Origin of the sequence: Shinella sumterensis (genome assembly GCF_004514425.2) — a bacterium.
GTDB lineage: Bacteria > Pseudomonadota > Alphaproteobacteria > Rhizobiales > Rhizobiaceae > Shinella > Shinella sumterensis.
In genome coordinates, this window is record NZ_MYFN02000015.1 from 57,213 (window position 1) to 114,652 (window position 57,440).

At 61.4% G+C, this 57,440-nt stretch carries 53 protein-coding genes (2 of these 53 cut by a window edge); 34 read left to right on the forward strand and 19 right to left on the reverse strand.

Going from position 1 to position 57,440, the window contains the following annotated elements; genetic code table 11:
* Nucleotides 1–377, forward strand: partial view of a LysR substrate-binding domain-containing protein gene (locus B5M41_RS22235; RefSeq protein ID WP_134650240.1) — the 3' portion only. The gene continues 226 nt to the left of window position 1, outside the view; 377 of the gene's 603 nt are visible here — the last part of the coding sequence; its start codon lies off the left edge, out of view; its stop codon occupies nt 375–377.
* 192 nt (nt 378–569) lie between these two features.
* Here B5M41_RS22235 and B5M41_RS22240 read toward each other — a convergent pair whose 3' ends face one another.
* Together B5M41_RS22240 and B5M41_RS22245 are read right to left on the reverse strand one after the other, a co-directional pair.
* On the reverse strand, nt 570–1,424 hold the full coding sequence (locus B5M41_RS22240) for a D-amino-acid transaminase (protein ID WP_134650241.1): 855 nt from the start codon (nt 1,422–1,424) through the stop codon (nt 570–572).
* Between the two features lie 14 nt (nt 1,425–1,438).
* A complete protein-coding gene (locus B5M41_RS22245; protein WP_134650242.1) occupies nt 1,439–2,212 on the reverse strand; it encodes a LamB/YcsF family protein in 774 nt (257 codons plus the stop codon).
* Between the two features lie 230 nt (nt 2,213–2,442).
* On the opposite strand from B5M41_RS22245, the gene pxpB reads away from it, so the two are divergent.
* The 8 genes from pxpB to B5M41_RS22285 are packed head-to-tail and all read left to right on the forward strand — an operon-like array spanning nt 2,443 to nt 9,276.
* Nucleotides 2,443–3,186: a 5-oxoprolinase subunit PxpB gene (gene pxpB, locus B5M41_RS22250; RefSeq protein WP_134650243.1), complete on the forward strand. Its 744-nt coding sequence runs from the start codon at nt 2,443–2,445 to the stop codon at nt 3,184–3,186.
* Nucleotides 3,183–4,163: a 5-oxoprolinase subunit C family protein gene (locus B5M41_RS22255; protein WP_134650244.1), complete on the forward strand. Its 981-nt coding sequence runs from the start codon at nt 3,183–3,185 to the stop codon at nt 4,161–4,163. Before pxpB ends, B5M41_RS22255 begins: the two co-directional genes overlap by 4 nt.
* Entirely contained in the window at nt 4,160–4,804 is a 645-nt protein-coding gene (locus B5M41_RS22260) for a GntR family transcriptional regulator (RefSeq protein ID WP_134650245.1), read from the forward strand. Before B5M41_RS22255 ends, B5M41_RS22260 begins: the two co-directional genes overlap by 4 nt.
* A complete protein-coding gene (locus tag B5M41_RS22265) occupies nt 4,801–5,745 on the forward strand; it encodes an NAD(P)-dependent oxidoreductase (protein ID WP_134650246.1) in 945 nt (314 codons plus the stop codon). The genes B5M41_RS22260 and B5M41_RS22265 overlap by 4 nt, the downstream gene beginning before the upstream one ends.
* Nucleotides 5,742–6,998: a hydantoinase/carbamoylase family amidase gene (locus B5M41_RS22270; RefSeq protein ID WP_134650247.1), complete on the forward strand. Its 1,257-nt coding sequence runs from the start codon at nt 5,742–5,744 to the stop codon at nt 6,996–6,998. Before B5M41_RS22265 ends, B5M41_RS22270 begins: the two co-directional genes overlap by 4 nt.
* On the forward strand, nt 6,995–7,633 hold the full coding sequence (locus B5M41_RS22275; RefSeq protein WP_134650248.1) for a GntR family transcriptional regulator: 639 nt from the start codon (nt 6,995–6,997) through the stop codon (nt 7,631–7,633). Before B5M41_RS22270 ends, B5M41_RS22275 begins: the two co-directional genes overlap by 4 nt.
* A 12-nt stretch (nt 7,634–7,645) precedes the next feature.
* The gene (locus tag B5M41_RS22280; RefSeq protein WP_134650249.1) at nt 7,646–8,830 is read left to right on the forward strand and encodes a M24 family metallopeptidase; all 1,185 of its coding nucleotides are present in this window, start codon (nt 7,646–7,648) and stop codon (nt 8,828–8,830) included.
* A 32-nt stretch (nt 8,831–8,862) separates the two neighbouring features.
* On the forward strand, nt 8,863–9,276 hold the full coding sequence (locus B5M41_RS22285; RefSeq protein WP_113049404.1) for a VOC family protein: 414 nt from the start codon (nt 8,863–8,865) through the stop codon (nt 9,274–9,276).
* A 61-nt stretch (nt 9,277–9,337) separates the two neighbouring features.
* On the opposite strand, the gene B5M41_RS22290 is transcribed toward B5M41_RS22285, so the two are convergent.
* Entirely contained in the window at nt 9,338–10,513 is a 1,176-nt protein-coding gene (locus B5M41_RS22290) for a M24 family metallopeptidase (RefSeq protein ID WP_134650250.1), read from the reverse strand.
* Between the two features lie 365 nt (nt 10,514–10,878).
* On the opposite strand from B5M41_RS22290, the gene B5M41_RS22295 reads away from it, so the two are divergent.
* From B5M41_RS22295 to B5M41_RS22310, 4 genes are all read left to right on the forward strand, one after another.
* Entirely contained in the window at nt 10,879–11,505 is a 627-nt protein-coding gene (locus B5M41_RS22295; RefSeq protein WP_134650251.1) for a DUF1989 domain-containing protein, read from the forward strand.
* Nucleotides 11,502–12,311, forward strand: coding sequence for an amino acid ABC transporter ATP-binding protein (locus B5M41_RS22300; protein ID WP_134650252.1), 810 nt, complete (start codon nt 11,502–11,504; stop codon nt 12,309–12,311). The genes B5M41_RS22295 and B5M41_RS22300 overlap by 4 nt, the downstream gene beginning before the upstream one ends.
* Nucleotides 12,308–12,967: an amino acid ABC transporter permease gene (locus B5M41_RS22305; protein WP_134650253.1), complete on the forward strand. Its 660-nt coding sequence runs from the start codon at nt 12,308–12,310 to the stop codon at nt 12,965–12,967. The genes B5M41_RS22300 and B5M41_RS22305 overlap by 4 nt, the downstream gene beginning before the upstream one ends.
* A gap of 89 nt (nt 12,968–13,056) precedes the next feature.
* On the forward strand, nt 13,057–13,845 hold the full coding sequence (locus B5M41_RS22310) for a transporter substrate-binding domain-containing protein (protein ID WP_134650296.1): 789 nt from the start codon (nt 13,057–13,059) through the stop codon (nt 13,843–13,845).
* A 116-nt stretch (nt 13,846–13,961) separates the two neighbouring features.
* Here the strand turns inward: B5M41_RS22310 and B5M41_RS22315 are convergent, their stop codons facing one another.
* Entirely contained in the window at nt 13,962–14,315 is a 354-nt protein-coding gene (locus tag B5M41_RS22315) for a protein tyrosine phosphatase family protein (protein ID WP_134650254.1), read from the reverse strand.
* A 593-nt stretch (nt 14,316–14,908) separates the two neighbouring features.
* Between B5M41_RS22315 and B5M41_RS22320 the strand changes: the two genes are divergently transcribed.
* Complete coding sequence (locus B5M41_RS22320) at nt 14,909–15,238, forward strand: hypothetical protein (protein ID WP_167719213.1); 330 nt, start codon at nt 14,909–14,911, stop codon at nt 15,236–15,238.
* Nucleotides 15,239–15,286: 48 nt separating this feature from the next.
* On the opposite strand, the gene B5M41_RS22325 is transcribed toward B5M41_RS22320, so the two are convergent.
* The 7 genes from B5M41_RS22325 to B5M41_RS22355 all read right to left on the reverse strand — a co-directional run bounded on the left by B5M41_RS22325 (nt 15,287) and on the right by B5M41_RS22355 (nt 22,379).
* On the reverse strand, nt 15,287–15,910 hold the full coding sequence (locus tag B5M41_RS22325) for a helix-turn-helix domain-containing protein (protein WP_134650256.1): 624 nt from the start codon (nt 15,908–15,910) through the stop codon (nt 15,287–15,289).
* Nucleotides 15,900–16,085, reverse strand: a complete 186-nt coding sequence (locus B5M41_RS22330; RefSeq protein ID WP_134650257.1) for a hypothetical protein — start codon at nt 16,083–16,085, stop codon at nt 15,900–15,902. The genes B5M41_RS22325 and B5M41_RS22330 overlap by 11 nt, the downstream gene beginning before the upstream one ends.
* A gap of 293 nt (nt 16,086–16,378) precedes the next feature.
* Nucleotides 16,379–17,986: an ABC transporter ATP-binding protein gene (locus B5M41_RS22335; protein WP_134650258.1), complete on the reverse strand. Its 1,608-nt coding sequence runs from the start codon at nt 17,984–17,986 to the stop codon at nt 16,379–16,381.
* A gap of 2 nt (nt 17,987–17,988) precedes the next feature.
* On the reverse strand, nt 17,989–18,792 hold the full coding sequence (locus tag B5M41_RS22340; protein WP_134650297.1) for an ABC transporter permease: 804 nt from the start codon (nt 18,790–18,792) through the stop codon (nt 17,989–17,991).
* Nucleotides 18,793–18,797: 5 nt separating this feature from the next.
* The gene (locus B5M41_RS22345) at nt 18,798–19,793 is read right to left on the reverse strand and encodes an ABC transporter permease (protein ID WP_134650259.1); all 996 of its coding nucleotides are present in this window, start codon (nt 19,791–19,793) and stop codon (nt 18,798–18,800) included.
* Between the two features lie 53 nt (nt 19,794–19,846).
* Nucleotides 19,847–21,412 carry an ABC transporter substrate-binding protein gene (locus tag B5M41_RS22350; protein WP_134650260.1) on the reverse strand — a complete coding sequence of 522 codons (1,566 nt, stop codon included), beginning with the start codon at nt 21,410–21,412 and terminating at the stop codon, nt 19,847–19,849.
* A gap of 22 nt (nt 21,413–21,434) precedes the next feature.
* Entirely contained in the window at nt 21,435–22,379 is a 945-nt protein-coding gene (locus B5M41_RS22355) for a homocysteine S-methyltransferase family protein (protein ID WP_209020879.1), read from the reverse strand.
* A gap of 215 nt (nt 22,380–22,594) precedes the next feature.
* On the opposite strand from B5M41_RS22355, the gene B5M41_RS22360 reads away from it, so the two are divergent.
* From B5M41_RS22360 to B5M41_RS22370, 3 genes are read left to right on the forward strand one after another with little or no spacing between them, the layout of a single operon-like run.
* The gene (locus B5M41_RS22360; protein WP_134650261.1) at nt 22,595–23,965 is read left to right on the forward strand and encodes an LLM class flavin-dependent oxidoreductase; all 1,371 of its coding nucleotides are present in this window, start codon (nt 22,595–22,597) and stop codon (nt 23,963–23,965) included.
* Nucleotides 23,966–23,995: 30 nt separating this feature from the next.
* Nucleotides 23,996–25,276, forward strand: a complete 1,281-nt coding sequence (locus B5M41_RS22365; protein WP_134650262.1) for an SfnB family sulfur acquisition oxidoreductase — start codon at nt 23,996–23,998, stop codon at nt 25,274–25,276.
* On the forward strand, nt 25,273–26,481 hold the full coding sequence (locus B5M41_RS22370) for an acyl-CoA dehydrogenase family protein (protein WP_134650263.1): 1,209 nt from the start codon (nt 25,273–25,275) through the stop codon (nt 26,479–26,481). Before B5M41_RS22365 ends, B5M41_RS22370 begins: the two co-directional genes overlap by 4 nt.
* A 124-nt stretch (nt 26,482–26,605) precedes the next feature.
* Here B5M41_RS22370 and B5M41_RS22375 read toward each other — a convergent pair whose 3' ends face one another.
* From B5M41_RS22375 to B5M41_RS22390, 4 genes are read right to left on the reverse strand one after another with little or no spacing between them, the layout of a single operon-like run.
* A complete protein-coding gene (locus B5M41_RS22375) occupies nt 26,606–28,108 on the reverse strand; it encodes an ABC transporter permease (RefSeq protein WP_134650264.1) in 1,503 nt (500 codons plus the stop codon).
* Nucleotides 28,105–28,953, reverse strand: a complete 849-nt coding sequence (locus B5M41_RS22380; RefSeq protein ID WP_134650265.1) for an ATP-binding cassette domain-containing protein — start codon at nt 28,951–28,953, stop codon at nt 28,105–28,107. The genes B5M41_RS22375 and B5M41_RS22380 overlap by 4 nt, the downstream gene beginning before the upstream one ends.
* Nucleotides 28,954–28,956: 3 nt before the next feature.
* Nucleotides 28,957–29,925, reverse strand: a complete 969-nt coding sequence (locus tag B5M41_RS22385; protein WP_134650266.1) for an ABC transporter substrate-binding protein — start codon at nt 29,923–29,925, stop codon at nt 28,957–28,959.
* A gap of 28 nt (nt 29,926–29,953) precedes the next feature.
* Entirely contained in the window at nt 29,954–31,300 is a 1,347-nt protein-coding gene (locus B5M41_RS22390) for an NtaA/DmoA family FMN-dependent monooxygenase (protein ID WP_134650267.1), read from the reverse strand.
* A 639-nt stretch (nt 31,301–31,939) separates the two neighbouring features.
* On the opposite strand from B5M41_RS22390, the gene B5M41_RS22395 reads away from it, so the two are divergent.
* The 16 genes from B5M41_RS22395 to B5M41_RS22470 all read left to right on the forward strand — a co-directional run bounded on the left by B5M41_RS22395 (nt 31,940) and on the right by B5M41_RS22470 (nt 50,398).
* The gene (locus tag B5M41_RS22395; RefSeq protein ID WP_134650268.1) at nt 31,940–32,866 is read left to right on the forward strand and encodes a sulfurtransferase; all 927 of its coding nucleotides are present in this window, start codon (nt 31,940–31,942) and stop codon (nt 32,864–32,866) included.
* A gap of 133 nt (nt 32,867–32,999) precedes the next feature.
* The gene (locus tag B5M41_RS22400; protein ID WP_230640294.1) at nt 33,000–34,127 is read left to right on the forward strand and encodes a YeeE/YedE family protein; all 1,128 of its coding nucleotides are present in this window, start codon (nt 33,000–33,002) and stop codon (nt 34,125–34,127) included.
* 194 nt (nt 34,128–34,321) lie between these two features.
* Nucleotides 34,322–35,152: a MetQ/NlpA family ABC transporter substrate-binding protein gene (locus B5M41_RS22405; protein ID WP_134650270.1), complete on the forward strand. Its 831-nt coding sequence runs from the start codon at nt 34,322–34,324 to the stop codon at nt 35,150–35,152.
* A 77-nt stretch (nt 35,153–35,229) separates the two neighbouring features.
* Entirely contained in the window at nt 35,230–36,291 is a 1,062-nt protein-coding gene (locus tag B5M41_RS22410; protein WP_134650271.1) for a methionine ABC transporter ATP-binding protein, read from the forward strand.
* On the forward strand, nt 36,272–36,928 hold the full coding sequence (locus B5M41_RS22415; protein ID WP_134650272.1) for a methionine ABC transporter permease: 657 nt from the start codon (nt 36,272–36,274) through the stop codon (nt 36,926–36,928). Before B5M41_RS22410 ends, B5M41_RS22415 begins: the two co-directional genes overlap by 20 nt.
* Nucleotides 36,929–36,968: 40 nt before the next feature.
* Nucleotides 36,969–37,652, forward strand: a complete 684-nt coding sequence (locus B5M41_RS22420; protein ID WP_167719216.1) for a transporter substrate-binding domain-containing protein — start codon at nt 36,969–36,971, stop codon at nt 37,650–37,652.
* Between the two features lie 9 nt (nt 37,653–37,661).
* Nucleotides 37,662–38,630 (forward strand): D-2-hydroxyacid dehydrogenase family protein, encoded by a 969-nt coding sequence (locus B5M41_RS22425; protein ID WP_134650274.1) that lies wholly within the window; start codon nt 37,662–37,664, stop codon nt 38,628–38,630.
* A 211-nt stretch (nt 38,631–38,841) separates the two neighbouring features.
* A complete protein-coding gene (locus tag B5M41_RS22430; RefSeq protein ID WP_134650275.1) occupies nt 38,842–40,179 on the forward strand; it encodes an LLM class flavin-dependent oxidoreductase in 1,338 nt (445 codons plus the stop codon).
* Between the two features lie 36 nt (nt 40,180–40,215).
* A complete protein-coding gene (locus B5M41_RS22435; RefSeq protein ID WP_230640296.1) occupies nt 40,216–41,367 on the forward strand; it encodes an ABC transporter ATP-binding protein in 1,152 nt (383 codons plus the stop codon).
* Nucleotides 41,364–43,103, forward strand: a complete 1,740-nt coding sequence (locus tag B5M41_RS22440) for an ABC transporter permease (RefSeq protein ID WP_134650276.1) — start codon at nt 41,364–41,366, stop codon at nt 43,101–43,103. The genes B5M41_RS22435 and B5M41_RS22440 overlap by 4 nt, the downstream gene beginning before the upstream one ends.
* 11 nt (nt 43,104–43,114) lie before the next feature.
* Entirely contained in the window at nt 43,115–44,701 is a 1,587-nt protein-coding gene (locus tag B5M41_RS22445) for an FAD-dependent oxidoreductase (protein ID WP_134650277.1), read from the forward strand.
* A 12-nt stretch (nt 44,702–44,713) separates the two neighbouring features.
* Entirely contained in the window at nt 44,714–46,075 is a 1,362-nt protein-coding gene (locus B5M41_RS22450) for an LLM class flavin-dependent oxidoreductase (RefSeq protein WP_134650278.1), read from the forward strand.
* A 48-nt stretch (nt 46,076–46,123) separates the two neighbouring features.
* A complete protein-coding gene (locus B5M41_RS22455) occupies nt 46,124–47,191 on the forward strand; it encodes an ABC transporter substrate-binding protein (RefSeq protein WP_134650279.1) in 1,068 nt (355 codons plus the stop codon).
* Between the two features lie 53 nt (nt 47,192–47,244).
* A complete protein-coding gene (locus tag B5M41_RS22460; protein WP_134650280.1) occupies nt 47,245–48,843 on the forward strand; it encodes a rhodanese-like domain-containing protein in 1,599 nt (532 codons plus the stop codon).
* Nucleotides 48,844–48,855: 12 nt separating this feature from the next.
* A complete protein-coding gene (locus tag B5M41_RS22465; protein WP_134650281.1) occupies nt 48,856–49,620 on the forward strand; it encodes an SDR family NAD(P)-dependent oxidoreductase in 765 nt (254 codons plus the stop codon).
* 34 nt (nt 49,621–49,654) lie between these two features.
* On the forward strand, nt 49,655–50,398 hold the full coding sequence (locus B5M41_RS22470; RefSeq protein WP_134650282.1) for a sulfite exporter TauE/SafE family protein: 744 nt from the start codon (nt 49,655–49,657) through the stop codon (nt 50,396–50,398).
* 94 nt (nt 50,399–50,492) lie between these two features.
* Here the strand turns inward: B5M41_RS22470 and B5M41_RS22475 are convergent, their stop codons facing one another.
* Nucleotides 50,493–51,599 carry a mandelate racemase/muconate lactonizing enzyme family protein gene (locus B5M41_RS22475; RefSeq protein WP_134650283.1) on the reverse strand — a complete coding sequence of 369 codons (1,107 nt, stop codon included), beginning with the start codon at nt 51,597–51,599 and terminating at the stop codon, nt 50,493–50,495.
* Between the two features lie 188 nt (nt 51,600–51,787).
* Between B5M41_RS22475 and B5M41_RS22480 the strand changes: the two genes are divergently transcribed.
* The gene (locus B5M41_RS22480) at nt 51,788–52,666 is read left to right on the forward strand and encodes a LysR substrate-binding domain-containing protein (RefSeq protein ID WP_134650284.1); all 879 of its coding nucleotides are present in this window, start codon (nt 51,788–51,790) and stop codon (nt 52,664–52,666) included.
* A 235-nt stretch (nt 52,667–52,901) separates the two neighbouring features.
* Here the strand turns inward: B5M41_RS22480 and B5M41_RS22485 are convergent, their stop codons facing one another.
* The 3 genes from B5M41_RS22485 to B5M41_RS22500 all read right to left on the reverse strand — a co-directional run.
* Nucleotides 52,902–54,089: an MFS transporter gene (locus B5M41_RS22485; protein WP_134650285.1), complete on the reverse strand. Its 1,188-nt coding sequence runs from the start codon at nt 54,087–54,089 to the stop codon at nt 52,902–52,904.
* Nucleotides 54,090–54,709: 620 nt separating this feature from the next.
* Nucleotides 54,710–56,131: a diguanylate cyclase domain-containing protein gene (locus B5M41_RS22495; RefSeq protein WP_134711011.1), complete on the reverse strand. Its 1,422-nt coding sequence runs from the start codon at nt 56,129–56,131 to the stop codon at nt 54,710–54,712.
* A gap of 618 nt (nt 56,132–56,749) precedes the next feature.
* On the reverse strand, nt 56,750–57,440 hold the 3' portion of the coding sequence (locus tag B5M41_RS22500; RefSeq protein WP_134650300.1) for a LacI family DNA-binding transcriptional regulator. Its footprint extends 320 nt past the window's final position; 691 of the gene's 1,011 nt are visible here — the last part of the coding sequence; the start codon falls outside the window, past its right edge — the gene reads right to left on this strand; the stop codon is at nt 56,750–56,752.

Consider the following 57,440-nt stretch of genomic DNA (forward strand, 5'->3'; position numbering starts at 1 on the left):
TCGGATTTCGCTTCCCCAACAGCGGCAAGATACAAAGCTGGCCGCTACGCAGATCCAAGGGCGAACCGGATCCCCGCCTCAACTATGTGCTCACCTGCAACAATATGGAGGCACTGCGGGGGGCCGTGCTGCGTGACCTCGGCATCGGTTGCATGCCGGATTTCCTCGCGGAGGCGCCGGTGCTTGCGGGCCATCTCGTCCCGCTGCTCCTGGATCACCTGGACGCACCTGGCCAGTTCAACCTCATCTGGCCATCAAGCCGGCATCTTTCGCCGAAGGTGCGCGTCCTCGTCGACTTTCTGGCAGAACACCTCTTCATCTCCGAGCCGTGCCTCTCCACCAGCGAGCGTCACCCGGCGTCCGGTGAGAATGCATGAGCGACTTTAGCATGCGCCTTCAACCATCTCTTCTCACCGGACCGATGGAAACCCGGTTTCTTCCGGGTCGGCCTACGAACAGGCTGGCGTTATGAACCGGACAGCAGCAAAACCTTAGCCATGACCAACGGGCTTAAATCAACCGAACGGGTTTCATCATGTTGCCGCCCGCAAGAGAGCGGCAACAATGCGTCAGATGGCGTTTGCCAACTTCTTTTCGATGTAGAGCTGGCGCATCTTCAGGGTCAGCGGACCGGGCTTGCCGTCGCCGACATTCTGGCCGTCGATCGCAACCACCGGCAGGACGAAATTGGTGGCCGAGGTGATGAAGGCTTCCGCTGAATCCTTGGCTTCACCCGGCGTAAAGGCGCGCTCTTCGTAGTCGATACCGGCCTCTTTGGCGATGTCGAGAACGCTTGCGCGGGTAATACCGTGCAGAATCGCATGTGAGAGCGGACGGGTGATCAGCTTGCCGTCCTTGGAGATGATATGGGCGGTGGCCGCGCTTGCCTCGGTGATGAAACCGTCTTCCACCAGCCATGCGTCGTCGGCGCCCTTGGCGGCTGCTTCCATTTTCGCCATCGACGGATAGAGGAGCTGCACCGTCTTGATGTCGCGGCGCGCCCAGCGTTGGTCCGGCAGGAGGGCAACGGAGATTCCGGTCTTTGCTTTCGGATTGTCGAGAACCGGTTTTGCCTGCGTGAACAGGGTCAGCGTCGGCTTCGGATCCACCGGATAGGCGAAATCGCGGTCGGCGGTGCCGCGTGAGATCTGCAGGTAAATCAGGCCTTCGTTGAGATCGTTGCGACGGACGATTTCGCGATGAACTTCCAGCAGTGCTTCCGGCGAAAGCGGGCAGGTGATGCCGAGTTCCTTGGTCGAGCGCTGCAAGCGCGCGGAATGGCCGTCATATTCCAGCAGCTTGCCGCCGACAACGCCGGTGACTTCATAGATCGCATCGGCAAACAGGAAGCCGCGGTCGAAAATCGAGACCTTGGCATCTTCTTCCGGCAGCCACTCGCCGTTCAGGTAGACAGTACGGGACAATGAAAAAGGCCCTTTCACATCTTGGGTTTGGTAAATGGTGCGATGGTAACGCCGGCTTCGGACAACCTGTCACGCAATGCGCGTGCGGTGGCGGGCGCGCCGGGCGTGTCGCCATGGATGCAGACGGTCGCCGCATTGACCGACAGATGCGATCCGCTGATCGTCGGGATCCTGTTGTCGCAGACCATGGAGAGAACCTGGTCGACGCTTGCCGACAGATCATGGATCACCGACCCTTCCATCTGGCGCGGCGCAAGCATGCCGTTTTCCAGATAGCGGCGATCGGCATAGACTTCGCAGGCAACCGCAAGGCCGGCCTCCTCGGCAGCAAGCATCGTCTGCGAATAGGGGAGCGTGATGAAAACAAGGCTCGGGTCGACCGCCTTGATGGCCTTGACGCAGACGCTTGCCAGCGTCTCGTCTTCGGCTGCGATATTGCCGAGCGAGCCATGCGTCTTCACATGGGTGATCGGCCAGCCGAGCGTGGTTGCCATGCCTTGGATCGCAGCGATCTGATAGATGATCTGCGCCTCGATATCCTCCGGGCGCTCGCCATAGATTCGGCGCCGGCCAAAGCCGTAGAGATCCATGAACGAAGGGTGCGCGCCGATCGCCACGCCGTTCTCGCGGGCCGAAACGATCGTGTCGCGCATCACGCTCGGGTCGCCGGCATGGAAACCGCAAGCGATGTTTGCGGTCGTGATGATATCCATCATCGCTGCGTCGTCGCCGATCTTGTAGGCGCCGAAGCTTTCACCCATGTCGCAATTGAGGTCGATCGTAGGCATGCGGATCATCCTGTCTCTGTGGTTTATCGATGAGGCACGTTCGCGTGATATTGCTGGCCATAATCGTAAAGCAGCCTTGACATACAGTTGGTGTACTGAAATGACAAGGAGGTTGTTTGCTATGCGAATCCGCATCGGCAACGTATGGGAACACAATGGATAAAGCGGATACGCTGCGCCCTCGTTGATTGCAGACTGGCAAAGGGTGCAAGCGGAATTTGGAACAATGAATGACCGTGCCCCATCACGCGCACCTCACCTATCCGCGAATTGCCGCAAGCGGCGATCGCGCCATCGTCATCGAACTCTCGGACCGGATTTCCGAGGAGACGAACATGCGCGTCGTGGCGCTGGCGGACGATCTCGAAAGCAACCCGATTGCCGGGATCGTCGAGACGGTGCCGACCTATCGCTCGCTGCTCGTTTCCTACGATCCCCTGGTCGTGCGCGGTCGCGATCTTTCGGCGCTTCTGCTTGAGCGGCTTTCCGGCATCGCTATCGACGGCCGCCGTGGGCGCCGGCTGGTTGTGCCGGTGATTTACGGCGGTGACGTCGGCCTCGACCTTACCGAGATGGCGGAGATGAAGGAGATGAGCGTCGCGGAACTCATAGCCGCGCATGGTTCGGCGGACTACCGCGTCTATATGATCGGCTTCGCGCCGGGCTTTGCCTATCTCGGCGGCCTGCCGGAGAAGCTTCATACGCCACGGCTTGCCGTGCCGCGCCAGAGGATCGAGGCAAGCGCCATCGGCATCGGCGGCAAGCAGGCCAGCATCAATTCCGTGCCCGGCCCGAGCGGCTGGCGCTTCATCGGCCGTACGCCGATCAAGGTTTTCGATCCCGCCCGCAGCGATGCCTTTCTCCTGAAGGCCGGCGATCATGTCCGCTTCCGCGCCATCGAAAAGGATGAGGCCGCGGCGCTGGATGCAGCGGTTGCCTCCGGCGCTCCGCATATCGAGTGGGAGGATGCATGACCACGCTCACCGTCAAACAGGCAGGCCCGATGATGTCCGTGCAGGATCTCGGCCGCACCGGTTTCGTACGGATGGGGGTCTCGGCCTCCGGCCCGATGGATGGTGTTGCGATGCGGATCGCCAACCGCCTCGTCGGCAATGGTGACAACGATGCGCTGATCGAGTTCTCCAATGTCGGCGGCCAGTTCGAAGTGGATGAGCCCGTGCTCTTTGCCGTTACCGGCGGCGCCGTCTCGGTCACGATCGATGGGGGCCGCGTTGATTGCTGGGCAAGTCACATGCTGGCACCTGGCCAGGTTCTGCGCATCGGCGCGCTCACCAGTGCGGTCTGGGGCTATATCGCGTTCTCCGGCGGCATCGAGACTGAACCCGTGCTCGGCGCACGTTCCACCCATCTTCGTTCCGCCATCGGCGGGCTCGACGGCAGGCGTCTGGCGCCCGGTGATGTGCTGCCGCTTGGTGCCACACCCGAGACGGTGCTCGCCGGCCCGCAAAAAGTTCTTCGCACGCCGCTTCATCGCTTCGCAGGCCCGATCAGGGTCATCAAGGGGCCGCAGGCAGGGCATTTCGATAAGGCTGCATGGCAGCAGTTCCTGCGCGGGCCCTTTACCGTGTCGGGCAGCCGTGATCGCATGGCGCAGGTGCTGGAGGGCCAGGAGATCGTCGCGGCCGGCGGGCATGACATCGTGTCGGATGGCACGGTGATGGGTTCGATCCAGGTGCCGGCCTCCGGCCGCCCGATCATCCTGATGGCCGAGCGGCAGACGGCCGGCGGTTATCCGAAAATCGCAACCGTCGCCTCCGTGGATCTGCCGCGGCTGGCGCAGGCGCTGACCGGCAGCCAGATTCGCTTCAAGCTCGTGACGCAGGAACAGGCGGAAGATCTCTGGATCGCCCATACCCTTGCACTCGACGAAGTTCTTGCGGGCCTGGATCAAGCGCCGGATGCGGCAATGTTTGAAGGAGGCAGGTCTTGAACAAACCGCTCGCAAAGCAGGCTTACGGCAAGATTATCGAGATGATCCTCGCCGGCGTCTTGAAACCGGGCGACCTTCTGCAGGAAGCCAAGCTCGGGGACGAGTTCGCCATGTCGCGCACGCCGGTGCGCGAGGCGATCAAGCGCATCGAGGCGGAAGGTCTTGCCATTCAGGACGGTCGGTTCCTCAAGGTGCGGACGCTGACGATCCCGGAGGTCGAGGAAATCTTCTTCATGCGCCAGCAGCTGGAAAGTTATTGCGCGCGGCATGCGACCGGTATTCCGACCGCTATTCTCGACGATCTGGAAAGCCGCGTCCTGACATTGCAGAGGCAGGGGCCCGGGGAGGAGGACGAGCAGCGCAGCATCGATGACGACCTGCACTATTCGCTGGCGCGTGCTGCCGGCAACCAGATGATGGTGCGCGCGATCGGCGATCTGCGCCGTCGCACCTGCATGTTCGACCATACCCAGGTTCCGACGCGTTTCATCGTCAGCTGCCAGGAGCATTTCGATATTCTTCAGGCGCTCCGCGCTGGCGACGGTAAGCGTGCCGGCGTGCTGATGGGCGAACATATCACCCATGCCCGCGACGCCGTCCTTCAGCGTCTGAATACGCCTTTACCGAGATCGCCCCTATGAAATGCCTGATCGTCCAACCCATCCATGCTGCAGGCATCGCCCTTCTGAAGGATGCGGGTGTCGAACCTGTCCTCTGCCCTGACACCGATATTCAGACCATAATGCGGCTGATCCGCGGATGTCAGGCCGTGATTACCCGCGACGCAGGCCTTTCCGCGGAGGCTATCGCCGTGGCCGATACGTTGAAGGTGATCGTCTCGCATGGCGCAGGCCACGATTCGATCGACAAGGTCGCGGCCGGAAGGCGCGGGATCCTCGTCTGTAATACGCCGGGCGCCAACGCCCGTTCGGTCAGCGAACTGGCTCTGGGCTTGGCCATAGCCGCCGCACGCCTGATCCCGGCTGCCGATCGGTCCGTGCGTACCGGATCACGCGGTTTCCGCGAGACCTCGACCTTCCATGAGCTCTTCGGCAAGACGGTTCTCTTGGTCGGCTGGGGCGCAATCGCGCAGGGGCTCGGGCGCATGCTCGATATCGCCTTCGGCATGCGCGTCCTCGTCTATTCGCCGCGCAGCACGGGCGAACTGCCTTACGAGCGTGTCGCGATGCTCGCAGAGGGGTTGGCTTGCGCCGATCTCGTCTCCATTCACACACCACTGCGCGAGGAAACCCGCAACCTGTTCGACGCCGAGGCCTTCGGCGCCATCAAGCGTGGCGCGATCCTCGTCAATACGGCGCGCGCAGGGCTTGTCGATGAGGCAGCGCTTGCCGCAGCGATCGAAGATGGCACGCTCGCGGGAGCGGCACTCGACGTCTATTCGCCGGGTGCGGCGCAAGGGCCGCTCGGCGCCACCAACCGGGTAATCTTTACGCCGCATCTCGGCGGTACGACCGGTGAAGCGCTGGAACGTGTTGCGCTTGCGGCTGCAGGCCACGTGCTGACGGCGCTTTCCGGCGGTCGTCCGGCAACGACAGTCGAAATGCAAAGGTTGGACGCATGAATTCTGTCATCAGGGAGACGATCGACCGGCTGATCGACCGGGTCAATGCGATCTCGGATGTCGGTCCGGGTTTCACCCGCCCGTCCTATAGCCGGCTGGAAAGCCAGGCGCATGCCGTCGTTGCCGAGGAGGCTGGGGCGCTGGGCCTTGAGGTGACGCGCGATGCCGGCCTCAATCTCTTTGCCCGCCTGCCGGGCCGCGACCGTTCCGCACGTGCAATCTATATCGGTTCGCATCTCGATACCGTCTCGATGGGCGGCGCCTATGATGGCCAGGCTGGTGTTTCGGGTGCCATGGCGCTGGTGACTACCTTCGTGAAAAGCGGCGAACAGCCGCCCGTTGATATCGTCGTCACGGTGACGCGCGCCGAGGAAAGCGTCTGGTTTCCGGTTTCCTACGCGGGCTCGCGTGCGGCGCTCGGCCGGCTGACGGCACAGGAACTACAGGCAAAGCGCTCCGATACCGGCCGCACGCTTTACGATCATATCGAGGAAGAAGGTGGTCGTCCGGAGGAGATTTTGGCCGGACCCGGCCTTGCACCCGCCCGCTTCATCGAACTGCATATCGAACAGGGCGCTGTCCTCGACACCGCAAAGGAGCCTTTCGGCATCGTCTCCGGCGTGCGCGGCGGCCTGCGTTATCGTGAGGCGCGGATCGACGGCACCTGGGCGCATTCCGGTGGCCCGGCGCGTTGCGAGCGCGCCGATGCCGTCTTTGCACTGGCGGATCTGATCGTCGGCATGGACAGGTGCTGGGAAGAGACGCTTGCGCGGTCGCAGGATCTAACCGTCACCTTCGGCCGTGTCGATGCGGCGTCGTCGGAACATGCCTTTGCCAAGGTGCCCGGCCGGGTGGATTTCTGCGTCGATCTGCGCAGCGATACCGTTTCCGTGCTTGACGAGCTGGATAGTCTCTTCAGGGCACAGATCGACAAGATCGAGAAGGCCCGCGGCGTCCGCTTCGATCTCGGTGCCCAGTCGCGCAGTCAGCCGACGAAACTCTCGGCGGCGCTCGGTGACCAGATCGCCCGCGGCGCCTCGCGGCTTGGATATAGCCCACGCAGGATGCTTTCCGGCGGTGGGCACGATGCGGCGGCCTTCGCGCAGGCCGGCTGGGACAGCGTGATGGTGTTTCTGCGGAACTGGAACGGCAGCCATAACCCCGACGAGGGCATGGATCCGGCGGATCTGGCCGCAGCCGTCGAGGTTGTCCACGCTGCGATCCGCGATGATGGCAAGGGAGGTGATTATTGAGCGACAAGGAAACTCTCGCGCAACAGGTCTATCGTGACCTGAAGCAGCGCATCCTCGAAGGGCAGTTTTCCTCCGACGAAATGCTGACGGAACGGACCCTGGCGCTGGAATCGGGTATTTCGCGCACACCGCTGCGCGCCGCTATTTCGCGCCTTGAGAAGGAAAACGTCATCTCGCGCCTGCCCAACGGCGCGTTGATGGTGCGGCCGGTCACCGTGGAGCAATTGCTGGAGATCGTGCAGGTCCGCCGGCTTCTCGAAGGCTCGGCCGCTGAAAAGGCCGCAAGTCTGCCGTTTACGGAGGAACTGTCGCAATCGCGCGAGCGGATGCGTTACTTCACCAGCGGCGGCGATATCGCGTTCGACCTCTTCTGGATCGATGACGACGCCTTTCACAATGCGGTCGCCCATGCCGCCGGCCTGCCGCTCCTCGCCTCGATGCTGACCGAGATGCGCAGTATCGCGCGCCGCTGCACCATCACCCGGACCCACGACCGCTTCGACCAGCAGGCGTTGGAACATATCGCCGTTATCGATGCCATCGAGGCACGTGACGGCGCTGCCGCCCGTGCGGCGATGGAAGTGCATTTCGATAGTGTCAGAACCCGTTTTCTCGGCTGGCTGGCGCGCAATTGAGATTTTGGCCGCATGACCTTGCATCCGACCTTTGACACGCAGGCCCAGATCCAGGGCATCGAAGCGGCCTTTCCCGCAGCGGAATTTGCCGAACGGCAGGCTCGCGCCCGTGCCGCCGTTGTCGCCGTCGGCCATGAGGCCCTGATCGTTACCGGGCCGGAAACCATTTACTGGCTGACGGGGCGCCAGACGGCGGGATATTTTGCCTTTCAGGCGCTGATCCTGCCGGCGGATGGCGAGCCCGTGCTTCTTGTGCGCCAGCTCGAACTCTTCGGAACGCTCGCCAATACCTATCTGCCCGATATCGTCTCCTATCAGGATGGCGACAACCCGGCCGAAGCGCTTGTGGACCTCCTGCGCAAGCGCGGTATCGTCAAGCCGGCAATCGAGCTTGCCGGCTGGTTCCTGTCGCCAAAGCTTGCGGCCGAGATTTCCGAACGACTTGGCGTTGCCTCTCTCATCGACGGCTCGCAGATACTTCCCTCACTCAGGATGATCAAGTCGGCGGCCGAGCTCGAGGCGATCCGTCATGCGGCCCGCTATGCCGAAGCGGGCATGATCGCCGGCATCGCGGCTTGCGCTATCGGGGCCGATGAAAATGCCGTTGCTGCCGACATGCTGCATGCGGCGACGCGTGCCGGCTCGGAAGTCATGGCCATGGAGCCGCTCGTCTCCTCCGGGCCCCGTAGCGGCCTTCCGCATATGACATGGCGCCGCCGCGTGCTCGAGGCCGGCGATCCGCTCTTCCTCGAACTGGCCGGCAGCCACGCGCGCTACCATGCCGCCCTGATGCGAACGGTCTGGATGGGGGCCGCCCCGGACGAGGCGCAGCGGATGATGGATTGTGCGCTGCGGGCGCTCGATGCGGCGCTTTCCGAGATCCGGCCGGGTGCGACCTGCGCCCATGTGCATGACACGGCACAGGCGATCATCGATGGCGCCGGCTATACGGCAGCCTTCCGCAAGCGTATCGGCTATTCGATGGGCGTCGCCTTCGCGCCGGATTGGGGTGAGGGGGCAATCCTGAGCCTCTTCTCCAACGTCACCCGCACTATCGAACCGGGCATGGTCTTCCATCTGCCTGCGACATTGCGAAGTTACGGGCAATGGACCGTCGGCGCCTCGGAAACGGTGATCGTCACCGAAACCGGCGCCGAACCGCTCTCCACCCTGCCGCGCCAACTCACCATCCGCTGATCTCAACCCAGCCAGACAAAACGGAGCACTCCATGCGTTCACTTTTCCATCTTGCCTACCATGTGACCGATCTTGATGCGTCGCGTCGCTTCTACGGCGATATCCTCGGCTGTGAAGAAGGCCGATCGACCGATACCTGGGTCGATTTCGACTTCTTCGGCCACCAGATTTCCCTGCATCTCGGCAAGCCTTTCGAGGTCACCCGTACCGGCAAGGTCGGCGACCACATGGTAATGATGCCGCATCTCGGCGTCATCCTGCGTCTTGAAGACTGGTTCGCGCTGGCCGAGCGTCTCGAAAAGGGCGGTATCGCCTTTGACATCCCGCCGGTCGTTCGCTTCGAAGGCGAGCCGGGCGAGCAGCGCACGATGTTCTTCTTCGATCCGAGCGGCAACCCGATCGAGGTCAAGGGCTTCAAGGATTTCGAGGGCGTTTTCGCGCACTGACACGAAAGGCCCGGCAGATGATTGATCTGCCGGGCTTTTTCGATTCTGGTCTGGAAACGCCTTAAAACATGCTGGGCGAATTGGTGATCAGCTCATTGGTGTTTTCGCCGATGATGACGATGTCCTCGTAGAAGGCAGCACCGACGCCATCGAGCGACAGGAAGGCTTCGACGCCGAAGACCATGTTGGCCTCGACTACATCCTCCGGCATGGACATGGTGGTGGAGATACGCGGCAGTTCGAAGCCGAGCCCGATTCCGTGGCCATAGAACGGGAAATTCTTCATGATCGGCGAGATCGAGCCACCGAAGGCCGCCGTCATCCGGTCGCCTTCCGCCGCCACGTCCAGTAGTTTCACGCCCGGCCGCAGCATATCCGACAGGCGATGCACGATGCCGCTTGCCGCCTCGATCAGGCGAAGCTGCTCGGCACTGGCTTTCCCACGCACGGCCGTGCGGCCGGGATCGAGATAATAGCCCTGATAGAGCGCGCCATGCAGCGTACCGGTGACGATGTCGCCGACAGCCGGCACGTCCTCGCTATAGCCGGTCAGCGGAAAGCGCTGGTCGAAGCCGAGCGTCTCGCCGTGATTGGTGCCGATCATCTGGATGCGGCCGCCGCGGGCGATGACGGCGCGGGCTGCCTCGCCGGCTGCCTCGCGCTCTGAAAGCCCGCCGATCAGCCCTTCCATCAGCGCGTTGACGCCAAGGGTCGCCGTCTCTCCGGCATAGCGATAACAGTCGAGCTCGCGGTGGCTCTTGATGCGGCGCACGGAGCGCACGAGGTCGTCGGCCGGCACCCATTCGATATCGGGTGCGACAGCTTCCAGCTGCCGGTAATACTTGATCGGAATGAAATGCGTGCCGACCAGCGCCACGCGCCCCTTGATGCCGCGCTCGACCAGCGACTTCGCGACGCTTTCGAACGGATGGTTGCTGCTCAACACGTCCTCAATGGATACAAGATCGCGGCGCACTTCCGGCTCGTCGATGTGCAGCTGCGGCGCACTGCCGGGCTGCAGGATGACGCCTGCAAAGGAACGGGCGGTCCAGATCAGCGAGTCCATGCCGCCGCTGATTGCATAGTGGTTGGAGAGATAGAGGACGTCGCCGCAATTGTCGGTCGTGCCGCCACCGCGGCCGAAGATAACAGCGGTCTCGAAGCCGCGGCGGGTGATCTCGTCATGGACGCGCGACCAGCGGGTTTCATACTCGTCGACGGGGAAATAGCGATGCATGCCGTCACTCCTGAGGCGGATATTGCTTGCGTGCGCAGGGGTCCACCTTCGGCCTTCAGAGGTGGGGAGAGGCGCTGCCTGATTTTCGGTACACCGCCTGTATCCGTTCGTCAATGTGACGTCGCGCCGTCATGTCCACGCTGGCACCTGACTCGGCACCGGAAAGTATGATCGCCCAATACGTGGGCTGACGATGATTAAAAAATGCGCGTTACGCCAACGAATTGATCGCTAATTTATTGAAAACCCTACTTGAACTCCAGTGGTATACTGAATAGGCTTTGTGTACCGAAACTGAGGGCCGGGCTTCAGAAGGTGTCGATCGCCGTCGACGGAAGCCTGTGACACCGAGAAGACGAGTGGATATGGATCCCAATAACCAGACTGTCGCTGCAAGCCACGGGCGTGCGTTTCCGATGAAGGCCGGTCAATTCGCCCGCATCGTCAACACCCATGGCAATCAGGTTGTCGATACCTGGGCGGTCGCGGCCGATGATCCCGGCGAGACCTCATCGATGGACCATACCCGTTCCGTCAACAGTAACATCTTCTTCACGCAAGGCATGAGCATCATCTCCTCGCGCCGGCGGCCGATGCTCAAGATGGTGGCCGATAGTGCCGATGTGCGTCATGACACGCTGCTCTGCCCCTGCAGCATCGAGCTCTACCAGCAGCTGGGCTGCACCGAACCGCACCGCAGCTGTACCGACAATTTTCATGAGAGTCTGGTTGAAGCGGGTCTTGCCGTTTCTTTCACGCCCGCATCCCTCAATCTCTTCATGAACGTTCCTGTCAAACCTGATGGAACAGTGGATCGTGTTCCGCCGGCAACGGCTGCTGGCGACTATGTCGTGCTGCGCGCCGAGATCGACCTGACGCTCGTTCTTTCCGCCTGCCCGCAGGATATGACCCCGATCAATGGCGACGCCCGCACCCCCAAGGATGTCGCCGTTGCAATTACAGACAGCTACCCCGAGGAGGATGCCCGATGAGTGCACCGCTTCTGAGCCTCAAGGAAATCCGCAAGAGTTTTGGCGAGAACGAGGTCCTGAAAGGCGTCTCGCTCGACGTGAAGGCCGGCGAGGTGGTTTCGATCATTGGTGCGAGCGGTTCGGGCAAGAGCACCTTCCTGCGCTCCATCAACGCGCTGGAAATGCCGCAATCGGGCTTCATGGAATTTGAGGACATGTCCTTCGATTTCCGCCAGGAATCGCGCTTTTTCCCCAGTCAGGCACAATTGCAGACGCTGCGCGCCCGCGTCGGCATGGTGTTCCAGAGCTATAATCTCTGGCCGCATATGACCGTGCTTGAAAACGTCATCCACGCGCCGATAAAGCTTCTGAAAATGCCGCGCAGGCAGGCGATCGAGGAGGCTGAGGCGCTTCTCTCACGCATCGGCCTGCTCGAAAAGCGCGACAGCTATCCGTCGCGGCTTTCGGGCGGCCAGCAGCAGCGCGTCGCGATCGTGCGCGCGCTTGCCATGAAACCGCGGCTGATGCTGTTCGATGAAGTCACCTCGGCTCTCGATCCCGAACTCGTGCATGAAGTTTTGGTGCTGATGGCCTCGCTTGCCTCCGAAGGCATGACGATGCTGCTCGTCACACACGAGATCGCCTTCGCCCGTGACGTATCCTCGCGCGTCCTGTTCTTCGACAAAGGCGTGATCAGCGAGGCGGGCTCGCCTGATATCCTGCGCCATCCGGAAAGCGAGCGCCTGAAACAGTTCCTGCACCGCATCCTCCACGACCAGGTCGGTCATTCCATTTCCAACGATAGCGACCGGGGAGTACAGGCGTGACGGGCAATTTCTGGAACGAAGTCCTTCTTTATGGTCCGGGCTTTCTCGAAGCCTCCTATACGGTTTTCGGCATCACGATTCTCACGATTGCCGTCTCCTGGGGCTTCGGCCTCGTGGCTGCGTTGGCGCAGCGCTCGAAGTTCAGGGCCGTCCGCATGGCGGCTGCCTTCTACATCTGGTTCGTCCGTGGAACGCCGACGCTGATCCAGGTCTTCATCATCTATTTCGGCCTTCCGCAGATCGGCATCAGATTGTCGCCATTTGCAGCAGGGGTGATCGCGCTTGGCGTCAATAGTGGTGCCTATGTCGCCGAAATCATTCGCGGTGGACTCAGTGCCATCCCGCGGGGTCAGACGGAATCGGCTCTCGCGCTCGGCTTCAGCCCGGCTGAGACGATGCGGGGCATCGTCCTGCCGCAGGTCTTCCGCATCATCCTGCCGTCGATCACCAATGAGGCGATCTCGACGCTGAAGAACACGTCGCTGCTCTCGACCATCACGGTGGTGGAACTTACCCTCTATGCGCAGACGCTGATCGCCTCCACCTTCCGGCCGTTCGAATTCTACATTGCGGTTGCGGTCATATATCTGGTCCTGACCACCATCCTCACCACGCTGGCGTCCTGGCTCGAGCGCCGCTACGCCAACCTCGGATGATGACGCATATCCGCGCCGACCTGGAAGAAATCACAGGCATCCACGATGTCCTTGAACAGAGAATGCACAAACAACAAGGGAACTGGAACATGAAATTCAAAGCTCTGATCGTAGCCGCCGCCGTCTTCGCCGGTCTGGCTGTCACCCCAAATGTCAACGCCGCCGATCTGGAACTCCTGCAACCCGGTAAGCTGTTGGCTGCCACCGAAGGCACATTCTCGCCTTTCAGCATGCGCGCCCCGGATGGCAAGCTGGACGGTCTTGAAATCCGCGTCATGACGGAGATCGCCAAGCGCTTGAACCTTGAATATACCCCGGTCCTGATCAAGTGGGATTCGCTTCTGGTCGGTCTTGAGGCCAATCAGTTCGACGTGATCAGCGCGTCAATGGACATCACCGCAGCCCGCCAGGAAAAAGTGACGTTCGCAGACGGTTGGCTCGAATCCGGTGGCCGCATCGTCGTGCCGAAGGACTCCAGCATCAAGAGTGCAGCCGACCTCAAGGGCAAGACCGTCGGAGCGCTCGTCTCCTCGACATTCGCCAAGATCGCGGAAGAGCACGGCGCTGTCGTCAAGGGTTATAAGGCTGAGTCCGACGCCATGCAGGATATGGCCAACGGCAACATCGATGCCACCATCACTGATGCCATTGCCGGGAGCTGGGCAATCAAGAACTCCGGCCTGCCGTTCGCAATGACCGATGATTATGTTAGCCATATCCAGAAGGGCTTCGCCATCAAGAAGGGCAAGCCGCATCTCGTAGCAGCGATCAACAAGGCCCTTGCGGACATGGTGGCTGACGGCACCTACGCCAAGCTGACGACCGATCTCATCGGCTTTAATCCAGCGCCCAAGGACCCGATCAAGACCATTCAATGATGATCGCAACGGGCCGGGCATAGAACGTGCTCGGCCTGCATTTCTGCCGATATCGCCTCGCACTTGCTGGGCGGACCCCTCCGCCTTCATGAACCGCAACTCTCATCTTGCGACGGCTATGAACGAACTCCGACCCTCCGAAGCAGCAGCGCCTGTTCGTGGATCTTCGTCGATCGAGCGCCGGAGCGGCAATAGGCGAGTATCGGTCGGGGCAGGTCGCCGAGTGCCTGAACCATGCCGCTGACGGCTTCGTCCGTCAGCCCGGACGAGAGAACGGGGATATGCCGCACCGCGATATCCAACTGGGCGGCCCGTTCTGCGATGGAGGCGAAGGCCGGCTGGTCGGCCTGCTCTTCGTCAGGCCGGTGGCAAACGATAGACCTGAAACCCAGCAGGCTGACGATATCGACGTCCTCGGGTTCGATCTGCGGGGAAACGGAATAGTCGTCGTCGATCTTGCGGATGTCCATCTCAATCAGTCCTTTCCTATAGGAAGCCCAGTGCCCGTACCGACAGGCTGAGCCATAGAGCGGCAGCAACGAGGATCATGGCCAGTGCCACACCAGTGACGAACCAGACCAGTTCACCATGGCGCTTCAAAATCCGCGCTCCCGATGGATCAGCGGACTGGGTCCGGTCGAAGGCTCAGCATTGTTCAGGTGGTTCGGCATTTCGATGAACGAGATTCGCTTCGCCCGAGCCTGGATATTTGAAAATCTGACGTGAATACCTGTCATGGTGACGAGCCCTGGGATGTCATTGCGTTGTTCGCTTGGCCCGATAATTCTCTATAAAAATTGTAGATTAAAGCAAAATCCGGCCATTTTCGATCGTCTCGACGCAAAGATCGCCCAGCATGCCAAACGAAGGGCAGGGCTCAACTCCACTATCGTGGAGGGATTTCCGCGATCATGTACAATTTCATCCCCGTTATAAAAAATGGCGCTATTCTAATGGAGGAAAGATTATTGGAAGAAATTTATCGCATTGAGCATGCCGGCGGGATTAATTATCCAATCGGTCATTGAAGCGCGAAATACGGGCCGTGAGCCGGGAGACCTCCATGAACGCTGCGATGAACATGATGCCGATGATGAATGCCATGATGGGCGGTATGGGCCAGCCGATGATGATGAACGGCATGATGCCGATGATGGGTGGAATGCCCATGATGGGCGGCATGCCCATGATGATGCCCATGCCGATGATGATGGGCATGATGACCTGCAAGATGACCGAAGCCGGCATGGTCTGCGAGATGAAGCCGATGGAAGGCATGGACCAGGCCATGTTCATGGAATGCTGCAAGCGCATGATGGCCATGATGAATGGCGGCATGCCGATGATGATGATGTGCGGCGGTATGACGATGTGCTGCACGATGGCCGCTTGAGGCGTATTGCCCTGAAGAGCGACAAGGCCTCCCATACGGGAGGCCTTTTCATATCTGGTGGATGACGTCTTTGCAGGTCGAGACGAGATAGACCGTCGCAGGGCTGCCGGTCATGTTGCGATAGACGTGCGGTACGTCCGCTTCGAAGAGCAGGGCGTCGCCTTCGCCGAGAATGTAAGGCTGCTTGCCGACGATCACTTCAACGGTGCCCTCGGTGACAACGAGGTTTTCTACGGTGCCGTGCCGGTGAGCGTCGGCGCGTTCGGAATGATGAGGCGCCAGCCGAAGCTCATAGAATTCCACCGTGCGATCACCATCATAGGGGAAGAGTGCGCGGGTCTCGAATTTGCCGTCGCTGGACGACAATGTCTTCGAGCCAGCGCGGGTCAGCAGCACGGTCGTCGGCTCTTCCGCTTCGATGATCAGCGAACCGCAGGTGACCTCGAGGGCTGCGGCGATCTTGGCGAGAATGCTCAGAGTCGGGCTGCTCTTTCCGGTTTCGATCTGGCCCAGCATGGCGCGGCTGACGCCCGAAACCTTTGCCAGCCGGTCGAGCGAGTAGCCGCGCCGCGTCCTGAGCCGCCGCAGATGCTGACCCGTGCGGATGCAGATCGTGTCTGACGGTGCCGGGGCAGGGAGGTGGTCCAGCACGGCGGCAGTATCACTGGGCATAGGCCCACGGGCTCGCCATGACCGGGAAGTAGGCCCAAACGGGAACCCACATCACCATTGGTTGAAGACCAGCCGGGGCCGTTGCCGCCTGCGCCGGAAGAGAGGGCGCGGTCGCCTTGCGGCGTGCATCGCGATATGCCTGGAAATCGACAATCTTGGTGTTCTCGGCTGGCATGAAAATTCCTCAGATAATTATCTATAAGAATTATGTGGTTCTCGCCCGCTTTAAAGGCAGGGCCGATCAAAACGGGTGGTGCCGCGGGAAAAGTTTTCCCTCGGCAGGGTCGGATGTAAAACAATCAACGATTTTTGATGCCGCAAGTTGCGACGTGAGACCATGAAGCACACCAGAGGGGATTGGCCATTCCCGCCCGCTCTCGTTGCCGTGCTCACCTAGTCGGTCTAAAAGCGGCGGTCGGTTGTGGCCGCAGGTTTCGCTTCTTCTCAACGGCCTGCCAAGCCCGACCTCTAACCGGCATTCCATTTCAACGTTAAGGCTGGTTCGGGGTCGACGCGGGGCAGCGTGGGAACGGCTGCAACTAACTTTCCCGTATAGTCGTCGAACGGCGGTGCGAGCACCTCCGACGTATAGCCCGCCCGAACGATTTGCCCATGCCGCAGTACGGCGGTGCGGCTCGCGATAGAGCGGACAATGTTCAGGTCGTGTGTAATGAAAAGGCAGCCGATGCTGTTTTCCGCCTGCAGCCGCATCAGAAGTGCAAGCACATCGCGTGCCACGAGCGTATCGAGGGCTGATGTGGGTTCGTCGCAGATGAGGATCTGTGGGCGTGCGGCGATCGCCCGCGCGATGGCCACCCTTTGCTTCTGGCCGCCGGACAGCTCTGCCGGAAAACGACGCGCAAGGCTCGGAGAAAGTTCGACCTGTTCCAGGAGCGCCCCGACGCGGTCCTTGCGCTGTTGCCTGCCAAGGTTCTCGTAGATCGCCAGTGGCCGACCGACGATTTCCTCGATCCGATGTCGCGGATTGAGCGACGTATCGGGCGTTTGATGCACGGTCTGGATAGCGCGTCTGTCGGCGAGCGGCCTGTTGTGAATCGACGGGGCCAGTTCCCGCCCGTCGAAGAGGATGCGGCCAGTGCGGGGCCGCAGCAGCCCATTCACGACCCGACCGAGTGTCGATTTCCCCGAGCCCGATTCTCCGACAAGGGCAAGGGTCTCACCGCGTCCGATCGCGAGAGAAACATCCCGAACGATCGCAGAACCCGTCTGGTAGCCGGCAGTAATACCTTGCAGCTCCAGCGCGACGTGGGCATCACGGTGACCAACCGTTGTCTCGTGCACGCCCGCTTCGAGTAAAGCCCGGGTATAGGGGGTGGATGGCCGCGTCACGAGATCAATTGTCGGCGCTTCCTCAACAGTGCAACCATGACGCAGGACATGGATGCGGTCGGCGACCTGACTGACGAGCGCGAGATCATGGCTTATATATATCGCCGCCGTTGATTGGAGCTCGATGGCGTGCTGGATAGCTTTGAGGACGTCCTGCTGGGTCGTCACATCGAGGGCTGTCGTCGGTTCATCGAAAATGATGAGATCCGGCCGAGCGCAGAGCGCCATCACCGTCATCGCGCGCTGCAGCTGTCCACCGGACACTTCATGTGGAAAGCGCATTGCGATCGTTCTTGCATCGAGACCCATCACGTCCAGCAAGGTCAATGCGCGCTCCTGCGCCGCACCGCGGTCCAGACGATTGACGCGAAGGCTTGACTCGATGATCTGGTCGAGCAGACGAAAGGCCGGGTTGAAGGATGCCGTTGCAGACTGCGCGACGTAGGCGATCCGCTGCCCGCGTAGCGCACGGCGGTAGGACTCGGATTCTTGAAAAAGGTCGATCCCGTCGAACCGGACGGAGCCTGATGTTATCGATGTTCCGGCGCGGGCATATCCGAGGGCGGCAAGACCGATCGTGGATTTTCCCGCGCCCGATTCGCCGATGAGACCGAGAACCGTCCCCCGTTCCACACGAAGCGACACATCGCTCACAAGCAGCGGTGCTGCCGGATTGCCGTGCGCACGGACGGTCAGGTTGCGGATTTCGAGCAGCGACGTCGTCATGTTCATTGTCCCCCGTTTTCGCCGGCGGTGATCCAGTCCACCATCGTCGTGACCGCGACGGCGAGTACGGCTATGGCAACGCCAGGCAGCAGGGCGGCGGTGATGCCGAACAGAAGGCCGTCCTTGTTCTCCTTGATCAGGCTGCCCCAGTCGGTCAGCGGCGGCTGGACGCCGAGCCCGAGAAAGGACAGTGTCGACAGAAAGAGGACGGTGAAGATGAAGCGCAGGCCGAATTCCGCGAGGATGGGCATAATACCGTTCGGCAGGATTTCCCGGAAGATAATCCAGAGCGTTTTTTCTCCGCGTAGATAGGCGGATTCGACGAAATCCAGCGCAGCGGTATCGACCGCTATGAGCCGCGCAAGACGATAGAAGCGTGTGGCTTCGATCAATGCCATGATCGCGACGATAAAGGCGAGCGACCTGGGCAATATCGTGAGCAGCACCATCGCAAGGATCAAGGTCGGCGCTGCCATGACGAGGTCCACGAAGCGCGACAGCACCATGTCCGGCCAACCGCGGCGCAGTCCGGCCAGGATGCCGAAACTTGCGCCGAGCAGGCAGGCGAGAAGGGTAGCGGCTGCCGCTGTCAGGATCGTCACACGTGCTCCCCAGATGAAGCGTGACAGGAGATCGCGACCGATCATGTCTGTTCCAAGCGGGCTCGAAAGCGAAGGCGGATCCCAGCTGATGCCGACGATCTCGTTTACGCCGTAAGGTGCCAGGACCGGGGCAAGAGCCGTGACGGCGATAAACAATGCGATCGCGACACCCGACAGCATCACGGAGACCGGTAGCTTGAACATGCGCGTCACGACGTGAATCCCAAACGAGGATTGGCAAGAACGGCAAGAACGTCTGCGCAAAGGTTGAGACCGATATAGATGGCGGCGAAGAGAAGCGCCGACGCTTGCACGACCGGGATGTCGCGGTTGAAGACGCTGTCCACCATGAATTGGCCCATGCCGGGATAGACGAACACGACCTCGACGACGACAACGCCGGCGACGAGATAGGCAAGGTTGATCAATACGACATTGATGATGGGCGAGAGAGCGTTAGCAAGGGCGTGCCGCCAGACGATGGTTCCATGCGGTACGCCCTTCAGCACGGCCATTTCGATATAGGGGCGCGAAAGCACGTCGAGCACGCAGGCGCGCACCATGGTGGTCACATGCCCTGTGATGGCAATCACAAGCGTCAGGCAGGGCAGCACGGTTGCCACGACACGGCTGGAAAGGCTCATGCCGGGAAAAACCGTGCTGCTGCTCGAAAACCAGCCGAGCGATATCGACAGCGCATAGATCAGGAGATAGCCGACAAAGAACTCAGGCAGAGCGACAAGCCCGCGCGTGACGAATGTTATGGTCCGGTCGATGACGCTATCGCGATAGCGCACAGAGAAAAGGCCGAGAAAGATTGAAAGCGGTATGACGATGCTGGCGGCGAAGCCGGCGAGAAACAACGTGTTGCCCAATCGTGCGGCGATGCTGTCGGAAACGGCGCGGCCATTCATCAGGCTGTTGCCGAGATCCCCCTGCACGAAGGCGGAGAGCCACGTGAGGTAACGGGTAATCAGCGGCTGGTCGAGACCGAGCTTCTCCCGAAGCTCCGCCAGGGCAGCCGGCGTCGCAGATCGGCCGAGAAGGGCGGATGCCGCATCGCCCGGCAGAAGTGCCGTGCCGAGGAAAATAAGGCTGGAGAGTACCAACAGCAGGGCTGCGCCGGCCAGAAGACGACGGGCGATATAGGGCCACAATCCACGATGCCAGCGGCGTCTCTGCAGGGCCGCGATTGCGATGGTCATTGAATGTCTCCGGACGCCGGCCGGCCGGGACACCCGGCCGGCAAGGCATTGCATCAGGTATCGAACCAGACTTTCTCGGCCGTTCGCGGACCGTTCTGGCCAGGAATCGCCTTGTAACCTTTGAGGTTGGCGGCGGACGCACTCGTCTGTGCAGCATAGGCCGGGATCACCGAGCTATTCTCCTGAATGATCAGAACCTGCGCATCGTGATAGAGTTGCTTGCGCTTGCCCTCGTCGAGCTCGCCGCGCGCGGCAAGCACAAGGTCGTCGAACGCCTTGCTCTTCCAACCGGATTCGTTCCACGGCGCGTCCGAGAGATAGATCAGAGAGAGCATCGCATCGGCTGTCGGTCGTGCACCCCAACCTGAAGCGACGAAAGGATGCTTCAGCCATACGTCGCTCCAGTAGCCATCGGCCGGAACGCGATTGACCTCAAAGGGGATGCCGGCCTTGGTTGCAGTCTGCTGGTAGAGCTGTGCCGCATCGAGCGCACCCGAGAATGTCGCCCCTTCCGCCGCGGAGAGAACGATTTTTCCGTCGAAGCCTGACTTCTTCCAATGGAAAGCGGCCTTGTCCGGATCATAGACGTGCTGTGGAACGTCATTCGTGAAATAGCGGTTGGAGGGAAAGATTGGGTTGTCGTTCGAAATGGATCCCGCACCATTGAGGATCGACGCGACGATCTGCTCGCGGTCGATCGCATACTTCAGTGCCAGGCGCACATCGAGATTGTCGAATGGCGGCGCGTCGGCCCGTCCTGGGAAAAGAATGATCGAGGAATCGGCTTCCGTGTGAAGCGTAATGTTATCCTGGCCTTTCAACCTCTGGGCAACGCGGGCTTCGACATTGTTGATGAGGTGCACCGAATTACTGAGAAGGGCCGCAACGCGCGCGGACTTATCATTGTATGCGACCGTCTCAACTGAATCGACGTGGCCTCGTTCCGGATCCCAGTACTGCGGATTGCGGCGGGCGAGCGTCCGAACCCCCGGCTGGAAGTTTTCCAGAATGAAGGCGCCGGTGCCGATGCCCTTATCGAAATTTTCGCCATCCGGCGTGATGCCGAAATGAACATCGCCGAGCAGGTAGGGAAAATCCGCGTTCGGTCCGTTGAGTTTGAAGGTAACCTCGTTCGGTCCCGATTTGATGATGTCGGTGACGCTGAGAAGGTAGCCCTTGCCGGCCGATTCCGATTTCTCGCCGCGGTGATGGTTGAGCGAATAGATGACGTCTTCCGGCGCCAGTTCCTTGCCATTGTGGAACTGCACGCCCTTGCGCAGCTTGAAAATCCATTCGCTGCCGCCCTTGGCCGGCTCCCAGCTTTCCGCGAGACTGGCGCGCAGGCTGCCGTCCTCGTTGAGGTCGGTCAATGTGTTGAACAGCTGCAGGCCGACATTGTACGTGTAGGCTTCGAAGTAGAAGGCGGGATCGAGCCGGTCGGACGTCGAGGCGTTGTCGATGCCGAGGATCAGGTGGCCGCCTTTTTTCGGCTGGGCGGCGGCAAGGGAGATGCTTGGCAAAAGCAGAGAGCCGGCGGCAACCGCCGCGGTGGCCTTGAGGAAACTGCGGCGGTCAAGATCGAGAGAACGGGAGGCGCCTGGCCGAATGATGTGTGTCATGACGGAATTCCGGAAATAGAGGTTAAGCGGCAACGGGACGGGGGTGGAAGGTTTCATGCAGTTCCGCGATATGCTCGGGACCGATCCCGCAACATCCACCGACGATCGTCGCGCCCGCATCGACCCAGCGGCGCGCAAACAGCAGGTAGCCTGGCGGATCGAGATCCTCACGCAGGCCGCTGAGGCCCGAGTTGGCACGGATCTCCTCCGTGTTTTCCGGTTTCGGCACGAAGGCATTCGCGTAGACGCCGATGGGCGTTGCAAAGCCCCGTTCATCCAGTGCCTTGCGTGCCGCCTTGACGGCAGCTTCCATGATTTCCGCCTGGCTGCAATTGAAGAGCAGGGCGGCTGCGCCGAGTTCGGCAGCTTTTACCGCAGCATCCGCTACCGGCTCGCCTGAACGCAGGATGGGCTGAGTGCTACCTGAAACAATGGCGTCAACGTCCTTGCGGTCTTCGAGGGTGAATGACAGCCACAGGGGGCGCTCGTCGCTGCCCAGGACGGCGCGAATGGTTTCGACCTCCGCGGTCGATCCCTGTGTCTCGGCCAGCCAGAAATCGACATGGGGCGAAAGGCCCTTGATCAGCACGTCGAGTATTTCCGGCGCCTTGGCCGCGTCGAAAAGGTCGGGACGGTAGGAGCCGAAGACGGGCGGAAGGGAACCGGCAACGCGTACCGCGTTTCCGGCCTTTCCAGCGGAGGCGCGCGCGAGGCGGCCTGACAAATCCGCGAGCTCAAGCCCATTCTCGGCGAAGCGCTCCTCGCCGATATGGAATGGCACCACGGCATAGCTGTTGGTCGTGATCACCGAGGCCCCGGCGGCGATGAAGGCATCATGGGCGCGCTCGACGAATTCCGGCGCTTCGATCAGCGCGAGGGCCGACCACTCCGGCTGGCGAAACGGCGCGCCGCTTCTGAGGAGTTCCCGGCCCATGCCTCCATCAAGTATCGTTACTGCTGAGGACATCAGCGTCTCCATGCTAGATCTGCTGGGGATCGCGGCGTAACCGCCATTGATCGGCTTGCCAGACAAAAGCAGCGATCGCACACATTAAGAAGATTATATTTTCTATAAAAATAGTAGATTATATAAATTCGTGCCCTAGGGCGGGGCGGTGCCTTCGATATAAGTCGCCAGCTGCTTCACCCCGCAAGGGAAGGCAATTGGGCGACAGGTACCGTATGTCTAGGCACATTCACATCTACGCATTCGACATGAACTGTGTCGGACATATCAACCACGGCATGTGGCGACATCCCCGCGACACCTCCAGCCGCTACAATACGATGGAGTATTGGGCCGACCTCGCCCGTACGGCCGAGCGCGGCAAGCTGGATGGCATCTTTCTCGCCGACATTATCGGCGTCTATGACGTCTACAAGGGTGATCCCTCGACTGCCATCGCATCCGGCGCGCAGACCCCCGTCAACGATCCGCTCCTGATCGTGCCGATCATGGCGTATGTCACCAAACACCTCGGGTTCGGCGTGACGGTCAACACCACCTATGAGCCGCCCTATCTTCTTGCGCGGCGCCTGTCCACGCTCGATCATCTCACAAACGGCAGGATAGGTTGGAACATCGTCACGGGATATCTGGACAGCGCGGCGCGCGGCATGGGGCTATCGGCCCAGCCGGACCACGACGCCAGGTATGATGTCGCTGACGAATACATGGATGTGCTCTACCGCCTCTGGGAGGAAAGCTGGGAAGACGGTGCCGTACGCGTGGATCGCATGGCGGGCGTTTATGCTGATCCATCCAAGGTTCGTCCCATCCGGCATGAAGGCCAGCATTACAGGCTTGACGCCATCCACTTATCGGAGCCCTCGCCGCAGCGCACGCCCGTGCTCTATCAGGCGGGCTCTTCCACGCGCGGACGCCAATTTGCTGCACGGCACGCGGAATGCGCGTTTATAGGCGCGAGTTCGCCGGAGGCCGCTGCGTCGATTGTCGCGGATATCCGCGCGAAGGCGGTTGCTGCGGGACGGGCCGCCCGCTCGGTCAAGCTGTTTTCGGGCCTCAGTGTCGTCGTTGGTCGCACCGAGAAGGAGGCTTACGACAAGTTCGAAGACTATCGCCGCTATGCCGATATCGAGGGCGCCCTTGCACACTATTCGAGTTCGATCGGCATCGATCTCAGCCGGCTCGATCCGGATGAGCCCATTACCTACCGCAAGACCAATGCCAACAACTCGGCGCTCGAGGCGATTACCACGCGAAGCGCCGACAGCGCCTGGACTGTCCGGCGCATCATCGATCAGATGGTTCTCGGGAGCCGGCAAAAACCTGTTGTTGGAACGCCGGAGCAGATTGTCGAGGTCATGCGGCGTTGGGTGGAGATCGGCGACGTAGACGGCTTCAACCTGCCACGTACCGTCGCCCCCGAAAGCTTGCGCGATTTCGTCGACCTGGTTGTTCCGGTGCTGCAGGAGCAGGGACTTTTCAAACACGACTATGCGCGCGGTTCCCTGCGCGAAAAACTGTTCGAGATGGATTCTCCCCACATCGATGCGGCCCATCCCGCCGCCCGGTTCCGACGGCCGGCATGATGCCGGCCAACTCAGAATGACGAGTGAGACATGAACGAGCATTTTCCATCCGTAAGCCTGCCGATAGGGGCAAGGACCCGCGCCCGCGCACCGGCCCACATCATCACCTCCGACACGGAGGCATTGGACGTGGCAGCGCGATTGGCGGAACGGTTCGCCGCGGAGGCAGCCGATCGTGACCGCGATCGGCGCCTGCCGCATGAAGAGGTCGATGCGTTTTCCCAAAGTGGCCTGTGGGCCATTACCGTTCCGAAATCTCACGGCGGTGCCGAGGTTTCCTACGGAACGCTCGCAAAGGTCGTGGAGACGATTTCTGCGGCCGATGGTAGCCTCGGGCAGATTCCGCAGAACCATTACTTCCTGCTGGAAGTTCTGCGCTGGGGCGGTTCGGCGGCGCAGAAGCGTTTTCTCTATTCGCGGGTGCTGGGAGGAGACCGGTTTGGCAATGCGATTGCCGAGCTCGGGACGCCGACGGCAAGTGCGATCCGCTCCACGCTGGTGCCTGACGGTGAAAGCTATCGCCTTAGCGGCCGCAAGTACTACTGCTCCGGCGTCTTGTTTGCAGACTGGGTGGTTCCGCTGGTGGTTGACGAGAATGACAAGCGCGCCTTCGTCTTTCTGGCATCCGACACCCCCGGCCTATCGCTCGTCGACGACTGGAGCGGCTTTGGCCAACGCACGACGGCCAGTGGCACGACCATCCTCGAAGAGGTGACGGTGCGTGCGGACGCTGTCGTTCCCACACATGGCGCCGACGGGTTTTCGCTGAGCAATCCGGTCGCCCACATCATGCACGCCGCGATCGATGCGGGTACCGCGCGCGGCGCGATCGATACGGCTATCCGCTTCATCCGCGAAAAGGCGCGACCGTGGGCGGACAGCGGCATAGCAAGTGCGGCGGAGGATCCGCACACCATCCTCCAGATCGGTGAGCTGACAATGCGCCTGCACGCTGCGGAGGCGTTGATCGAACGTTCAGGGTTTATTCTCGATCGCGTTTCAGCCTCACCGGACAGCGACGGCTGGGCAGAGGCAGCGGTTGCCGTGGCAGAAGCGAAAATGGCGTCCGCCGACGTCGCACTTCAGGCATCGAGCAAGTTGATAGAACTTGGCGGCGCCAGTGCCACGCGTGGCGAACTCAACTACGACAGGTTCTGGAGAAATGTCCGGACCCACTCTGTCCATGACCCGATCCGTTGGCGCGCCCATGAGGTCGGGAACTATTGGCTGAACGGCATTCCTCCCAAACAACACGGGGATCGTTCAAGAGGCGTCGAGACGAAAGTGCTGCAGAAGGAGACAGGCGAATGATTGCGGTCAGTGGCGCCGAGACGGCGACAACATGCAAGCGCGACGACACGGCATGGCTTGACGTTGCCAGGGCGCTCGCGGAGGATTTTCGCCGAACGGCCGCCGAGCGAGAGCGCGCGGGCGTTCCTCCTGTTGAGGAATTTGCGCGCTTGCGCGATGCGGGCCTTCTGACGATCGTCGAATCGACGCTTTACGGCGGTGCAGGCTATGCCTGGAAAGATGCTCTGGCACTCGTGCGCAATATATCGAGCGCCAATCCGTCTGTTGGGCAGCTGCTTGGCTATCACTATGTCATGAGCCAGACACCGGGCGGCTACGACGCATCGCGTGAAGATGCCGACCTGCGCCGACGCGCCGTGCGGGAACGCTGGCATTGGTCAGGCTCCGGTAATCCGCGCGAGCCCAACCTCATCCTTACGCCTGATGGAGACGGGTACAGACTTAATGGCCGTAAAAGCTTCTCCTCTGGCGCCAGCATCGCCGACATGCTGTCGATCTTCCCGGATCGGGATGGCCGCACGGTGATCGTCGCGCTGCCGCGACGCCGTGACGGGGTCGTCGCTATCGACGACTGGAACCACTTCGGGCAGCGCCAAAGTGAAAGTGGGACGATCGAGTTCAAGGACGTACGGGTCGACGCTGACGATGTGCTTGCGGAACTGCCGCCGCATGAGGAGCAGCCCGCCTGGATGACGACCCGCATTCCGATGATGCAGCTTACATTCGTGAACGTTTATCTCGGTGCGGCGATCGGCGCTCTTGAGGAGGCGCGAAACTATATCCGCACAACGACAAGGCCGTGGCAGGCATCAAATGTGCAACGCGCGACGGAAGACCCATATATCCTTGAGCATTTCGGGTTGCTGAAGGCCGAACTATTGGCCGCCGAAGCGCTTGCCGACAGGGCCGGCGAGACGCTGCACGCAGCGCTCGCAAAGGCCCGCGCATTGACGCATGAGGAGCGCACGGCCGCAGCTGCCGAAGTTTATGCTGCGAAGGTGAACACCACGCGTGTGGCGCTCGAGACAAGCGCGCGCGTCTTCGACCTGATGGGCGCGCGTGCGACGTCGAACATCTACGGCTTCGACCGCTTCTGGCGGGACATACGGACACACAGTCTGCATGACCCGGTTGTCTACAAGGCACGCGAAGTGGGAAACTATTGGCTCAATGGGCGGATTACGCCGGTTCGGGGTTACACCTGAGTTTGCGTGGTCGCAAGACAGAGCGCACCGCGATACCGGTGGTTAGCTGATGGTGCGCTTGCTCGAGCGGCAGCCGCCTTGGAAATGCCGAGCCCGTTTTAGCACGGCGGGCTGGGCGCTTCGACTAATCCCGTGCCGTCGTTCCACGACCTTGAACGATCCGATCCAGAACGATCGCGCAAAGCAGAATGGCGAGACCTGCCAGCAGCCCCTGACCCTGCGCGGCGTATTGGAGCGCATGGAGCACGTCTTCGCCGAGGCCCTTCGCGCCGATCAAGGCGGCAATGACAACCATAGACAGGCACATCAGGATCGTCTGGCTGACTCCCGCCATGATGGAGGGAGCCGCCGTCCGCAAATCGACTTTAAAGAGGATGAAACGTCGCGACGCGCCAAAGGCAATTGCGGCTTCGCGGACGGAGGCGGGGACCGACGTGATGCCGAGCGCCGTCAGGCGAACGACGGGCGGAATACCGAAAATGATCGTGGCTATAACGCCGGATGGCTTGCCAATGCCAAAGAGGGCTATGACAGGGATGAGATAAACAAAGGCCGGCATGGTCTGCATGAAGTCAAGGAGGGGGCGGACGACCCCGGCGACGCGCCTCTTGTAGCCGCAGAGAATCCCCAGCGGGATGCCGATCGCTATCGAGACCAGAGCAGCCGTACCGAGGAGCGCCACGGTCTGCATGCTCTTCTCCCAGTATCCGAGGATGGCAAGATAACTGATAGCGACGGCCGTAAGCAGGAAGACGCGGAAACCGGCGAGTTGCCAGGCGACCGCGACAATGATGATCATGACGACGGGCCAGGGTGTCTGGGTCAGCACCGCTTCCGTCAGCGTGAGGACGGCATTGATGCCGTTTGTCATTCCATTTGCCACAGGTGCGACGGTGCCGCTGATCGCTGAGACAACGCCGTCCAGCCAAACGGCCGAGGCGGAATTCCAGGCTGGATTGCTTGGAAAAGCCCGGAATAGCTCCCTGTCAGCAAAATGGAAAGCGATGGTGGGAATGAGGATGCCGAGAAGCAACGCAACGCCGGCCGCGTGAAGGCGGCTGAAACCGCCTTCGACCTTTTCGCCGCCGAGCCGCCAGGCGCGAAATCGCCGCTCGGCAAGCTGGTTGCCGAGAGCGCCAGTGGTAAGCCTTACGGCAAGAAAGAGGGCGAGGCCGAGCGTTACGATAAGGGATGTTTGGGCATTCGCTGCACCGGCTTCTTCGCGCGCCTGACGAGCCGCGTCGCCAAGGGCCGCCGCTGACCGGGTCAATGCTTTGGCCAGGGAGGACGTCGCGTCGGTTTCATTGGCGGTGGTCGCTTCTTGCAGGCGCACGGCGGCTAGGCCCTCGAGACGATCGGCACGGGCCGCTCGGTCCGCGCCGGCGCCCCCTGAAAGCGCAAAGGCGATCAGCACAACGGCGAGAAGCTCGGCGATCAGAAACGGCCAGAAGGCGGCCCAAAGGCGCCGGCCTCCGAGCCATACTGGGCCGAAAATCGCTGCAGCCATATTGAAGGAAGGCGCATATCCCCGTTGCGCGCCGATCTTGTGAAACGCGGCGCGATAATAGGTGCTGTTGCTGCCTATGAAGCGGTCGATTGCGACGTCGCGGCTTTGTATGTCGGTCATGCGATGGCCCTTATCGTGGTCGCCTCATGCCGGCTTGCAGCAAGTGGCCGCGCATGTTCGACGAACCGTCGGACATAGTCGTCTGCGGGCGCCGCCAGAAGCGTGGCCGGCGTTCCGGTCTGGACGATCCGGCCGGCGCGCATCAACACGACGCGATCGGCGATCCGGAACGCCTCGTCCACGTCGTGCGTAACGAAGAGAGTCGTCTTGCCAAGCTCGCGTGAAAGCGCCCGGAACTGCGTCTGGAGGTCATAGCGGATCAGCGGATCGAGTGCACTGAAGGGCTCGTCCATCAAGAGGATGTCCGGATTGGCCGCCAGCGCACGGGCAAGGCCCACACGCTGCTGCATGCCGCCGGACAATGCCGAGACGCGTCGGTCCCCGAGACCATCGAGACCGACGCGAACAAGCATTTCGTCTGCAGTATCTTCCCGTGTCGTGCGCGCGACGCCGCGGATTTCCAGCGGCAGGGCCACATTGTCGCGAACCGACAGATGGCTGAGAAGCGCGTGTGACTGAAAGACCATGCCGATCCGGTGGGAACGAAGGTCGCGAAGCGCCTTTCGCCCCAGCGCCAGGATATCCTTGCCGCCGATCCTGACCCGTCCCGCGCTCGGCTCGAGGAGGCGGTTGACGAGACGCACGAGCGTCGATTTCCCGCTGCCCGAAAGGCCCATCAGGCAAACGAGCTCACCGCGCTTGACGGTGAGGCTCGCGCCGCCGACGCCGATGACAGCGCCCAGGCGCTCGAGGGCGGCGGGGTCGGGTTCGGCCGAACGCGCCTGCGCGAGGATTGCGTTCTCATCCTTGCCGAAGACCTTCCAGACGTCCTCGAGTTCGATCATCGGTCAGTTTCCGATCCAGCCGGCGACCACATCGGGATTGGCGGCAAGCCACGCCCTGGCGGCCTCTTCCGGCGTTTTACCGTCAACGGCAATCGCGTAGGCGAGTTTGCTGACCTCGTCGGTCGTGAAGGTCACTTTCTCCAGAACGGCAGCGACGTCCGGCGCGCTATCGGCGAGCGACTTGGAATATGCGATATGAATCGCCGCGTCTTTATAGGCCGACTTGATCGAGGATTTCTCCAGCCAGTTGGGATCGGATGGCTCGACAAAGGTCCAGGCCGCATCGTCATGCTTTGGTTCTTCCAGCACTTCGAGTTCGTAGCGAGCGAAGTTCTGGTGAGGACCGTAGCAATAACCGATCCAGCCCTTGCCGGCCTTGACCGCCGCATCGAGATCCGCGGTCGCGACCGCTTCGTCCGTGGTCTGAAGGTCGAAGAAATCAGCGAAGCCATAATCGCGTGCCCGCACCGTTTCTATGTTCGTCGAAAGCCAGCCGGCCGCTCCGATCCAGATTTTTCCCTTGCCTTTGCCATCTGCGGAGAAAACGGCAGCTTTCGCCGGGTCGGAGAGATCGAAGACGGAGTGAATTCCATGCGCATCGGCTGTTGCCTTGGTGGTGCAATAGCCCTGTGTGCCGGCATAGGAATTGGCTGCGAGCTTCACCTTGCCATCTTCTGTCGCATACTGGTCGACAAGCGCCTGCTGGTTCGGGAGCCAGACATCGGTCCAGATGTCGATTTCACCGCCATTGCGGTTGAGTGCCTCCCAGATGACGGGAACGGAGCTGGCCTTGACCGCTTCGACTTCCTTGCCCAACTGCTCTTCCAGCAGGACCTTGACCACGTAGGCGGTGCCTTGTGCGGTGGCATAGCCGGGGTCGGCAACCGTGATGGGGGCAGCTTTCGCTTCGGCCGAGAGCAGGACGGCAAGAGCCGCCGAGGTTGCCAGAAGGGTCTTCATGATGGTTTGCATGGTCTGGTCCGTGGTTCGAGGGAAGTGATCAAGCGTGGCTGCTAGCGGCGTCACGCGTCTGCGCAATTGGGTCGAGACCGAGCCGGGCGCGCAACGTGCCACCGTCCGGGCCGGGATTGAGAAGGTCGCGTGCTTTCAGCAGCGGCACGACGGAGGTGATGAAGTCGTCCTGGCCGGCCGGAAAGGTCGGCGGGAGCAGCATGAAGCCATCGGCAGCGCGGCTCTCACTCCAGTCCTCGATCTGGTCGGCGACATCTTTCGCTGTTCCAATGATCTGGAAATGACCGCGGGCGCCGGCGATCCGGCGGGCGAGGGCAGCCACAGAGAGGTTTTCACGGACGGCGAGGTCCTTCAGCAATGTCTGACGGCTTTTCATGGAATTTGCGACCGGCAGGTCCGGCAACGGCCCCTCCGGATCGACACCCGAAAGATCGACATCGCCGAGATAGGTCTCCAGCAATGAAAGCGCGACATCCGGCTGTATGAGATCCTGAAGCGCGGCATACTTGTCTTCAGCTTCCGCCTTCGTCGCGCCGATCACCGGGAAGATACCCGGAAGGACCAGAACGTCATCGGTGTTTCGCCCAGCGTCAGCGCGGCGCCGTTTGATATCCTGGTAAAAGCCTCGAGCCGAAACGATGTCCGTCTGCGCGGTGAAAACAACGTCGGCGGTTCTTGCCGCCAGCGCTTTGCCGGCATCTGATGACCCCGCCTGGACGAGAAGCGGCCGCCCCTGCCGCGACGGAATGACGTTCAGCGGCCCTTTGCTACGGAAGTACGTACCATCGAAATCGATGGGTCTGACGGCATCCGGTTTGAAGAACTCGCCTGAAGCCTTGTCGCGCACGAGACCGTCAGGCGACCAGCTCTGCCAGAGCGCGAGAACCGCCGCGACGAACTCGTCTGCGCGGGCATAGCGCGCGGCGTGGTCGAAATCCGGTCCGGGATTGAAGTTCTCGCTTTCCGGGGTGAGAGACGATGTAACGATGTTCCAGCCGATCCGTCCCTTGCTGATGAGGTCGAGGGAGGCGAGCTGGCGCGCGAGATTATAGGGCTCGTTGAACGTGGTGGAGGCTGTCGCCACGACGCCGATCGTCCGCGTCGCGGTCGCAACAGCGGCGGCAAGCGTCAGCGCCTCGAACCCATGCGACCATTCATCAACGCGCCGTATCGCTTCCGCACGGCTCTTCGGGATGCCGAGGCGATCGGAGATGAACGCAATTTCGAAGCCGGCAGCTTCTGCGTCCCGCGCGGCCGCGATATAGTGGTCGACATCGACGTTGGCATCGACCTGCGTCGACGGGTGGCGCCAGGCGGCGACATGATGGCCGCTCGGATAGAGGATGGTGCCGAGAACAATCTTGCGACGAGACATTTGAAAATTTCACGAAATCATGGCGATGCCGACGTGATGCTACAGCTGCGCTGTTTGACCGGTGGCATCTGTGGGTGGAACTATCTAAACGAGCTCCCGAATTCTTCGGGGGAAGGTCTGACAATCAGCATGGCATCGGAGAGTTGGGAGTTTGGGTCATGATCGCTTTCTGTCTGCTCCTGCGCGATTGCTCGTCACAGTGCGTTCAAAATAATAATTTCTATAGTTTGAGTAAGAAATCTCATTCTCTTCCAGCGCCTGCGACGGGATTTTTCATCGCATTTCCCTCATCTGGCCGTTCGCCCTTCCTCCGGTACATCGGGTGGCTGCCCCGCATGTCCTTGCGATTTTCGCTGACGACACCGTCAAGAACGCCAAATCACGCGAGGCAGCACGAGACCGCGCGCCCGAAAATGCATCGCTGCATCCCGACCCGCACTGTGTTGGAGTCGCATTCTCTGAGGCTCGGGATAACGATCTCGTGAGCAGTCTCCGGGCTGAATTCACGGCCTCGTGAACAGTTTTTGTCAAACGAGACAATGGTTTAATATACATCAAATCTATAGAATAAATTTTCTTCATTCTCGCTGAAAAGCTGCCGATCTTCTGTCTGTTCAACATCGGATCAGGGAGACGTTCATGGCAGTCTGGGGTGTAAAAGGGCTTACGGCATTCGCGGTAACATTCGCGCTTACGGCGGGCACGGCACTCGCATCGGATGCGCTAGTCGATGCGAAATGGGTTCAGGACAATCTGAACAATCCGAAGGTTCGGATCTTTGAGGTGAGCGTCGACACGGGCGTTTACGAACGCGGCCATATTCCAAGCGCCGCACATCTGAACTGGCATGCCGATCTCGTCGATCCGGAGCGGCGCGATATTGCGAGCCGCGAAGCTTTCGAAAAGGTCCTGCGCGATGCCGGTGTCGATAAGGATACGACCATCGTCCTTTACGGCGACAACAACAATTGGTTTGCCGCCTGGGGCGCCTGGGTCTTTGAGGTCTATGGTCTCGGCAACAATGTGAAGCTGCTCGATGGCGGACGAAAGCTCTGGGAGGCTGAGGGCCTTCCGCTCGATACCGCGTTGCCCGATCATCCCGATTCGAGCCTCACGCTTGCCGACCGCGACACCTCCGTACGTGCGCGCTTCGTCGACGTCGTTGCCGTGGCAGAGGGAAAGCAGGACGTCAAACTCGTCGACATCCGTTCGGCTGACGAATATGCGGGCAAGATCTTTGCGCCGGAGGGCGTCAAGGAACTATCCGTTCGCGCGGGCCATATTCCGGGCGCCGTCAACGTGCCCTGGGGGAAGATCGTAAACGAGGATGGAACCTTCAAGTCTGAGGCGGACATCCGGGCAATCTACGCGGAACAGGGCATCGATGGCTCGACGCCGGTCATCACCTATTGCCGTATCGGCGAGCGGTCGAGCCACACCTGGTTCGCGCTGAAGAAGATCCTCGGATACGACGTGCGCAACTACGACGGCTCCTGGACCGAGTACGGCAATGCGGTCGGCGTGCCTGTCAAGAATGTCGCCGGCACCATCTGGACCGGAAAGTAATCAGGTCGGCGCGCGGTTATGCCCGACGCTGAATGATCCCAGTGGCGAGCGCTAAATGCGCTCGCCACCATTTTATTTTTGCTGCCGGATCACAATGCCCCTCATTCTACCTCGAATCTTTTCCGCAGTCATAGTGGCGGTCATCCTTCTCTGGAGCACCTGGCTTGCCCAGGACGCTGCCGGCCGGGCACTTTCCTTTTCGCTTCTTGCCGGCGCGGCCTTCGGGACGGTTCTACAGCGGGGACGCTTCTGCTTTCTCTGCAATCTGCGTGATTTCGTGGAGAGGCGCGATGCCTCCGGCCTCGTCGCGATCCTTGTCGCACTCTCGACGGGCATTGTCCTTTACCAGGCCGTGCTCGGCGCATGGGTGCCGGTCCCGCAGCCCGACCGCCTTCCGCCAGGCGCCCATATCGGCCCAGTCGGCTGGGTGCTCGCGCTTGCCGCAACAGCGTTCGGGGTCGGCATGGCCCTTTCCGGCTCCTGCCTGTCGGCTCATCTCTACCGGCTCGGCGAGGGTGCGTTCGGGTCGCTCGCTGCGCTCTTCGGCGCTGCAATCGGTTTCGTTCTGGGCTTCCTGACCTGGAATACCCTTTATACAAACACGGTCTTCGACGACCCTTCCGTGTGGCTGCCAGGCATCCTTGGATATGCCGGCGCAACGACCGCATCACTTGCCGTCATTGGAGGGCTGGCCTGGCTGGTTCTCCGCAAGGCTGAGGCGCATGGCGGGCTGCCGACATCCGCGGCGCCATCGAAGCGGATATTCGAGGATCGTTGGCCGCCGGTCGTCACCGGCGTTCTCGTCGCCGTCATCGGAGCGGTCGCCTATCTGCGCGTGGCACCCCTTGGTGTGACTGCCGAAATGGGGAGCATTGCCAGAACCGCCGGGCACTCCGTCGGGCTGGTGCCAGAAACGTTGGTCGGGCTGGATACGGTTCGCGGCTGCATCAGTGCCATAAAGACGTCCCTGCTCTCGCCGAACGGCGTCTTCGTCATCGGCATGGTGCTGGCCAGCCTTGCCGCCGCGCTGACGGCTGGACGGTTCAAGCCGTCTTGGCCGGATGCACGGGGAATTGCGGCGCGCTTCGTCGGAGGCGTCCTCATGGGCTGGGGAGCGATGACGGGTCTTGGCTGCACCGTCGGTGTTCTCCTCTCGGGCATCCATGCGGGTGCGGTGTCCGGCTGGATTTTTCTGGTCTTCGTGACTTTGGGCGCCGTTGCGACGCTCGCCCTGATGCGTCGCCTGCGCAACGGCATGTAATCCAAGATGCAATCAGCCGCACTGATTGTCTACTAAAGCAGTAGAAAATAATGCCCGTGGGTGCAGCGCCTGCGGGCATGGAAATTCCGTTTGCGGCGAAGGCATAGGCCACCATTCGTTGTTCAAAAAAACGGCATCTGCGATTTTCGAATGCAGAAACGATGGTGTTTCCGACGTAACGAAAGCCGACGAACATGACTAAAGCACTTCTCGCCTCCCTCTCTCGCCGCACATTCCTCGCCGCCCTTGCCGCGACCGCCTTCACCATTGCTGCCCTGCCTTCGTCACCTGTCTTTGCCGAGGACAAGAAGGTGCTGAAGGTCGGCATCATTTCCGGTGAGGACGAGGATGTCTGGCGCGTCGTCACGGCTGAGGCCGCCAAGAAGGGACTTACGATTGAAACGGTCGTCTTCAATGACTATACGCAGCCCAACGAGTCCCTTGAGCGCGGCGAAATCGACGCAAACGCCTTCCAGCATCTCCCCTACCTCGAAAACCAGATCAAGCAGAACGGCTACAAGATCGTCCCCGTCGGGTATACCGGCGTCTGGCCGATCGGTCTTTATTCGAAGAAGCATGCAAAGACGGCTGATCTGCCTGACGGTGCCGTGATCGGCGTCCCCAACGATCCCTCGAACGAGGGCAGGGCACTTCGGGTCCTGCAGAACGAAGGGCTGATCAAACTGAAGGACGGCACTGGTATCCTGGCGACGATTGCCGACATCTCGGAAAACCCGAAGAACCTCGAAATCAAGGAACTCGATGCCGGCATCGTCGGACGCTCGGTGGATGATCTCGATGCTGCCGTGGTCAATACCGACTGGGCGCTGAAGAGTGGCCTTACGCCCGAGAACCGTATCGCGCAGGAACCGGTCGCCGACAATCCCTACCGAAACTTCATCGCGGTGCGGACTGAATCGGAGAAAGAGCCCTGGGTCAAGGAGCTTGTTTCGGCCTATCAGAACGACGCCGTAAAGGCCGAGTTTGACCGCGTATACAAGGGCACGGGCATCAGCGCCTACTGACCCTCTTAGACATTCCAGTCACCAGCCCGCGAGGCCTTTGGCCATCGCGGGCTGGTGTCGTTTTCGAAAGCTATGCAATGAACAGCCATATGCCGCCGTCGTCGACGGCATCTCAGGACCAGAGCGTCGTCCGACTTCGGGACGTCAAGCGCAGCTTCGGGGCAACGGCAGCGCTTGATGGCGTCTCGCTGAATGTCCAGCGCGGAGAGATTCTCGGTATTATCGGCCGAAGCGGCGCCGGAAAATCAACCCTGATCCGTTGCCTTAACGGGCTGGAGCGACCGGATGCCGGCACGATCGAGATCGAAAGGCGCGACATCACCCGCCTTGGCGAGACTGACCTCCAGCCGCTCCGCCGAAAGATCGGCATGATATTCCAGCATTTCAATCTGCTGTCGGCGAAGACGGTGGAGGAGAATGTCGCGTTGCCGTTGAAAATCGAGGGATGGCCCAGAGCGAAGCGGTTGGCACGGGCCGCGGAGCTTTTGGACGTTGTCGGGCTTACCGGAAAAGCCGACGCCTATCCCAAGGCGCTTTCGGGTGGTCAAAAGCAGCGCGTCGGCATTGCGCGCGCGCTTGCCGCACAGCCGGCGCTCCTTTTGTCGGACGAGGCGACCTCCGCACTTGATCCGGAAACGACACGGTCCATCCTTGCGCTTCTGCGCGATATCAACCGCCGGCTCGGTCTGACGATCCTGCTCATCACGCATGAAATGGAAGTGGTCCGTGCGATTGCCGACCGCGTGGTCGTCCTCGATCATGGTCGCATCGTCGAGGAGGGCCCCGTTTGGCAGATTTTCTCGCACCCGCAGAGCGATACGACCCGAAGCTTGCTGAGCGGTGTGCGTCCACAACTGCCCGCGCATATTGCAGGCAGTCTGACGCAGGCCACAGCTGCGACGGTGATCGTTGCCGCAGATGTCGGCGGCGCGGCCGCGACGGATTTCCTAAAGGATATCGGACGCGCCTTCCCCGACGGCTTGAACCTGATCCATGGCGGGATCGACCATATCGGCAGCCAGCCCGTGGGCCGGTTCTTCCTCTCGCTGCCGTCAGAATCTCTCTCTCTTTTCCTGCAATCGGCGCAAATTCTTGGCGCGCATGTGGAGGTGCTCGGCCATGTCGCAGATCCTGTTTGAACTGCTCCTGCGATCCCTCTGGGAAACCGTGCTCATGACGGCGGCGTCTGGCTTGATCTCGCTCGTCTTCGGATTGCCGCTCGGATTAGCGCTTGTGATGACCGCCCGCGGCGGTATTGCGGAGGCACGTCGCGTAAACATCGTGCTCGGCGCCATCATCAACGCCTTTCGCTCCGTTCCTTTCATCATTCTCCTCGTCGCGCTCATCCCGGTGACGCGGCTCATCGTCGGTACGTCGATCGGCACCTGGGCCGCCATCGTACCGCTCGCCATCGCAGCCACACCCTACTACGCACGCATCGCCGAGGTTTCCCTTCGCGAGGTGGATCGTGGCCTCGTGGAGGCGGTCCGCGCGATGGGCGGCAACCGCTGGACGATCGTGCGCGAGGTTCTGATACCCGAAGCCCTGCCGGGTCTGGTTGCGGGCTTCACCGTTACGGTCGTCACGCTGATCGGAGCCTCCGCCATGGCCGGAGCGATCGGGGCAGGTGGCCTGGGCGACCTTGCCATTCGCTACGGATATCAGCGCTTCGAAACGGCTGTCATGGTCGCGGTCGTGGTCGTGCTGATCATTTTGGTATCCGCTATCCAATGGCTTGGCGACCGTGCAGTGGATGCGGTCGACCATCGTGGCTAGCGGTCGCCGGTTCAACAAACCCAATCTCCGTGGGGATAGGATGACCATTATCGACGCGATGCCACTGCTCGCACCTCACGGCCGGATCAGGGCAGCGATCAACCTTGGCAATCCTCTGCTCGCTTGGCGCCTGTCCGATGGCGGTCTGGACGGACTTTCCGTCCGGATCGCAAGGGAGATCGCCGAGATCCTCGGCGTTGGCCTGCGTCTTATTGCGGTGGAGCATGCGCGGCACTCTTTCGAGCGGTTGCGCGACGGCGATGCGGATGTCGGCTTTCTTGCTATTGATCCACTCCGCGCCGAGTATCTTGCCTTTTCAGATCCCTACGTCACAATCCATGGCGGCTTTCTGGTTCCCGATGGATCGTCGCTCCAGACGGCGGAGGATGTCGATCAGGCCTCAATCAGGATCGCAGCTTCGCATGGAAGTGCCTATGGACTTCACTTGCAGCGGGTCGTTACGTCGGCGACGATCGTCGAGACGGCTTCGTTCGAGGAAAGCTTGACCCTGCTCCGCAGGGGTGAGGTGGACGTGGCTGCCGGTATCACCGAAGCCTTCCCGCAAAACGCGACGGGAGCGTGGCGTACACTCGAAGGCACCTTCCTGCAAATCCGGCAGGCGGTCTGTGTGCGGATCGAACGTGCGGCGGCAATCGCCTTTCTAAATGACTACCTTTCGGCTCGGCCGACTGTTTCGAATGAAATGCATCAGGATAAAGCGTAAAGGGTCTAAATGCTGCGCGTGGCCATTCTCGACGACTATCAGAACGTCTCCCTTACTTTGGCCGATTGGTCGTCGCTTGGAAGGGACGTCGAAGTCGTCCGGTTCGATCACAATCTGGATCGGGACGATGCGATCGTCTCGGCCCTTGCCAGCTTTGACGTTCTCTGCTTGATGCGCGAGCGCATGCCCCTTTCGGCGCAGGTCATTGCCCGGCTGTCGGCCTTGCGGCTCGTGGTCGTCACGGGGACACGTGTGCGCACGATCGATATGGCGGCGGCAGCAGAACATGGGATCACCGTCTGCCACACGCATGCGGGTGAATCTGCCACTGCCACGCCGGAGCTTGCATGGGGTCTTATCCTTTCGCTTGCCCGCTCCATTCCCGAAGAGGACGCGCGCCTGCGCCAAGGCGGATGGCAGACGACAATCGGCTCTACGCTCGCCGGCAAGACCCTTGGCCTCGTCGGTCTCGGCAAGCTGGGTGCGCGCATGGTGCCCATCGCCCGAGCCTTTGGCATGGATGTCATTGCCTGGAGCCCGAACCTGACGAACGATCGCGCGGCCGAAGCGGGCGCTCTCCGCGTCGAGAAGATGAGGCTCTTCCAGGAGGCAGATGTCGTTTCGCTCCATCTGGTGCTTGGCGAACGAAGCCGGCATGTCGTTTCCCATACGGAACTGCGTGCCATGAAGCGGGGCGCCATGTTGATCAACACGTCGCGCGGCCCGCTGGTTGATGAAGGCGCCTTGCTCGAAGCCCTGCAAAAGCGTCGTATTCTTGCCGGCCTCGATGTCTTCGATCAGGAGCCCCTACCGATCAACCATCCGCTGCGCGCAGCGCCAAACACTGTACTGACACCCCATCTGGGCTACGTCACGAATGGTGCGTATGCGGCGTTCTTCCGCGACACGGTCGAGAATATCCGCGCATGGCGCGAGGGCAAGCCTGTCCGTGTCCTTGTCGCACCGAACCGGAACTGACATCCCTGGTGCGTCCGCAGGATGTGGCCGCTCCAAGGCGGCTCAATTCTAAGGCAAGCAAAAGCCGCGGCGCGCCATAATAATCTATAAAATCTATAAAAATTAGTGAAACTGTCCTGTACGGCCGGTGCTTGCCAACTATGCTCGCCGTCGACCGACGAGGCCATTTCATAGCCGTCTGTTTTTCAAGCGAAACGAACCAGTAGCCGCGATGACCGCCGATACCGCCCTTCATCTTAATGTTTTCGTCCCAACGACCGGCCATCACGAGGCTTCCTGGCTGCACGAAAAGGCGCAACCCGAGCGGACGACGGATATTTCCTACTATCGCGAAATCGCGCAGATTGCCGAGCGCGGGCTCTTCGACAGCCTGTTCCTTGCTGATCAGCTCGCGATCGGTCGCAGTGTACGGCACGTAGCGCAAGGCAAGCTCGAGCCGCTCACGCTTCTTTCGGCGCTTTCGGGTGCAACCGAGCGGATCGGCCTCATCGCGACGGCCTCGACGACCTACAGCGAGCCCTACAATCTCGCGCGCCAGTTTGCCTCGCTCGATCATATAAGCGGTGGTCGGGCCGGTTGGAACATCGTCACTTCCTGGTCTGCCGAGGCGGCAGGAAATTTCGGAGCATCGGAGCGTGCCCAGCACGGCGACCGTTATCAGCGGGCGACGGAATTCGTCGATGTCGTCTCCAAGCTCTGGGACAGCTGGGAAGACGGCGCCCGCGTCTATGATCGTCACAATGGAATCTATGCGGACACGGACCGGATTCATCAGATTGACCACCGCGGCGATCACTTTACCGTCCGCGGGCCGCTCGATCAGGCGCGCTCACCGCAGGGGCATCCGCTGTTGGTGCAGGCGGGCTCGTCGGAAAGCGGCCGCAATTTTGCGGCCCGTTATGCAGAGGCGATCTTCACAGCCCAACAGGACCTTGCGGATGCGCAGGCTTTCCATGCGGATGTAAAGGGTAGGGCCCGCGCCTTCGGCCGCGATACGGCGTCGCTCAAGATCCTGCCGGGTCTCTCACCCATTCTCGGCTCTACGGAAGCCGAAGCAAGGGCCAACGAAGAGGCACTGAACGCGCTTTCCCTGCCGGCTGTCGGCCTCAAGCACCTGTCGCAACGCTTTGACGGGTTCGATTTCTCCAACTTGCCGCTTGACGAGCCAATCTCGATAGACTCATTTCCGGCGCCGGAAACCGTCCAGGGTGCGCAGAGCCGTGCCGGAATCATCCTGGAAATCGTCCGGCGCGAGCGACCGACACTCCGCCAGCTTCTTCATCGGTTGGCCGGGGGGCGCGGGCACAAAGTGCTTGCCGGAACGCCGAAGGCGATCGCCGATCATATCCAGACATGGGTGGAGCAAGGCGCGGCCGACGGGTTCAACATCATGCCAGCCGTCTCGCCTTCAGGCCTGACCGAATTCGTCGATGAGGTCGTTCCGATCCTTCAGCAGCGCGGCCTCTTTCGTACCCGTTATGCCGGACGCACGCTGCGTGACCATTTTGGCCTACCACGCCCGGCCAGCCGCTACGCCAGGAGCGCCTGAGCGTAACCGGCAAACCGAAAGACTGAGGAGGCATTCTTGCTTGCGAAAATCGAACCGCTCTCCGGAGCAAGCCAGCATCAGGATGGTGCCGAAGACGTTTCCGCACGCCTGACGCTCCGCGGCCTCAGGAAATCACTCGGCGATACGGCCGCCGTAAACGGCATCGATCTCTCGGTGACGGCCGGCGAAAGCGTTGTTTTGCTTGGCCCGAGCGGGTGCGGAAAGACGACGACGCTGCGCATGGTGGCTGGATTTCTCCAGCCGGACGGCGGCGAAATCCATCTCGACGGCGTCCTAGCCTCCGACGCGCGCTATACGCTCCCGCCCGAAAAACGCGGCCTCGGCATGGTTTTCCAGACCTATGCGGTCTGGCCGCACAAGACGGTTGAAGAAAACGTCGCCTACGGCCTGAAGATGTCTCGAAACTCCCGCGCCGAGGTGCGTGAGGGCGTTGCGGCAGCGCTCGATCTAGTGAAGCTTGGCGACCTCGCCAAACGCTACCCGGCCGAGCTTTCCGGCGGACAACAGCAGCGTGTCGCGCTCGCCCGGGCGCTTGCGACACGGCCTTCCCTGTTGCTTCTCGACGAACCGCTGTCGAACCTCGACGCCTCGCTGCGCGAGGAGATGCGCTTCGAACTCCGGCAGCTTCAGAAGGAACTCGGCATCACCTCGCTCTATGTCACGCACGACCAGGACGAGGCGCTTGTGCTCGCGGACCGGATCGTCGTGATGAATGCCGGTCGGATCGAGCAGATCGGGACGCCTGAAGAGGTTTACCGCAAGCCGGCGAGCCGCTTCGTCGGAAGCTTCGTGGGAACGGCCAACCTCCTCGAAGGGACTGTGCTGCAAAAGAATGTCAGGACCGGGCGCACGCTCGTCAGCCTCGACATCGGCGGGCAGGTGTGGAGCAACGCGCCGGTCGCCTGGTTTGCCGGCGCCACGCCCGGCAGCCGCGCCACCGTCCTCATTCGCCCCCAAGACCTTCGTTTCAAGGCCGAGACGACCGATGCGGAGGAGCGGCCCGTCGAGGCGGACTTCATCTCGGAGGCCTTTCTCGGCGGACACTATGAAGTTAAACTCCGGGCGAGCCAGACGCTTCTGCGCGTGCAATCGCGCGAGCACGGCGCCTTCGTCGACGGCAAGACGCGGCTCTGGGCGCGGCCGGACAGCGCGTGGATCGTAGAATGACCGGCCTCAGCCTTGCCAGGGCGGCCGCGTCGTCAGCGTCACCGGACGCGCTCGCTGGCCTTCGTCGCTATCTCTCGACAATCCAGCCAGTCCGCGCCCTCGTCATCGGTGCGGCGCTTGCTATCCTCTTTGCGCTGATCGCCTATCCGCTTGCGCTGCTGATCGGCTACAGCCTCGTCGATCAGGACGGTAATCTCACCCTCCAGACCTTCGCGACGGCCTTTTCACGCCGCGGCATGTGGACGGCGACGACGAATTCGGTCTGGCTCGTTACCTGGGTAACGATCGGGGCCTGCGCGCTCGGGATTCCACTCGCCTGGATCGTCGCGCGTACCGACGCACCAGGCAAGTCGCTCGTCGTGCTCGCCGCCGGAATCTCCTTTGTCATCCCGACCTTCATCTCGGTCATCTCGTGGATATTCCTGGCTGCACCCAATTCCGGCTATCTCAACAAACTCGCGGTCGACTATCTCGGATTCACCCACGCGCCGCTCAATATCATGAGCTTCGGCGGCCTCGTCTTCATCGAGATCGTGGGCGTCTATCCGCTCGTTTTCTTCGCGCTCAACGTCGCCCTTAACAATATCGATTCCAGCCATGAGCAGGCTGCCCGGGTGCTGGGCGCAAGCCGCTTGAAGACGACGCTGACGGTGACGTTGCCGCTCGTTCGTCCGGCGATCCTCTCGGCCGTCATCCTCGTCATGCTCGATGCGCTTTCCTCCTTCGGCGCGCCGGCTGCGATCGGGACGATGGCGAATTTCTCGGTCATCACGACGAAGATCTACGATCTGCTGACCTTCCCGCCCCAGTTCAACTATGCTGCCGCCGTCGCCATGCCGATCATGGTCTTCACCGCAATCAGCCTGATCGTGCAGAAATATGTGATCCGGGCAGAGAATTTCCGCACGCTTTCGGGCAAGGCCTCGCCCGAACAGGTCATCGCGCTCGGGCGTTGGCGCTGGGCGGCAGGCGCATTTTGCATCGTGGTGGCCCTCGTCACGGCCGTCCTGCCGCTCGGCGCGCTCGTTCTCCTGTCGACGCTCAGCAATTTCGGGGCGGAAATCACGCCCGACAACCTGGTCGGAAAGCACTACGCCTTGATCGTCGATCCCTATTATCCGGCGCGCAGCTCCATCCTGCATTCGATCCTGCTGGCGCTTGCCACCGCCACGGTCTGCGCGACGCTTGGCCTTGTGCTGGGATGGATCGTCGAGCGGTTCCGCTTCTTCGGCCGGGAGCTTATCAGCTTTCTCGTGATGATCGCCTATGGCTTCCCGTCGATCGCCTACGCGGTCGGCGTGCTGATGGGCTATGTCGATCTCTTCTACGGCACGTTGATGCTGATCCTCATCTCTTATGCCGGCAAGCTGCTGCCGATCGCCTTTGTGATGGTTCGCAACGGGATCCAGCAGTTGTCGAGCGATCTCGAAGAGGCCGCGCGGATTTCCGGCGCCGGGTGGCTGCGCTCGATTCGCGACGTAACCTTCCCGCTCGTGCGCGGCGCGGTCGGCATCGCCTGGGTGCTCGTCTTCTCGCTCAGCCTGCGCGAACTCTCCATGTCGGCGATCCTCGCCCAGTCGGACACGCAGGTCATGCCGACCGTCGTGCTGCAGTTCATCGAAGACGGCGCCGTCGAACTCGCCGCGGCACTTGCCGTCATCATCGTCGGCGTCAGCCTCTTCATGCTGCTGCTCGCCCGCATTTTCAACCGCAAGAAGACGGCCGTCATCACATGACAGGAGCAGACATGTCCCGATCCGCCCAAACAGGCGAACCCTTCGATGAAACCTGGGACGTGCTCGTCGTCGGCTTCGGCTTTGCCGGTGCGGCATCCGCGATCGCCGCGCACGATGCGGGCGCACGTGTGCTGCTCATCGAGAAGATGCCCGATCCGGGTGGTATTTCGATCTGCGCCGGCGGCGGCGTCAGGACCATCACCGACCTGCCGCGCGGCCGCGAATATCTCCGCCACAGCGCCGGACCGGATGTGCCGGACTCCGTCCTCGACGCCATCGCCTCGGGCATGGCGAATCTGGAGAGCTATTTCCGCGATCTCGCGAAGGTCAATGGCGCCGAGATCAACCTGCGCGATCGTGGCGGCAACTATCCGTTCCCGGGACATGATGCGCTCGGCATTGTCGAAGTGACGTCTATCCCGGGCTTCGATGCGCGCCAGGAGTATCCCCATGCGCGCGGGCGCCTTCTCGGCCCGAACGTGTTCAAGCTGTTGCACGACAATGTCCGCACCCGCGGCATCGAGGTTCGGCTCGAAACGGCGGCCGAGCGTTTGATCACGGGGTCGGACGGCGACGTTCTGGGTGCGGTCGTGAGAAACGGCACGACGACGAGGCGTATCGCGGCGAGCCGGGGCGTGATCCTCGCCTCCGGCGGCTTCGAGGCCGACCCAGTGCTGCAGCGGAAATACTGGCAGATCCGGCCCGTCCTTCCTGTTGCGACGCGCGGCAATACCGGCGACGGCATCCGCATGGCGCAGGCCGCCGGCGCCGATCTCTGGCACATGTGGAATTTCCACGGCTCCTACGGCTTCCGCCATCCGGATCCGAACTACCCCTATGCGCTGCGCGTGAAGCGCCTGCCGGACTGGACGCCGGAGGTCACCGAACCCGAGGTGCAGATGTCCTGGATCGTGCTTGACGGCACGGGGCGGCGGTTCATGAACGAATACCAGCCCTATGTTCAGGATACCGGTCACCGTCCGCTCGACGAATTCGCGCCCGAAACCCAGAGCTTCCCGAAAATCCCCGCCTATCTCGTGTTCGACGAGGCGGGCAGGGCGCTCTACCCGATCGGCCAGGCCGTGGTGAACGACCGTACCGTCGAGCCCTACAGTTGGAGCCCGGACAATCTGAAGGAAGTCGAGAACGGCATCCTGCGCCGTGCCGACAGCCTGGACGAGCTGGCAGCACTCATCAGGGCCGATCCGGCCGTCCTCGCGGACAGCATCGCGCGTTGGAACGCTTCGGTCGCGGCCGGCCGCGACGATGCATTCGGCCGTCCGCCGAGGTCGCTCTTCCCTGTGGCGGAGCCGCCTTTTTATGTCGGCACTCTCTGGCCCGTGGTCAACAATACCCAGGGTGGGCCGGTGCATGATGAAAAGCAGCGCATCATCAATGCTTATGGCGAGCCTATTCCGCGGCTCTACGAGGCCGGTGAGATCGGGTCGATCTGGGGTTTCCTCTATCTTGGCGCCGGCAACCTCGCCGAGTGCTTCGTGACCGGCCAGATCGCCGGGCGAGAAGCGGCGGGTGAGACCGCCTGGAGGGACGCCGGCCTGTTGGAAGCCCGTTCGATAGCGCGGGCCATTGGTCTCTGACGGACGAAAATCATGACAAGACGCAACGGACATATGGCTCTAGGAGCCTTCCTCTACCCGACCGGTCACCATGCCGCTGCCTGGCGCCATCCGGATGCCCAGGCTGACGCCGGCATCAACTTTCGCCATTACGCACGCCTTGCGCAGGCAGCCGAGGCCGCCAAGTTCGATCTCCTTTTCCTCGCCGACAGCGCTGGCGCCCGCGGCGAGGACTGGGGCGCGCTTGCCCGGTTTTCAACCCATTACGTCGCGCAGTTCGAGCCGCTGACGCTGTTGAGCGCGCTTGCAGCCGTCACCGAGAGGATCGGCCTCGTGGCGACGGCGTCGACGACCTACAACGAGCCCTACATCCTCGCGCGCAAATTCGCCTCTCTCGATCATATAAGCGGCGGGCGTGCCGGCTGGAATCTCGTCACTTCCGGCAACGAGGCCGAAGCCTTCAATTTCGGACGCGAGGAACACCTAGCCCATGGCGATCGCTATCGGCGCGCCGGTGAATTCCTCGACGTCGCCCGCGGCCTCTGGGACAGCTGGGAGGACGACGCTTTCGTCCGCGACAAGGCGTCGGGCGTCTTCTTCGATCCGGAAAAGGTTTACCGGCTCGATCATCGAGGCGAGTTTTTCGGCGTGCGCGGTCCGCTCAACATTCCGCGTTCGCCGCAGGGCTGGCCGGTTCTGGTGCAGGCAGGCTCCTCCGGTCCGGGCAAGGCGCTGGCCGGGGCGTCCGCCGAGGTCGTCTTCACCGCCCAGCAGACGCTAGCTGATGCGCAGGCCTTCTATCGGGACGTCAAGGCGGAGGCGATCGCCAATGGTCGCTCCCCGGACGACGTGAAGATCATGCCCGGCATCTTTCCGGTTGTCGGCCGGACGAGGGAGGAGGCGGAGGCGAAATTCGAGGCGCTGCAGAACCTCATCCATCCGGACGTGGCATTGTCGATCCTGGAGCATCGGCTTGGCGTGCCGTTGCGCCACCTGCCGCACGATGCACCCGTGCCAACAGATATCCCGCTCACCAACGCCGCCCGCAGCCGCCAGACGCTGCTGCTTGAACTTGCCGAACGCGAGAAGCTTTCGATCCTCCAATTGGCGCTTCGGGTCGCCGGTGCGCGCGGCCACTGGCAGGTCACCGGAACGCCCGAAGAGATCGTCGATGTGATGGAAGAGCGGTTCCTGAACGACGGGGCCGACGGCTTCAACATCATGCCGCCGCATCTGCCGGGCGGGCTCGACGATTTTATCGCGCTCGTCGTGCCGGAGCTGCAGCGGCGCGGGTTGTTTCGTACGGAATACGAAGGGCGGACGCTGCGCGACCACCTCGGCCTGCGGCGTCCCGGCCGCCGGCATCGGCACAACCGAGCGATCGACGCCGCCTGATCCTTTTCCCATCCCCAGACTGACCACCGAGACCTTTGGAGCAAAACAATGACTTCGATGACAAAGAGACTTTTGATGAAGGCCGCCGCCTTCGGCCTCGTCGCGGGGCTGCTGACGCCTGCTGCGGCCCTTGCCGACACCCTGCCCGAGCGCTTCGCCGATCTCTACGAGGCGGCAAAGAAAGACGGGGAGGTGGTTTTCTACACGTCCTATCGGCAGGAAACGAGCACGGCCGTCCTTGAATTCTGGCGCAACACCTTCCCGGATGTTCGCCTCTCGATCGTCCAGAAGCAGACGCTCGATCTGATCCCGACCATCGAGGCCGAAAAGGCGGCGGGCCGCACCAATCCGGACGTCACCTTCATCAGTCAGCGCTTCATCCTGAACAGCTGGCGCGACAAGGGTTGGCTGACCGCACACAAGGTGCGCGATTTCGACAAGCTCAGTGGCTATTTCCGTGAAGACAACGGCTATTTCACCGCCGTCGGCGCAACCCTCCTCTCGGCCGCCTACAATCCGAAGGTCTATCCGGATCCGTCCGTCCTGCCGAAGAAAATTTCCGACTTCCTCGACCCGAAATGGAAGGGCAAGATCGTCTTCTCCGATCCGCGGACGGCCTCCTCGCAGCTGACCTGGTTCCAGACGCTGCTTGCTCACAAGATCATCGACTGGGACACGATCGCAGGCCTTGCGAAGCAGGACTTCCTCTTCACCCGCGGCAATGCTGAATCCGTCCGCCTGCTTGTCGCCGGCGAGCGTGATCTCTCGCCGCTGATTTCCTCGCAGAACGTCATCACGGCGCGGGAAAAGGGCCAGAGCATCGAATCCTATATTCTGGAGGAGGGCGTCGTCGCCAACGAGCAGTATCTTGCGATCTTCGAAGGTGGCCCGCATCCGGCGGCGGCGAAACTGCTGTTGGAAGTGCTGTCGAGCGCCGAGGGGCAGGAGGTGGTTTCCAAGGCCGGTTCCTACATACCGACCCATCCCGATACCCCGATCCCGGGTGGCCTTCCGCGGCTTAGCGACCTGAAGATCATCGTCGCCGACCAGGATATCGGCGGCGAGGCGTCCGAAGCTTTTCTGCAGAAGTTCGACGAAGTCTTCGACCGCCAGTAACCCGCGAGACGTAAAACCCGGCTCCGTCCGAAGGCGGAGCCGATGATTGGAGAATGACGTTGACTGCCGCCCTCAAGCCGATCACCGCGAAGGATCTACATGCTCGCCTGCTTGCCGGAGGAGAACTTGCGCTCCTCGACATCAGGGAGGAAGGAATTTTCGCTGGGGAGCATCTCCTTGCAGCGGGTAATCTTCCTTTCAGCCGCCTCGAACGGTTGACGCGCGCGCTCGTACCGCGCGATGGCACGCCTATCGTCCTCGTTGATGACGGCGACGGTCTGGCCGCTCGCGCGGCCTCGCGCCTCATCGAATCGGGATACTACGATCTCTCGGTGCTCGATGGTGGCATTGCGGCCTGGAAGGCAGCGGGCTTCGAGACCTTCGAGGGCGTCTTCGTCCCGAGCAAGGCGTTCGGGGAATTCGTCGAGGTCGAATACGGCACCCCGCATATTTCCGCGGAGGAACTGCAGGCCAGACGCGGCGCCGGCGAGACCGTGTATCTCATCGATAGCCGGCCGTTCGATGAATACAACTGGATCACCATACCGGGTGCGGTGGATATTCCGGGCGGCGAGCTGGTGCTGCGCGTGCGCGAAACCGTGAAGGACGAGACATCGCTTGTCGTCGTCAACTGCGGCGGCCGCACGCGCTCCATCATCGGCGCACAAATCCTCATCGATGCGGGTCTCGCCAATCCCGTCGTTTCGCTGAAGGATGGGACACAGGGCTGGCATCTGGCCGGTCTCGAGGTCGAGCGCGGCGCTACCCGTGTCGCGCCGCGACCGACGCAGGATGCACGCGCCTGGGCAAAAACCGCGGCCCGGCAAATCGCGGAACGATACGCGGTGGTGACGATCACAGCCGGTGAACTGGCACGCTTTGAATCCGAACAGAACGAGACCACCCTCTACCGTTTCGACGTGCGGGATCCGGGCGAATATCGCAGCGGCCACATCCGCGGTTTCCGATCGGCGCCGGGCGGTCAACTCGTCCAGGCAACGGATACCTTCATCGCTGTCAGACAGGCGCGGATCGTGCTTGCCGATGATGACGGCATTCGGGCTCGCACGACCGCCGCTTGGCTCAACCGGATGGGCTTTCCGTCGGTCTTCGTCCTCGAAGGGGGTGACGATTTGCCGACCGAAACCGGCGACGCGCCGGAAACATTGCTAGCGACGGACGACGCCGCGCCGGAGGCGACGAGCGTCGAGGATCTCGCCGCGCGCTTGTCGACAGGCGAGGCGGTCGTCGTCGATTTCGCGACAAGTCGGCAGTATCGTGCCGGACACATTCCCGGTGCATGGTTTGCGCTGCGCGGCCGGCTTTCTGCCGACGCTTCGCGCCTTCCCGCAGCGCCGCTCTATGTGGCAACGTCCCCGGACGGCGTCTATGCGCGGCTGGCGGCGGCCGAATTGGCGGCGGCGACGGGAACGCCCGTCAGGGTGCTAACAGGTGGAACAGACGCCTGGATCGCGGCTGGCCACGCCGTGGAAAGCGGCGGAACGAACCTCGCATCGACGCCGGACGATGTCTTTCTCAAGGCCTTCGAGCGCGCCGACAAGCGCGAAGAGGCGATGCGCCAGTACCTGCAATGGGAACTGGATCTCGTCGCGCAGGTGCGCCGCGACGGAACGTTGTCCTTCAAGCTGTAGAGAGTGCACCGCATGTCGAACCGCCGCGGAACGCCATTGGCCGGCAAGGTCGCGCTTGTCACCGGATCAGCCCGTCGTATCGGCCGGGCGGCGGCGCTCGCTCTGGCGGAGGAGGGCGCCCATGTCATAACGCACGCCCGCTCGTCAGTTGCCGAGATCGCGTCCGTTGCCGACGAGATCCGCGCTGCCGGCGGGCAGGCAACGGCGCTGCTCGCCGACATTACGGACGAGGTCGCCGTGGAACGGCTCGTCGAAGAGATTCACGAGCGCGTTGGCCGCGTCGATATTCTGGTCAACAACGCCGCGATCCGCAGCGAGAGGGCGCTCGCAGACCTCGACCTTGCGACCTTCCGGTCGGTCTATACAGTTGCCGTTGAAGGCGCGTTCCTCGTGACGCGGGCACTCGTGCCAGACATGGTTGCCCGTGGTGGCGGCCGGATCGTCACGATCGGAGGCGTGAGCGCCCATGCGGGCGCGATCGACCGGCTGCACGTCGCAACGGCGAAATCGGCGCTGATCGGCTTCGCCAAGGCGCTCGCCGCCGAACTCGGAGACCATGGCATCACGTCGAACCTCGTTGTTCCCGGCCGTATCGGCGGCAAGCGGTCGGCAACGTCGGGCGCTGGCGGTCGTTTCGCCGGGGACAGGGGCCCGATCGTCAACCGGGAAGGTGAGCCTAATGACGTGGCGGAGGTGATCAGGATGCTCGCCTCGCCCGCAGGAGGTTATATTACCGGGCAGACGATCCATGTCAGCGGCGGGCTCTATCTGCCATGACGCCCTGTCGAGAGGCCGCTGCCGGGATCGGGAGATGACGGTCGTTTTCTTCATCGCCATAACAGTCGCCGTGTTCCTGACATCGCTGCTGTCTGGGATCTTCGGCATGGCGGGTGGTCTGATCCTGCTCTGGATCCTGACTTTCCTGCTGCCGATAGCCTCGGCCATCGCCGTACACGGACTGGTGCAGATGGTGTCGAACGGCTCGCGCGCTTGGATGTCTCGTGCCTATCTGGATGTCCGGACGCTGATCCTTCTCTTGTCCGGTCTGGGGACGGCTGCCGGCTTCCTCGCCTTCATCGACTATAGGCCCAGCCTCGTCGTCGTGTCCGTCGTGATCGGCGTCATGCCCATTCTTGTCTGGCTGCCAATGGGCAGGCTGCGGCTGGACGGCCAGCGACCGATCCAGGCCTTTCTGTGCGGGCTGATATCCGGCAGCCTGTCGATCGCCATCGGCGTTTCGGGACCGACAGTCGACCTCTTCTTCATCACCACGCGCATGGATCGTCGGCAGATCATTGCGACGAAAGCGGCCTTCCAGCTCATCACCCACGGCATGAAGGTTCTGTTTTACGTCGATGCCGCAGCCGAACTAACGGTCAATGGCTGGATGGTCGTCATTGCCGCGATGCCGTTCGCGATCATCGGAACGCGAACCGGCAACGTCATCCTCCATCGCATGTCGAACGAGCGCTACCGCACGTGGGCCCGGTGGATCGTGACGGCCGTCGGCGCCGTCTACCTGCTTCGCATCCCTTTTTCGGATTTCTCCTGGTGAAGTTTCACATCGGCGGGAGGACCAGAGGAAGCGCTCGTCAGTGCTGCATTATGATCACCTGTAACCTCTGAAATGCGATGGGCTCTCACCAACATCAACCATAGGAACCGACAGGGGCGCCAAAGATGGACTCATCGGGTACGACGCCGAGGCCCGGTCCACTCGGAAGCTGGATATGTCCATCCTTGATAGCCACGCCGTTTTCAGGGTCGTAGTGATGTTCGATATAGGGTTGAGCCAGCCATACTCCTTCGTTGAGACGCGGCAGGACCGTTGCCCCAATGTGGGTGCAGGCAGCGGCGATGATGTCGCCACCCCATGCGTCGTCACAGGTGTGCGGCATCGAGCGGGCCTCACAGACATCGCGGAACGCCGCCATTTGCTGTAGGCCGCCGATGCGGGTGACCTTCATGCCGAAACCGTCGCAAAGGCCCTCGCCGACAGCTCGGAGGACCGTTGAGAGGTCAATCCCGTTCTCATCAATATAGACACCGTGATGGAGCTGTCCGCGAATGGCCTTGATTTCCTCAAGCGTGTTGCAAGGCTGTTCCAGAATGAAGGGAATGTCAGGGCATTCTCGGCTAAGACGCAGCGTGTCGCGCGTCGTTAGCGACCGGTTGCCGTCGATGGCAAGGCGCATCTTGCCACCAATGCGTTCCCACACCTTGCGCACGACCGCTATGTCGATCTCGACCGGTCGGCCGCCCACTTTGATCTGCAGCCGCGGATAGCCTTCGGCCGCACGCTCTGCTGCAATACGAGCGATGTCATCTGGTTCACCGACACCGGATGCGTAGTAGGAGGGCACCCGCTCGGTAACAACACCACCCAGAAGATCGGCGACGCGCAAACCAAAATGCTTCCCCATCACATCGTAAGCGGCGATATCGATGGCGGCTTTTGCGTATTGATGGCCGTTCAGAAGGGCGTCCATGGTGCGGCGGAGCACGACAGGTTGAAGCGGGTTCGCACCAATCAGGCCCCGCGCAACCACTGCCAGTGCCGCACGGGCACCTTCCGCATGATGCGGCTGGTAAGTGGGGCCGACGGGACAGGTTTCGCCCCAACCGACAAGGCCGTTGTCAGTGACGATCTTGACCAGCGTGGTATCGAGCGAAAACACTTCGCTGCTGGCAATCTTATAGGGGCCGTCCACGACCGGCAGGGCGTGTGAATAGATATGGATTTCCGTAATCTTCATGGAAGCCTCAAGACAGTGGCCGGTGGCCGTGCAGGTCATGAATAAACAGACAGGCACCGTCATGACGATGGCGCACATTCGGGTGGTTCAACTGAACGGGATTGTCATTGCGGTAAGGCCAATTGACAACAGCACTTTTTTTGGCGTGAGATTAGTTGGATTAATGTCAGTGCCGGATAAGGTGACCGATGCGCCGTCCCTACGATCTTCCATCCCTGACGGCTCTGGCCTGTTTCGAGGCCGCCGCTCGCAAGGCAAGTTTCAAAGATGCCGCGCAGGAGATGAGCGTAACGCCGGCAGCGGTCAGCCATCAGATAAAGGCCCTGGAACGGGATCTCTGTTGCAGCCTGTTTGTTCGACGCAGCCGTGGCGTCGAGCTGACGGAAAAGGGCGCTTTCCTGTTTCTTTCGATCCGTCGCGGCTTCGAGGGGATATCGGAGGCGGTGACCCAGACCCGCGATCGAAACAAGACGGTTGACGTGACGATCCGCACGACCACGGCGATAAGCTCCTTGTGGCTCATGCCCAAAATCTCGGCGTTCTGGAAAATCTATCCATCCGTGAGTGTCTCACAGGTTACGAGTGATGTTCCAAGCAACAGCGGGCATTGCGATCTCAGCATCCACTATAGCGATCCCGACGAGAGCGGCGTGGAACACCGCTTTCTTTTTCAGGACCGCATAGTCGCGCTGGGGACCGCTGCGTTTGCCGCCCAGCACCGTGTTTCGAGCATTGCGGACCTGGGCAAAGTGCCTCTCATCCATATGAGCAACGAGGAAAACGGCTGGACAACCTGGACCGACTGGTTCGAGGCGCTGGGACATGCGGCGCCGAAAGGGCGAGGTTTTTTCGTGAACAACTATATGATCGCGCTGCAAGCAGCCCAGGACGATGTCGGCGCAGTGTTGGGCTGGGACGGGCTGGTGAGCAGCGTGATGGCAGCGGGGCGGCTCGTTCCGCTGGTGCCACAATCGGTTTCCTCACCCGTGCCGTTCCATCTGAAAATCCATGCCAAGGCGAGCGGCAAATCGCGCCTGTTTGCGGATTGGCTGGCCAAGGCGATCTGATCCGCATGTTTCATGTATGCGAATCCCGTAGAGACGCCGCGGTTGGAGGTTCCTATCCCATCAGGAACCGAGGGCGGGAGGCGTGTTTCTCAGGAAGTCGAGAAACGCGCGCATTCCCGGTCCGATATGGCGGTGTCGCGGGTAGTACAGGCGAAGCCCCGGGTAACCCGAGATCGGCAACGGATGCGAGCATCACGTCGCCATGGTCCGCAAAGCACCAGATCCAGGGGACGTCTCAATCCCCTGTCCCGAACTTCCGCAGTATGCCCGCCACTGCTGAGAACACGACGATCAGGGCGCCGTAGCCGAGGGTTGTTGGCGTGAGGCCGAACGCACCGACGCATAGGCCGGCCAATAGTGTGGGCAGTCCGAAAGCGAGATAGCTCAACGTAAACAGGGCGGCGAAGAGTTCTCCGCGCTCATCCGGGCGAACGACCGGAACGATCGACCGCAGCACGCCGTAAAAGCAGGTGCCAAAACCCGTTCCGGCGATTGCAAGCGCGGCAAGATAGGCGGGCAGTGATGACCAGGCGATTGCCGCGAGCGTCAGGGCGGTGCCGATGGCCAGCGCGGATGTCCCGTAAAGCGTGACCTGCCGCGACGAGTGGCTGCGCGCGACATAACAAGCGATCGCGCCGGCGGCGCAGAGGAGCACGATCACGCCGGCTTGCGTTACATGATCCTTCGCGCCGAAGACATGCCGGACGATCGGGGCTCCGAGAGAGAGATAGAGGCCACCCGTCGCCCACCCGGCGATCACCGCCGGTGCGCTGCGCCAGAAAGCTCTAGCAGCGGTCTTCGGCACGCCGATGCGCGGACGAAGCGACGCCCAGACGCCTTCATGCCGCGGCGCTGTTTCGGTAATGAGCCAGATCACGGCGGCAAACAGCGCGTAGGCAGTGACCAACGCGCCGAATACATCCGCTTCCGCATGATCCGTCACATCCATCAAGATGCCCGCCAGCAATGCGCCGACGGCGAGCCCGCCCAGTGGGATGACAGAGTTCCATATGGAGGCACTTCCGGGCTTGTCTTCGGGTTCAAGATCCACCACGGTGGCTGACAGAGCCGAGAGGAGCAATCCGGCTGCGATGCCTTGCAGCCCACGTGCGACGATCAATCCCGCGACGTCGCCCGCCCGCCAAAAGAGCAGCAGGCTCAGCGCCATCAGGGCAAAACCTCCCGAAATCACCGGTCGCCGGCCGATGTGGTCCGAGAGCGACCCGGTGACGAGCAGCGATATCAGCAACGCGACGGTGTAGACGGCAAAGATTCCGGTCAGCGTCGCGGCTGAAAAGCCCATCTCCTGCTGAAGCGCGGGATAAAATGGCGAGGGCGCACTGGCGCCGGCCATCATTACGGCCATGCCGGCAAGCGTGATGCGGAAGCCGGCCGAACTGCGGAGCGGTAAGGCGAACGTCATATCGGTTACGGTATACCCAATTGGTTCGAATAATTTCGAACTAATCGCTACTATCATTTCCGTAAAGGTTCAACTAAAATCGAACCATGGCCTCTGATGTCACCGATCTCCCACATCCTGCTCGGTCTGATATGCAACTGACCGACGTGCTTTTTGCGTTGAGTGACCCCGAACGCCTCGCGATCGTTCGCCAGCTCGCTGGGGGCCCCCTAGATATGGCACAATGCCATCTTTCCGACCCTGCGATACCCAAATCGACGAAATCGCACCTGATGAAGGTGCTGCGTGAGGCGGGTGTCATTCGCAACGAGCCCCTGGGGCGTGGTCGTCGGCTGAGCCTCCGGCATGACGATCTGGAGGCGCGATTTCCTGGATTGCTCGGTGCAGTCCTGTCTGCCAGCGCCAGGGTCTAGGACGTTTTCGCCGGCATGCGGACAAGGGGCGCTGGCTGACGGGCGGCAGATGAGCGCAGATGATCCGGCCTCCGAAGAATATCAGTCTTTTGAAGGAGGCAGTTGAGATATCGGATCGGCGGTCAGGGAAATTTTCATGATGGGCGTCTAGCGGTCGACGATTGCTTGGCGCTGCTCGCAGTGCTCGGGCAGATCGCGCCTGCACCTTCAACCGTTGCGAATAAGGCGCGGTCGTCGAACCGCTTGGATGGAAGCCGAAATCACGCCTCCGCGCCCAAGCGCCTTAGCCTGATACAGAGCCGTATCGGCAGACCGCAAAGCTGCATCGCAGTCTGCTCCTGAAGAGTTGACCTCGCTCACCCCAAACGACGCTCCAATAGTCGCTTGGCAGTCGAGCAGCCGCATTGGTCTTGAGAGGGAAAGCGACAATCTTTGGCATGCGAGGTTGGCTTCCTGGACTGAGAGGCCCGGCATGAAGATGGCGAATTCGTCGCCACCCAGCCGGAAGAGCCGGTCGCATGGACGAACGCCCGACCGGAGACGAGCCGCGACGGTTTTCAGCACCTCGTCGCCTGCAGCGTGACCATGCATGTCGTTGACGGCTTTGAAGCCGTCGAGATCAAGGCAGGCAACGACGAACGAACCCTCTTCGGAAAGCGCCTCGAACTCACCTTGAAGCACCGATCGGTTGGAAAGGCCCGTCAGGAAATCATGCGTGGCGGCATGGCGCATCTGCTGCTCTTGCCCGACAAGATTTCTAACGGCCGCTTGAGATATGCGCACAAAAGCCGCAGCTCCCGCCATAAGAACGCCCACGACCGTGACGATGAGCGGAAGCGACTGATGAACGACGTCTGCAGCGGGCGTCGGCGGCCGCCATGACAGCGCCTCGACTTCCCCCTCTGGACTGACTGCAATCACAGCGCGAGCCCTGTCGGCGGTGACCGCGGCGAGCGGCGTGATCGTTGGATCGTCCAAAAGAAAGCGCTTGCCGAAGAACTCTTGAAGCGTGTCTCCGATCGGCATAGCGGTCACCAGAATGGGAGCGCGCGGCATGAGTGGTCGTGCTGTTCCAAAGTCCGGTTGGAAAAGGCTTGCCGTTATGAGAACAGCCTCGTCACCGATTGCCTCTATATGGCTGACGGCAATGGGCGTCGGGATACCGGCCTTCTTCGGACCATGTTGCTCCTGGTCGCGGACTTGGGCCACCAGCTTGCTGGCGTCCCGCATGAATGCATCGGTCCCCCTCGCAAAGAACCGAAGATTTTTTACGGTATCGTCCGTGCGCGCATAGATGACCGCGTTATCTCGATCGAGGACCATCATTGAACGTGTCCGGGAAGTCCCAATCAGCGACGCGCCGATGTTCCGGTCGGCCCACGCGCGATCGAAGCTGTTGTCTAATTTGGCAATGGCTTCATCCCATATTGTCCAAGCGGTCAGCGAAAACTCCACGTCGCCAATCCACATTGCAACATTGCGCTCGACCAAGATTTCTTGTTGCCTGCGAGCATCGGCGTCAACGGTATCCACGGCGTAATAAGGGATTGCTGCAAGCCCGGCGATAAGCATCGTCAGTCCCGCGAGAATGGGGGCGACGAGCTTCAGTTGGATAAATCGCACCGCCACAGTCGTCCCTTCGGATGTTGGAATAGATCGTCCGAAGGCAGAGATACACGCGAGTGATTACGATCGCATTATTGACGCTGGCCGGGGCGCCTTGAACTTGCGATAAATACGTGCACGAGCATTTTATAGTTTCCAGTTTATTTTCGGGTGTCTTTTACGCCCGGAGAGGTGAATATCTGTCATCAAGGCAATAAAACAACTTAAGATGGCATGAAAAGCGGTGCTCGCATGCGGCTCTTAAGGTGAGGGATGTGTTCGATGAACGCAGTTTGCGATGCCAAGTCCTACCTAACAGAGTGAAGCCTTCCGGACCGCGTGCCACGTTTCATTACATCGGCATCTGCGTGTAGGGCCGGCTCTCCTCCTGAAGCGATTCAATCAGCGATTTGATGACCGGAAGGTCTTCCGCTCGTTCTTCACAACTAAGTAGTGGCCGTCCGTGCTCGGCATCGTGTGGGGGAGGAGGCGGACGAGCTGCCCGGCGGCGATCTTGTCGCTGACATGTAACTGCCACCCCATGAGGATGCCATAAACTCCACCAAAGGCGCTATCTGGCTGGACGGATGTTCTATTCCGCTCGAGAGCAAGCTCTCCATCCATAAGCGAAGGTGGGGACAATCAGGCTGAGTGCCGTAGCATGAGCTCCGACTTGAGGAAAACTCTATCCGACAGTCGTTTGGGATTTTCATCCTCGCTAAGTTTACCGAGTAACAGTTCGATCGCAAGCCTACCGATTTCATTGTAGTTCTGTGCGACCGTGGTAATCGGCGGGCAAGCATAGCGTGACAACGGATGATCGTCGTGGCCGGCGACGCGCAGGTCGTACTCGCTGCCATGGCCGACTTTTATTCCTCGTTGCCATGCTGCAGCAATAACACCAAACGCCAGTCGATCGTTCGCGCACAGGATCGTGCGCGTTGGGAGTAGTTCAAGTCGCTCGAAAAGCCGGTTTGCCTCCTGAAACGCAAAGTCTTCGAAATCCCACGTCGAGTGATCCGAAACCGTGATAACGCGTGGCTCTATGTTCAGACGCTTCATCGACTCTCTGTAGGCGGAAACGCGCTTCTCGGCATTGGTGTTCACATGAGGCATTCCGAAATAACATGGCGGCTCACCGGAACGGCATAGATAGTCAACGATAAGCCCGAAACTCTGGTGGTTATCTGTCCCAACGAAAGCCGAGGATTCGTCAATAGGTGAATCAACGTAAACAAGAGGGATCGCTTCACCCAATTGCTCAAGTGTAACCTGGCGGGAGCGAACGCCGAGAGGGGCAATGATTGCGCCGGCCACGTTCATCGACTTGAGC

Excerpts from the sequence above, each read along its gene's own strand:
- pxpB (WP_134650243.1), top strand. The coding sequence starts at position 2,443 with ATGACCGTGCCCCATCACGCGCACCTCACCTATCCGCGAATTGCCGCA.
- B5M41_RS22285 (WP_113049404.1), top strand. The coding sequence starts at position 8,863 with ATGCGTTCACTTTTCCATCTTGCCTACCATGTGACCGATCTTGATGCG.
- B5M41_RS22330 (WP_134650257.1), bottom strand. The coding sequence starts at position 16,085 with ATGCCAGCCGAGAACACCAAGATTGTCGATTTCCAGGCATATCGCGAT.
- B5M41_RS22245 (WP_134650242.1), bottom strand. The coding sequence starts at position 2,212 with ATGCCTACGATCGACCTCAATTGCGACATGGGTGAAAGCTTCGGCGCC.
- B5M41_RS22320 (WP_167719213.1), top strand. The coding sequence starts at position 14,909 with ATGAACGCTGCGATGAACATGATGCCGATGATGAATGCCATGATGGGC.
- B5M41_RS22265 (WP_134650246.1), top strand. The coding sequence starts at position 4,801 with ATGAAATGCCTGATCGTCCAACCCATCCATGCTGCAGGCATCGCCCTT.
- B5M41_RS22450 (WP_134650278.1), top strand. The coding sequence starts at position 44,714 with ATGACAAGACGCAACGGACATATGGCTCTAGGAGCCTTCCTCTACCCG.
- B5M41_RS22325 (WP_134650256.1), bottom strand. The coding sequence starts at position 15,910 with ATGCCCAGTGATACTGCCGCCGTGCTGGACCACCTCCCTGCCCCGGCA.
- B5M41_RS22350 (WP_134650260.1), bottom strand. The coding sequence starts at position 21,412 with ATGACACACATCATTCGGCCAGGCGCCTCCCGTTCTCTCGATCTTGAC.
- B5M41_RS22300 (WP_134650252.1), top strand. The coding sequence starts at position 11,502 with ATGAGTGCACCGCTTCTGAGCCTCAAGGAAATCCGCAAGAGTTTTGGC.
- B5M41_RS22415 (WP_134650272.1), top strand. The coding sequence starts at position 36,272 with ATGTCGCAGATCCTGTTTGAACTGCTCCTGCGATCCCTCTGGGAAACC.
- B5M41_RS22405 (WP_134650270.1), top strand. The coding sequence starts at position 34,322 with ATGACTAAAGCACTTCTCGCCTCCCTCTCTCGCCGCACATTCCTCGCC.
- B5M41_RS22290 (WP_134650250.1), bottom strand. The coding sequence starts at position 10,513 with ATGCATCGCTATTTCCCCGTCGACGAGTATGAAACCCGCTGGTCGCGC.
- B5M41_RS22480 (WP_134650284.1), top strand. The coding sequence starts at position 51,788 with ATGCGCCGTCCCTACGATCTTCCATCCCTGACGGCTCTGGCCTGTTTC.
- B5M41_RS22370 (WP_134650263.1), top strand. The coding sequence starts at position 25,273 with ATGATTGCGGTCAGTGGCGCCGAGACGGCGACAACATGCAAGCGCGAC.
- B5M41_RS22255 (WP_134650244.1), top strand. The coding sequence starts at position 3,183 with ATGACCACGCTCACCGTCAAACAGGCAGGCCCGATGATGTCCGTGCAG.
- B5M41_RS22475 (WP_134650283.1), bottom strand. The coding sequence starts at position 51,599 with ATGAAGATTACGGAAATCCATATCTATTCACACGCCCTGCCGGTCGTG.
- B5M41_RS22335 (WP_134650258.1), bottom strand. The coding sequence starts at position 17,986 with ATGACGACGTCGCTGCTCGAAATCCGCAACCTGACCGTCCGTGCGCAC.
- B5M41_RS22315 (WP_134650254.1), bottom strand. The coding sequence starts at position 14,315 with ATGGACATCCGCAAGATCGACGACGACTATTCCGTTTCCCCGCAGATC.
- B5M41_RS22395 (WP_134650268.1), top strand. The coding sequence starts at position 31,940 with ATGGCAGTCTGGGGTGTAAAAGGGCTTACGGCATTCGCGGTAACATTC.
- B5M41_RS22310 (WP_134650296.1), top strand. The coding sequence starts at position 13,057 with ATGAAATTCAAAGCTCTGATCGTAGCCGCCGCCGTCTTCGCCGGTCTG.
- B5M41_RS22345 (WP_134650259.1), bottom strand. The coding sequence starts at position 19,793 with ATGACCATCGCAATCGCGGCCCTGCAGAGACGCCGCTGGCATCGTGGA.
- B5M41_RS22340 (WP_134650297.1), bottom strand. The coding sequence starts at position 18,792 with ATGTTCAAGCTACCGGTCTCCGTGATGCTGTCGGGTGTCGCGATCGCA.
- B5M41_RS22465 (WP_134650281.1), top strand. The coding sequence starts at position 48,856 with ATGTCGAACCGCCGCGGAACGCCATTGGCCGGCAAGGTCGCGCTTGTC.
- B5M41_RS22460 (WP_134650280.1), top strand. The coding sequence starts at position 47,245 with ATGACGTTGACTGCCGCCCTCAAGCCGATCACCGCGAAGGATCTACAT.
- B5M41_RS22470 (WP_134650282.1), top strand. The coding sequence starts at position 49,655 with ATGACGGTCGTTTTCTTCATCGCCATAACAGTCGCCGTGTTCCTGACA.
- B5M41_RS22485 (WP_134650285.1), bottom strand. The coding sequence starts at position 54,089 with ATGACGTTCGCCTTACCGCTCCGCAGTTCGGCCGGCTTCCGCATCACG.
- B5M41_RS22295 (WP_134650251.1), top strand. The coding sequence starts at position 10,879 with ATGGATCCCAATAACCAGACTGTCGCTGCAAGCCACGGGCGTGCGTTT.
- B5M41_RS22270 (WP_134650247.1), top strand. The coding sequence starts at position 5,742 with ATGAATTCTGTCATCAGGGAGACGATCGACCGGCTGATCGACCGGGTC.
- B5M41_RS22430 (WP_134650275.1), top strand. The coding sequence starts at position 38,842 with ATGACCGCCGATACCGCCCTTCATCTTAATGTTTTCGTCCCAACGACC.
- B5M41_RS22380 (WP_134650265.1), bottom strand. The coding sequence starts at position 28,953 with ATGATCGAACTCGAGGACGTCTGGAAGGTCTTCGGCAAGGATGAGAAC.
- B5M41_RS22440 (WP_134650276.1), top strand. The coding sequence starts at position 41,364 with ATGACCGGCCTCAGCCTTGCCAGGGCGGCCGCGTCGTCAGCGTCACCG.
- B5M41_RS22360 (WP_134650261.1), top strand. The coding sequence starts at position 22,595 with ATGTCTAGGCACATTCACATCTACGCATTCGACATGAACTGTGTCGGA.
- B5M41_RS22355 (WP_209020879.1), bottom strand. The coding sequence starts at position 22,379 with ATGTCCTCAGCAGTAACGATACTTGATGGAGGCATGGGCCGGGAACTC.
- B5M41_RS22420 (WP_167719216.1), top strand. The coding sequence starts at position 36,969 with ATGACCATTATCGACGCGATGCCACTGCTCGCACCTCACGGCCGGATC.
- B5M41_RS22425 (WP_134650274.1), top strand. The coding sequence starts at position 37,662 with ATGCTGCGCGTGGCCATTCTCGACGACTATCAGAACGTCTCCCTTACT.
- B5M41_RS22385 (WP_134650266.1), bottom strand. The coding sequence starts at position 29,925 with ATGCAAACCATCATGAAGACCCTTCTGGCAACCTCGGCGGCTCTTGCC.
- B5M41_RS22455 (WP_134650279.1), top strand. The coding sequence starts at position 46,124 with ATGACTTCGATGACAAAGAGACTTTTGATGAAGGCCGCCGCCTTCGGC.
- B5M41_RS22280 (WP_134650249.1), top strand. The coding sequence starts at position 7,646 with ATGACCTTGCATCCGACCTTTGACACGCAGGCCCAGATCCAGGGCATC.
- B5M41_RS22410 (WP_134650271.1), top strand. The coding sequence starts at position 35,230 with ATGAACAGCCATATGCCGCCGTCGTCGACGGCATCTCAGGACCAGAGC.
- B5M41_RS22390 (WP_134650267.1), bottom strand. The coding sequence starts at position 31,300 with ATGTCTCGTCGCAAGATTGTTCTCGGCACCATCCTCTATCCGAGCGGC.
- B5M41_RS22375 (WP_134650264.1), bottom strand. The coding sequence starts at position 28,108 with ATGACCGACATACAAAGCCGCGACGTCGCAATCGACCGCTTCATAGGC.
- B5M41_RS22365 (WP_134650262.1), top strand. The coding sequence starts at position 23,996 with ATGAACGAGCATTTTCCATCCGTAAGCCTGCCGATAGGGGCAAGGACC.
- B5M41_RS22445 (WP_134650277.1), top strand. The coding sequence starts at position 43,115 with ATGTCCCGATCCGCCCAAACAGGCGAACCCTTCGATGAAACCTGGGAC.